The sequence below is a fragment of the Microcoleus asticus IPMA8 genome (genome assembly GCF_013179805.1).
GTDB classification, from domain to species: domain Bacteria; phylum Cyanobacteriota; class Cyanobacteriia; order Cyanobacteriales; family Microcoleaceae; genus Microcoleus; species Microcoleus asticus.
The window spans coordinates 1-45,670 of record NZ_SRRZ01000055.1; the positions used below are offsets into that span (position 1 = coordinate 1).

The window sequence follows — 45,670 nt, forward strand, 5'->3', positions numbered from 1 at the left end:
GTTTTAGTCCTTCGATGCCTTGGGTTTTAAAAATCTTTTTCCAATAACCCACAAAGAATTCACTTACACCTAAGATTTTGCTGATTTCATAGTAAAGCTTACCGGAGAGCGCCATCCTGACAGCTATTGCTCGTTTTAGTTCTCACAGCATCGATATCGCTTTTAATGAAAGATTCTAATTGGGCTATTTCTTTTTCCATATTTTTTTCTGGAAGTTGTAAGTTATTCATTTTTTTATTGTCACGATCGAGTATTGCATATAATTGTACCGTAATCATGATAATGATTTAGGATTGCTATATAGCACATCGACTGTTTAAGTCAGTAGAAGAATTGTCGGAATTGCTACAGAGATTATTAAATGAAGGAGAAATGGTTATTAAATGGGATCGAAAAATCAAAAATAAAGGCAATGCTATTTTATCCGGTTTAGCTGCGTAGCAGCTTAGCTGTTGCAATCGTGGTGTTAGCGGCACGGTGCGAGCTTTGTTAGTTTTGGTTGATTTCCGAGATCCATTACTTAAACTTTCTCCGATCCAGATTCGATCGCAGTTGGAGGAGCAAAGTCGCCACAGCAGCGCAGCAGCTTCGCCGGTGCGGAGCCCAACACCGAACTTGAATTCCACATAATCGGCATAATGACTGAGATTTGAGTCCGAGCGGAATTTATGGACTATCGAACCAATTTCTGCCAGTGTGAAGGGCTGCGGGCATTGTTTTGGCGCAACTGAAACCTTAACTTCGTCCCAAGGATTTTCGATAACTAGCTTCTTTTTCTGGCCCCACTCCCAGCAAGCCTTCATTAACACAACCCTTTCCCGTACCGTCACGGGTTCAAGTTTCTGTGTTTGTCCCAACCAATCTCTAAATTTCTCAACAAGACTTTCAGAAACAGAAACACAGGTTTTGTTCTTGAAAAACACAGAAACGTGTTTTTGTAATCCAAGATATTTAGCGAGAGTAGCAGCTTCGATTTTACGGCGCTTGTGCTGGACAAATTGGTCAAAGAGGTCAGAAACAGAAATGGATTCTTGTTTCTGGGGCTTGTACTTTGCCAGGGAGGGGTCAAAGTTGCCACTACCCATGTCGAGTTCAATTTGGCTGGCTTTGATCGAAACAGCTTTACGGTTGGCGATCGTCTTCGGCAGCCCGATGTATAACCAAAATCGTTTTCCTTGCCATGACCAAACTAAACGAAGCCGATCCTTAAAAATCTGGACCTTCACAGAGCCTGAAGCCATATCCCAGTTTTATCTCACTTTTTATCAAAGTATGACATTTTCAGTCATCCCTTATTGAGAATGGGTAAGGAACGATTTATCTACCAAAAATAATGGAATCCTTAGTGTATAAGGATTCCATCTATCGGAGCGGCGGGATTTGAACCCACGACCCCTACTACCCCAAAGTAGTGCGCTACCAAGCTGCGCTACGCCCCGACAGCTTTAATAGCTTAGCATAGAATTCCCTAAAAAGTCAAAAAACTTTTAAAACTTTTGCGGCCTGTACCAAAGTCGGAACCGCAGCCGCCGGCCAAAAACCCTCGCACCTCCGGCCAGCATTTAAGATCAACTGCACGCTGTAAGCTTCGGGATAGCCTTCCACTTGCACCCACAGCAAGTCGCTTTCGGCTTCAATGGCTATTTTTTCCTCATCCATTAACTCAGAGGCCATGTGACTCATTGTGCCGGCTAATTGCCCCAACAATCGGCAAAAATCGTTCAACTCAGCCTCCGTGAGTTCGATCGCCCAACCGTCGCCAGCCACCAAACCCTTAAACTCCTCCGCCTCCGGGTTCCATCCCAAACGCCACCCAACACCAGTCTTAATTACACGTTCCACCATTGAGGAATTTTAGATTTTAGATTTTGGATTTTAGATTTGTAGAACTTACCCATAAATACGAAAGAAACCGGGTTTTTTACCATTGTTAAAGGCCGGGATGCAGTATTTCCCTAAAAAACCCGGTTTTTGCATCCATGAGTATTAAGGTGCCAGCAACTTCGCATCTCCCGGCTGCGGCTGCGGTATCTCCGGGGAATTCGATCGCCTTTGTGGTTTTTCCCCCCCCGCCGGTGTGCGCCCGCCCCCGGAACTCTCCGTAAAAACATCAACCAAAGCTTGAACCAAAGCATCCCGCTGCGATCTATTTAACCTTTGAATAGCAGCACGATCCTGTTCCATTGGATTTGAGCGCAAAACGTCGTTTCCCGGATACACGCTTTCCACCAAATAATCGGGAGTCGCCCCCAAATAGTCAGCTAAACTCAACTTCCAATCAAATCGGTAATTGGGCGGGCGTCCTTTGACAAATACGTGATATCGAATCAACCGCCCGACTAAAGTATTGGTAGGATCGACTTTTCCTGTTTCCTTAGAAATGTAGTTATTTTCGATCGGCAAATCCGGCAATTTTTCATACACCAATTTCCACGCATCTTGCACCCTCACTTGCAACGGCGCAGATTGTTGAGCCACCCGCTGCACGGACGCAGACTCATAACTCCGCAGCAGCGAAGGTTCCAAAGCCGACATACTCAATTCGCCCGATTCCAATACCCAACTCAAAAGCGTGAAAATCGCCACACTCAAAGTAACGCACAGAAAACTTAAGCCCTGCTTTAATTTATTCACGGTTTTGACACTTTTAAACATATAAAAATTTCATAATCTTACGACCAGCAAAGTCCTACTTTCTAAGTTTATGAATTAGGAAAAGAAACCCGGTTGGCAGCATCCTGATTTTGTAAAAAGCGTTTTTTAGCAGTGCGAGCTTCCGGCTCAGTTGCTTATATAAAATAAACCGAGTTTTTCGCCTAGGCGCGCCAGTCTAGTTTAAAAAAGTTTTGGGTTTTGAGTTGACAAAAATTGCTGGCAACTCTCCACTCAAAACCCAAAACTCCCGAAGTCTAGATATCTCCGATTATTTCCGGCTGAGTCAGTTCGTCCGACATCTCAAATATCGCCCGCATTACAGGTTTCATTTGATGGTCGTCCATATTGTCAAAATCTTCATAGCGACGGCGTTTTGCGCGGTTCGCCACCTGTACCGTAATCCGATAGCGGTTGGATGCAGCACCGATCAACTCTTCCGCCCGACGGGTTAGCTGAGTTGAATCGAAGGTTGGACGCTTAACCATGAGACTACCTACTTTATGTAATGTTACATTCTAGTCTAGTATGTCAAGATTCATAATTTATTAACTGAGTATCATTGCTTATGCAGGCAGCAACAGCCTATTCCTTTGGTCACTTGCATCGGGGAACTTCTCATCCCCTCAAATTGGTTGCTTTCGGTGACAGCTTAATCTACGGTTTCGGCGACGGTGTAGGCGGTGGCTGGGTAGAAAGACTGCGCCGACAGTGGATGTTACCGGAGAGTGCAGGACACGTTTTATACAATTTGGGCGTTCGGGGCGATCGCACCTATCAAGTCTCCCAGCGCCTGGAAAACGAGTTTCGCCACCGTGGCGAGCTCAGAAACCGCGTCCCGGATGCGATTATTCTTTCCGTGGGCCTCAACGATTCGGCGAGAGTGCAGTCGCCTACCGGGCGCAGCTACACCGAGTTTGAACATTTTAAAAATGTTTTGGATAATTTATTAGACACTTCCAAACAACTTTGTCCGGTGATATTTGTCGGGATGGTGCCGGTGGATGAAAGTAAAATGCCTTTTCAAGACTGTTTGTATTACAGTCATGCTGACCAATATCGGTATAAAGAAGCAACCAAATTAGCTTGTCAGTTGCGGGGAATTCCCTATTTAGATATTTTTGATAAATGGATAAATCGAGGAAGTGATTGGTGGCGATCGCGCCTGATTGCAGACGGGCTACATCCCAATGCAGCGGGCTATCAATCTTTATTTGAAGATGTGACAAGTTGGGAACCGCTAGCCTCTATTAGTCATTAGTCATCAGGGCCAACTTTTGCGGCATTTTGAAGGGGCGCTTAGCCTCTAGATTGAGCGAAGTTGATTTGACTTGCAACGCTCAAACGCAACATTATAAAGCGAAAACTCAAGAAACACTAAAAAGTAAAAATCGGTACTTAAAATGGCAAAATCATCCAAAAATTCCCCAGTTAGTTTAGATGCACTTATTCCCAGAGACGCATTTGAAATTAAAGAGCAGCAAGAACGCAATATGGGAAGAAGTATCCTCACTATAGGTATTCGCGATCTAGAACAAAGTTCTTTTTTCTATCCGTTTTTGCGAAAACCGGATTTTCAAAGAGAAACTAATGAATGGGATGCAGCAAAAATATGCGAGTTTATTGAAAGTTTTTTAGATGGAGATTTAATCCCCGCAGTTATTCTTTGGCGAGGTAGTAGCCACTATTTTGTCGTTGATGGTTCTCATCGACTGAGTTCGTTACTTGCTTGGATTAATGATGATTATGGCGATGGTAAAATTTCTAAACAATTTTATGACGGTAACATCACCGACGAACAGAAAGAGGCAGCCAAAGAAACTCGCAAACTAATTAAAGAGAAAATAGGAGCTTACAAAGATTATCAATCATTGACTTCACAGCCTGGTCAAGTTAATCCTAAAATGCTGGAAAGAGCTAGGAACTTAGGGGCCTCAGCGATTTCACTTCAATGGGTTGAAGGTGATGCTATGAAAGCGGAGGAATCTTTTTTCAAAATCAACCAGAAAGCAGCCCCGATTAGCGAGACTGAGATGAGGTTGCTACTAGCACGCAAAACACCTAATGGTGTGGCGGCGCGTGCGATCGTCAGAAGTGGTAATGGTCATAAATATTGGTCGGAGTTCTCTGAACAAAAACAGGATGAGATTGAAAAAGTAGCGCAAGAAATACACGAACTTATATTTCAGCCCAAACTTTCAAATCCCATTAAAACATTAGATGTACCAATTGTAGGGAATCTTTCATCTTCGGATAAGTTGGAATTGATTTTAGAATTTATAAATATTGTCAATAACATATCAACCGATAATCAGTTGGGAGAAGATTCAACAGGCGATACAACTATTGAGCTACTAAAGCAGTGCAAAAAAGTGGCTCAAAGAATCAATAGCAAAGATCCTTCATCTCTGGGTTTACATCCCCTAGTATACTTTTATACTCAACAAGGAAAGCCAAAAATTGGTTCATTTTATGGGGTGGTCAGTTTAATTTTAGATTTACAACAGACTAAATCCTGGTCTAAATTGATAAAGGTAAGAAAAGACTTTGAATGGGTAATTTGGAATTATGATATGGTTCCACAACTTGTTGCTAAGAAGAGTGACGCATTACAAGCTAGAGATCTAGTGAGAGACTTCTACTTAGAAGTCATTAATAAGTTGTCAGGAGGTATAGATAAAAAGAATGTTATCACAGAAATAAAATCCGGCGATAAAAGATTTGCGACTCTGAAAATTCCAAAGAAAACCGACACTGGGGAAATTCAGAGTAAAGAATTTTCTAGAGAAACCAAAGCATCTGCGTTTATCAGAGAGGCTCTACCAGGCTGGCCAGTTTGTAAAATTTGTGGAGGGTATCTGCCTTGCAGATTTAATAGTATCGATCATATTACAAGAAAAGCTGATGGGGGTTTAGGAACTTTAAAAAACGCACAATTAACTCACCCCTACTGCAATACTACCTATAAAAATTGAAAAAAAATTGTATTCGATTTAATGTAGAGCCAAAATATTGCGATCGCCGATAGTTAAATTTTAGCGACAGGCAATTGCTTTTTTGTTAAATCAATCTCATACAATTTGGTATGCGATCGCGATCGCATATCAAACCGCTTTGTCCGTAAATCCTGTTAATTGCAGAGACAAGGTAGATAAGGGAGATAAGCAACATAAGGATTTTAAGGAATTTAAGTCTTTTAAAATCCACACTAAGAATAAAAATATTTATTTTAAAAGACCGTATCTTCCCCCCACCAAAAATTAAAACATTCAACAATGATTACATAAGTGAGGGAAAGAGCAAGTTCGGCTGGAATCAATCAGCCTATTAACAGCTTGCTTGTCCTCAATAAAAAACTTGTGTAAATTGGAGAATCAAAAATGTCTGTATTACATCGCATTAAATCCGGTACATCTGTTTTATTAACACTGGGAACAGTTGCCGGAACCGCAGCGCCGATGCTAGCTCCCGCGCCTTCTTTTGCTCAGACAGCTTTTTCGGATGTTAATAATAACTACTGGGCAAAAGATTTTATTCAAGATTTGTCAGAAAGAGGAATTATCAAAGGATTTCCCGATGGCAGTTTTCGCCCGGATGCACCGGTAACGCGGGCTGAATTCGCAGCAATGATCCGTTCTGTGAAAAAGGCAAAAACCCGCGCTGCTGTGGGGTTTGCCGATGTTCCGTCTAATTTTTGGGCAAGCGGGGCGATCGCCGAAGCTTACGAAATGGGATGGATGTCTGGCTATCCCGGCAATGTTTTCAGACCGGCACAGCAGATTCCTCGCGTTCAAGTTGTAGTCGCTTTAAATAACGGCATGGGCTATGAGCCTACGTGCGATTTTCAAGATGTTCTCAGCTACTATAATGATGCTGGTGAAATTCAAACTTATGCTGTCAAAAGCGTTGCTGCTGCTACTGAAAAACAGTTAGTTGTCAGCTATCCCAATCCTAAATCTCTCAAACCGAACAAATCAGCAACGCGAGCTGAAGTAGCTGCTTTTATCTATCAAACATTAGTGAGTACCAATCAAGCAAGAGCAATTAATTCTCCTTACATTGCCAAGATTGATGTTAGCGAGTCTGTTGCTGTGAAAATTCCCAGCGGGGCGACTATTCCAGTCGAGTACGCAAAAGGCAAGATTTTGCTCGGCCCCAATGACAAGTCTCCGATTACGCTGACTGTAGCTGCGGATATCGCGGGCAATAATGGCCAAGTGCTGATACCCGAAGGCTCGAAAATTAGCGGCGAATTGCGATCGACTGCTTCGGGCGTTCAGTTTGTGGCTCAAGAATTAAGTATCATCAACGGCAGCAGAGTGCCTCTCAAGGCCACTTCGCAACTGATTACTAGGAAAGAAACTGTTACTAAGGGCGTTAATGTTGGTAATCTGGTTAAGAATACGGCGTTGGGTGCAGCAGCAGCGGCGGCGATCGCAGGTGTTACGGGCGATCGGGCGATCGCGACTGAAGAGGTGCTCGGCGGCGCGGGAATCGGGACTTTGATCGGGGTGTTTTTGGGGAGAGATAAAGTCGATTTGTATGCTGTTAATCCCGACACCGATTTAGATTTGCAGTTGGATTCCGAGTTGGTAGTTGGTACTACCACCGCAGGCATTTGTAGCGCTAGATAGAGCCGATACTTGAAGCCCCTCGCCTTACAGGAGAGGGGCTTTAATTTGTCTATTTTACATCGCTACAGGTGCATCTAATCAAACAATTATTCAGAAAATTTTTAACTTGTGAATTTTTACGGACATCCCAAACTTTCTCGGGTAGAAACTCCCGTCACGGGATTGACACCATCTGCTTCCTCGCACAGGATATTCACTTGATAAGCGTCGATAATCGCGTCAGTAAAATCAGCACCAGAAATTGCAGCATCATAAAACCGAGTTCGAGTCATAATTGCCTCGGAAAAATTAGCATTCGTCAAATTAGCGCCGTCGAATGTAACTCTATCTACCAAAGCACCGGAGAGGTTGGCACCTGACAAGTTGGCCTTCAGCAAAACTCCCTTAGTCAAAATCGCATTAGTTAAATCAGCACCTTGAAAATTTGTTCCCCGCATTTGGGCCGCGACAAATGTTCCCCCCGCTAAATCCGAGTTGGAAAAATCGCGCTCGGACAAATTAATATTTGTGTAATTAATATTTGTTTTAGGCAGGGCAAATGCCGGAGTAGCACTCAGCAGCACCCACCCACAAGCCAACACTAAACTTAAAATCAGGCTCAGGAAAATTCGGAAGACACTTTTCATGATGATGGGAATGGGGAATTGGGCATAGTTGACTGTTGACTGTTGACTGTTAACTGCTGACTAATGACTAATGACTAATTAAAATCGCTTTACCCAATCTTCGCCAACGCGAAGTGTCAAGTCAGAATTGATTTCACCCGTAGAAGATGCTTCAATTTTACCGCCGCCTAACTCTTTTTGCAGTAGATTTGCTGCCTCTAAATCGCCTTGCTGAACAATAATTTGACTTTGACGCTCCTTCTGGGGCGAATCCTGCACTACAGATACATTAAAAAAGCCCTTTTTTCTGAGAAATTCAGCAACGGTTTTTGCGGTTGCTGGTTTATTAGAAGCGTTTTGGACAGCTATTTTTATGTTTTTGGGCAAAACAGACTCGGTTGGATTGCGAAATCGTCCTTGTGCAAAATCCGGCACGCTCTGGTTGAAATATTGTGTCATAATGCGATCGACCTTGAGCGCATCTAAAATCCAATAACTCCTCAAATCCCCTTGTTTTGAGCTAGAACTTCCAGGCAACATTACCATTTTAAAAGTATCTCGCTCTAATTGCAAACCGAAATTTGCCAGCGTCAATATTTCCTCATAATTGAGGTTTGTATCCACATATTTTTGCATCAATCGAACAATTTGTGGCAAGCGTACCAATACTGATGGACTTGTGAGGCGGTTCCGAATAACTTGAATTAAAGATTGCTGCCGCTGAATGCGACCGATATCTCCTAAACCGTCGTTGCGAAATCGAGCAAATTGTTCTGCTTGTTCTCCGTTGAGAGTTTGCCATCCCTGGGCTAAGTTTATTTTTAACTTTTGGGCAGTATCTGTATAGGACATCGCGCGAGGTACAAACACCTCAACTCCGCCCAACAAATCGACTAATTCCCGAAACGCACTGCTGCTGACTCGCACGTATCGTTCAATTCTCGTATTGTTCAGCATACTGCTAACCAATCGCGTCGCCAAAGCTGCTCCTCCCGTCGCATTGGCTTCGCTAATTTTGCTGAATCTAATTCCGGGAACATCGACTTTAGTATCTCGCGGAACAGACAGCAAACTAATAGATTTATCTCTAGGATCGAGGTGCAATAAGAGTATTGTATCGCTGCGACCCTCAAAAATCTTAGGGCCATTGGCTGCAGCTTCCGGCACGCGGTCAATTCCCAATATCAAGATATTAACTGGGCGCGATAGGCGGTATCCAGAGTTTGATGATGTATAGTTAAAGCCCGTAGCCTCTAAGACTCTACTGATAATTGGCGGTTCCACGGGGGCTAACAGGGCGCTAATTGCCCCGATTGTGGCGGAGATGGCGGCTGTGAAAACTAGGAAAAATAGCCCCACTACATACAGGAATAATTTAGGCTTTTTTCGAGATTCTCGATCGACTGGTTTAACAAAGTTTCTTTTAAAGATTGACAAGTTTTTCATTGACTTGCTGTTAATTATTGCATTTTTTCAGCTTTGCAGTAAAACTTGGGCGGTGCTTCTCGAAAATATTTGAGCAAAGCCGGACACAGCCAGCCTTCGAGATTTTTCGATTCCCACCGATACCAGTTACCGCCGTATTCTGCTTTCAACCACAGCATTTCTGCTTGATATCCGGGAAATGGATTGGCTGAAAATAAAAGTCGGAAACCTTGAGCGGCATTGGGAATGTCTGCGACAAGCGCGTTAATCATTTCCGGGACGCCCTGAACAAATGGTTCTCGGACAAGTCCGACTCGCTCGTCGTCAAAAACCCAGGTGTAGTGTTCGCGATAGGGGTAAATTACCATCATGGCATTGGACATTGTATTTTCCTCTTTTCATTTCATTTTTTTTCTGTGCGAAAATGTAAGTTTTGATACATTATATTCTGTTGCGCGGAAGTTGTGCACTATCGGATTTTACCACCCTATTTTAACTTAGGAAATTTCGCTGGTTATTTACCAATTTTTTTCGTCTGTTGCAGGCGAACTATAGATTTATCGGGATTTATAGCTGTTTTTTTTACTTGTTATTTCTAGATAAGTAATAACAACTTTCTTGAAAGTTAAAGAAAAATTATTGCATATTTTTTGTCTGGTTGTGCCTGTTTTTATAACCAATATGACCTTGGTAAGAATGACGAATAGTCTTTATTCACCCAAACTATTAGAACCGAAACCCAAACTACAAACCTATAACTGTTTGTAGTTTGGTGTTATGTTTTTTTTGAAGATCCCGCTCAAATTCTAGTCAGCTCAACCAGCGCCTTAGCCAAATATTGATACTGCGGCAAAGTATTGTATAACTGAGCCGAAATCCTCACCAACTGCTTACTAGCATCCGGCCAAGGAATCACCGGAACTTCTATTTTAAAAATCTCCCACAGCGCCTCTTGCAAAGGTGGAATTCCTCCCTTTGCAACCGCATCAGACTGGGAGTCTGCCAGTGGCACAACTGCCATCGAACCCACCATTGCATCGGGACAAGGCAGTGGCAAACCTAATTTGTCCGCCAATATTTTTCTACCCGCCAACGCCAAAGCATGATTTTTTGCCCTCAATTCCGGCCAGCCACCGCTCAACAAAGAACCCATAAAATCAATAGCTACAGGCACGCACAAATAGGGGCTAGGATCGACTGTTCCCATCCAGTCAAATTCTAGTTGAAAGCGCGATTTATCAGCGCGGGGCGAGTTAGCACCGTGACTGATCGTAGTTGGGCGAATAGCACCTTGCTTGTCGCGCCGCACGTATAAAAAGCCCGCACCTTTCGGCGCGCAGAGCCATTTGTGGCAATTTCCCGTATAGTAAGCCGCGCCAATTTCATCTAAATTTAGCGCTACCATTCCCGGCGCGTGAGCTCCGTCTACTAATACATCCACGCCACGGTTAGCCAACTCGCCAACTAACTGTTTGATGGGAAATATTAAACCTGTTTGGCTCACAACGTGGTCTAATAAGGCTAACTTTGTTTGCGGTGAAACGCGCTTAATTATTGCTTCAATAATTTGTTCTGGTGACTCAATTGGAAATGGGACTTCTGCTACTATTACTTTAGCCCCTGTACGCTCGGCTACAAAATTAAGTGTGTTGCGGCAAGCGTTGTATTCCTGATTTGTAGTTAGCAATTCGTCGCCCGGAGAAAAACATAGCGATCGCAAAACTGCATTTACTCCCGTCGTCGCGTTCGGGACAAAAGCCAAGTCATCTTCACTCGCACCGATAAATGCGGCTAACTGATTTCTCGCATTATCCAACAAAGGCTCAAATTCCCGCATTAAAAAGCGCAAAGGTTCTTTTTCCAGTTGTTCCCGAAAAGCGGTTTGCGCTTCCAGTACGGGAATCGGACAAGCCCCAAAAGAGCCGTGATTGAGGAAAGTTATATGGCGATCGAGCAACCAATATTCGTTAATCATTAGTAATTAGTCAGTAGTCAGTAGTCAGTAGTCATTAGTCAGCAGTCATTAGTCATTAATCAGTTAACTGTCAACTGTTAACAGTCAACCGTTAACCATTTTATCTTTTAAGTGCTCAAACTCTTCTAATGTATTGCAATTCGATAACATTACTGCTTCTCGTTCTCCGACAGGTAGAGGGATTGCGGGGATTTGATTTAGCCACAGTTGAAAGGAACGTCCACCTCGGTCAATAAAACTTTGCAAACTGGGCAGAGATTGTTGGCGGTAGAAGCCGCACAAAGGCTCCCAGCGCGAATTTTGATAAGGCACAACTGCTAAAGTTGATTGGGGAAACTCTGTTAACTGACTCGCCCACTTCTGAATAATCTGGGCATCCAACAAAGGCAAATCGCAAGCTAACAGTAAAATCCACTCGGCGGCAATTTCTGTCAATCCCTGAGTCAATGCAACCAAGGGCCCGGAGCCCGGATTGTACTCTACCAGAAATTGGGATGTTTCGCTTAAGGTCGATCGATAGCGATCGGGCCAAGCAGTCAGAACATAAACTGCTGGCGTTACAACTGCGGCAACTTCCAACGCCCGCTGCAATAAGGATTTGCCCTCAATTTCCAGTAGAGCTTTATCCCTACCCATCCGCGAACTTTGACCGCCTGCAAGCACAATTACAGCAATTTGATGATTAGTCATTAGTTTTTAGTCATCACTCATTAGTAACCAGAAAAAAATATAAATGTAGGTTGCGCATTGCGCACAAAACCCGATTAATCATTTTCAACTCAAAACACTAACGGCTTTGCTAACTTCCTCAAGTTTTTGCACGACTTGACCGCTGCTCAATAAATTTTCTGCCTCAATCAAACCCGAGCTCATATCCAAACAAACTCCGCTGCGCCACAGATAAAAGCCGCCGTTCCAGATAGCGGACTGCATCAATTCCGATGGTTTACCCAGCAACACTTCCTGCATTTGTTTTAATAACTCAGAGGCTGATCCCAAGGGAGGATTTGTGCTGCTAAAACCGTAATCTCCGTGAGCTAAAAGCACTCGCTCGAACTCAGCGTCCGGCTTAGCAATGCCAATAATCGCAGTGCGATCGCGCGGCAAATCGCAGCTTCCCTCCAATCCCTTGACTGTGGTATAATTTTTGATTCCCCGCAACTCAAAGGCTTTTTGAAACATACCTTCTGTCGGCGGGTGGACGTAGCCGGAGATGACGTTAACGTCGCCAACATAGGGACACCACATCAACTCCATTGTCGAAAAAGGCGGCCGTTTGCCGATTTCGCGGCGGTAGGGAACTAAAGCGGCGGCTTGAGGAAAATGCTTGGGAAGGTAAACAAAACCTAAACCCGTACTGTCAAAAACTTGCTGAACTTTTTCTAAACGGAGTTTGCTCCAGTCAACTGCCAAACCGCGCCAAATTTCAATCAAGGGAAGACCTTCCTTGGTTGGCATGGTATCGCCCCCGTGCATGAGGGTTGGGACGCCAGATGCTGCTAAAATTAGGGCTGTTAAAGGGCTAATTGGAGCCGTGCGCGATCGCCCGTCGTAAGCAACGCCAAACACGGCGACGGTAGAGACGGAAAACCCTTTTTCTCGGTTTGGGGGGGCAAGCACAGGCCCCAATTCTTCATAAGCATCGAGCATTCCGGCTAATTCTTCCCCAGTGGGCCGTTTAATGCGGTGGGCAATCATAAAAGCTCCGATTTGAGCGGGTGTTGCTTCTCCCAGCAGCATCATCCGCGTGGCTGCTGCTGCTTCGGAGCGAGTTAAGTTTTCTCCTGTGTGTATTCCGCTGCCAATTTTTCGCAGCAATTCTCTAAATGCGTCACTCATAACTTTTGAAGTTGGTAATTGGTAGTTGGTAGTTAGTAATTGGTAATATTTGAACCGTTTTAAATTTCAATTTCAGAACTATCTATTCAAAATTATCGAATTATACCAGTTCCCAAAAAGAAGGCAATTGTTGGAAATATCCAAACCCTTATTTCATCAGTCATTCCCAATCTAAAATCTAAAATCTAAAATCTAAAATGGTATTAACTGCCTGATTTTTCTAGCTTGATGACATCAAAAGGCGGCACAAATTCGCGTACCAGATTCCAGAAATGGGCGATCGGCGGAATTTGCATTCGATCGTGTGTTGTCACCAACACCACTTCGCGAGTCCAAGCCGGATCGGCTACCGATTGACCGATCGCCGAAACCTTGGAATTTGAGCGCTCTTGGGCGATCGACCGAACTGCTAAAGTGCGATCGGTTTTCGCCTCCACCAAAGCTGAATGCGGCAGCAAAGCAATCAATTCTCCCTGCCGCACCACACCCCGAAAAGCATCAAGAGTGTTGAGTTCCAAAACAGCATGAAGTTTAGCACCGATGCGTCCAAATTGTTCTTGCACCATCCGCTGCATTCCGTACCCATCCTTAAACACCACTTGCGGGTAACAAATCAATTCCGGCCAAGGTACTCGATCGTACTGGGCCAGGGGATGACCCGCCGCCATCAACACCTCGATCGGCTCATTGTAGAGCACCTCAACCAACATTTCCGGGGCTTGAGTAAAATAGCGGTTGTTCATCACCACCGCTATGTCCACCAAACCGTCTTTGAGGACTTTCAGAGCTCGATCGCTCCCGAGGGAAGTCACCCGCAACTGCACCTCTGGATAGTCGCGGCAAAACTTTTGCAGCACAGGCGGCAAATAAGCAGCGCAAACCGAGTGAATCGCAGCCACGCAAAGTTCTGGCTGCTTTCCTGCCAGTAACTCTTCCAATTCTTCTGCAGCATTTTGCCAAGTCTGACAGATTTTGCGAGCGTGAGGCAGCAGGCATTCCCCTCCCACAGTCAGCTTCGCGTGAGCCGTGCGGTGAAACAGCGACAAACCCACTTCCGCTTCGAGTCCCTGCACTTGGCGGCTAATAGTCGATTGGGTAACGCCGCACTTCCGGGCAGCTTGCTGAAAGCTACCGGTTTCAGCAACTGAAAGAAATGCTTGAAGCTGCTCTAAGCGCATGGATGTTTAATTCGAGATGGTTTCAGAAATTTTACTGGAAGATAATCTGTGACATTAACCGATTTAGTAGAAGAATTTAGTAGACTTTGATACAGGTACAGATTAGTTTTGATTTCCGGGCTAGACGCGGGGATGCTTGGCTCTACGAATCAATTTCCTCGGGTAGGATTTATGAATCCCCAAGTAGAGGTCGATTCTCCAATATAGAATGGATTTCTAAATTTGCAAAATCATCAAAAAATGGATAAAATAAAGATAAATTCATCAAATTTGGCAAGCTTGTAGCTCAAACTTTTGAATGAAATCCCAGTCACGATCGCTTCATAAAATTGCGCTAAATTGCTTGGTTTCTCCCTATGCTTTGGACTTTAAAACTCGCCTTGTATTTCTTACCTCCTCGGGCATTATAATACCTGACTGTCCCTAAATCTCTCAATAAATGTACGAATATTGCAGGTCGGTTAAAACCTGCCGCGAACTTTCATCCCCGGACTAAAGCCACTCTTGTTTTCTGTTTTTTTTTGTATAAACTAGGAATTAGCGGGTCAGCAACACAAGTGCAAGTAGGATCGATCGCACAGGAAAGCCGAAATGCTGCAATTTCTTAAGATTATGTTATTTAACCACAATTTTATTCTGCAAAGTGGATGTTGCCAGTGGCAGCCCCAGTTGATGGGACTGCACGCGGTCAGCGATTTGTTAATTGCCTTGGCTTTTTATTCAATTCCAGCAATTCTGACATACTATGCCCGGAAGCAGCGGGACGTGCCTTTGAGCAAGGGGTTTCTCCTATTGGGGGCCTGGTTTTTCTGCGGCGGGACAACTCACTTGATGCAAGTTTGGATGCTGGTGCATCCCAGCTACTGGCTGTCAAGTTCGATCGCCGCCGTTACCGCTATCATCTCTTTGTGGGCTGTAGCGTCCCTGATACCCTGGGTTCCTCAAATGTTGGCTTTGGCTGGGGCGGCTTCTTTTCCAGGAAATACGGCGCTGGGAACTGAAAAGGTCGATCGACGGCAAGCAGACTCTGCAATTAAAAATTCCGTCGCATTCCCCACAACCGAACTCCAGCAAATTAACCAGCAATTGCTCGCAGAAATAACGCAGCGCGAGCGAGTCGAGGAACTCCTGCTTGACGCTTTAGGCAAGCTGCAAGAAAGCGAAGAACGCTTCCGCGTTTTTCAGGAATTATCTCTAGACGGATTTAACGTGTTTCGCAGCATTCGTGACGAATCCACAATTGTGGATTTTGAATGGGAATACGTCAATCCCGCAGCCGCAAAACTTCAACACAGTACACCTGAAGAATTAATTGGCAAGCGATTGCTAGAAGTGCGGCCCGGTCATAAAGATAACAGTTTGTTCGACCGTTTCGTGCAAGTTGTAGAAACAGGAATTACCCTGGATACCGAGATTTATTACAACAGCGAAGGCATTGTCGGCTGGTTTCGGATGATGACTGTTAAATTGGGCGACGGCATTGCTATTTCTTTTAGCGATATTACTGGCCGCAAGCAAGTAGAAGCATCCCTGCGCAACGCGCTGCAAAAACTCACTTCTCATTTTGAAAATACGCCCCTAGCGGTGATTGAGTGGGATGAAAACTTTCGGATCAGCGGCTGGTCGCCGGCGGCCCAGAAGATTTTTGGGTGGAAGGAAACAGAAGTTTTAGGCAAGCATTTTAGCGAATGGAAATTTATTTCTCAGGGTGATTTTGAAAAGGTTCAATCAGAAATTTATAGTTTAAAAAAATCCGACCGTCGCTGCAATATAGTTCGCAACAGCAATTATAATAAGGGTGGTTCGTTGGTGCATTGCGAGTGGTACAATTCGGCTTTTTACAGCGATTCCGGACAGTTGGTATCGGTGATGTCTCTGGTTTTGGACGTGACGGAACGCTTTAATTTTCTGGAAGTGCTGCGACAGTCTGAAGAGCGGTTTCGGATTGCGGCAGAAAGTGCCAGCGATTTGATTTACGAATGGGATATCGAGACAGGCATCGTGCTGTGGTTCGGTCACGTAGACCAACATTTGCAGTACGAAAAAGGCGGATTTCCGAGGACAAGAGCAGCTTGGAACAGTATCTTGCACCCGATCGACCGCGATCGAGTTTTGGCCGCGGTCGATCGGTATTTGAGTGCGCCAGACAGTTCTGCCGCCCCATTTTTTCAGGAATACCGCGTTCAGTCCCAGAGGGGCGGCGTGCTCCACTGGATCGATCGGGGCAAAGCAGTGCTTGACAAACAAGGCAATCCCTACAAATGGATCGGCGTGATTAGCGACATCAGCGATCGCAAACAGGCCGAAGAACAGCGGAATCTAGCTTTGGCGCGGGAAAAGGCCGCCCGCCGCGAAGCCGAAGCCAGCGAACTGCTTTACCGCGTCCTCGCTGAAGCCATCCCGCAAATCGTTTGGACTGCCAGACCCGACGGCTGGGTGGACTACTACAACCAGCGCTGGTTTGAATATACTGGCTTGACGCTGGAGGAAACTCAAGGCTGGGGGTGGCAGCTAACCCTGCATCCAGATGACGCGGAAGATGCTGTAGAACGCTGGAATACCTCCGCACAGACGGGGATGACTTACGAGGTGGAATACCGCTTTAAACGGGCATCTGACGGGGCTTACCGCTGGCATCTGGGCCGGGCATTGCCCGTGCGGGACGCTGAGGGGAAAATTCTCAAATGGTTCGGGACTTGTACGGATATTGACGATCGCCAGCGATCGGCCCAAACAGCCTATTTTCGCGCTAGAGCTTTGGCTTTGCTGTCGTCGGCTTCTCTGGATTACGAGGAGGCGCTGCAAGGTTTGGCAGATTTAACAGTACCGGCGCTGGGGGATTGGTGCTGCGTGCATTTGGTCGAGGCCGACGGCTCGATCCGCTTGCACGCAGTTGCTCACTCAGATCCGAGCAAAGTCGCTATGCTGTGGCAAATCGACCGGCGCTTGCCGCTAGACCCCCAGGGACGGCACGGAGTAGCAAAGGTGCTGCGGACTGGGGAGTCGAAGCTCTACGCAGAAATACCGGAATGGGTGATCGAGGCGATTGTACCCGACAGGGAACTGCTGTCCGTGCTGCGATCCCAGGCGCTGTCGGCAATCTGCGTGCCGCTGATCGCTCGCGGGCGGACGCTGGGAGCGATTTCGCTGCTGTGCGGGGAGTCCGGCCGCCGCTGCGGGGAGGGGGATTTGCTGTTGCTGGAGGATTTGGCGCGGGATGCGGCGGTGGCGATCGACAATGCGCGGCTTTACCGGGAAGCAGCGGAGGCTAACCGGATTAAAGACCAGTTTTTGGGAACGCTTTCTCACGAGTTGCGGACGCCTCTGAACGCGATTTTGGGCTGGGCCCAAATGCTGCGGCAGCGCCAGATGAGTGCCGAAAAAACGGCTGTAGGTTTGGAGACTATTGAGCGAAACGCGCGGTTGCAGACTCAGATGATTGAGGATTTGCTGGACGTTTCCCGGATTGTGAGCGGCAAAGTGTGTTTGAAGCTGTTCCCGGTGGATTTGGTGCGGATTGTAGAAACGGCCGTGAAGGCGCTCAGCCCTGATGCTGAAGCTCGGGGAATTGAATTGGCGAGTTTTTGCGGCGAAGGGGTGGGCTTGGTGAGGGGCGATGCTACTCGTTTGCAGCAGGTGGTGTCTAATTTGGTCTCGAATGCGATTAAATTTACGCCGCCGTCGGGTCGCGTGGAAATCAGGCTCTCGGAGGATGGGGAACCGGGAGCAGCGGGTGGCGCCATGTTGTCTGGGCCGTCTCCGGTTCACTCTGTTTCGATCGTTGTCAGCGATACGGGAATTGGCATTAGCAAGGAGTTTTTGCCGTTTGTGTTCGATCGCTTCCGCCAAGCTGACAGCACTTCTACGCGCAATTACGGCGGGCTGGGACTGGGATTGGCGATCGTCCGCCATCTCGTGGAACTCCACGGCGGCAGTGTCTGGGCCGAAAGTCCTGGGGAAGGACTCGGCTCGACTTTCGGAGTGCGGCTGCCAATTGAGCAGAGGTAAAGTTTTGATTTTTAATAAGTTATTGAGTGCAAAATTCAATATTTAAGTTCTACGCAAGGTGCTTATGGCGCACCCAAACTTTACAGCGGTTTCCCTGTTATTTAGTACAATTAATAACAATGAGATATCACTGGGTAGTCACAGCTAATCAAAGCATATTCGCTCGATAATAGATGCTTTTTGTCAGGATGATGAAATCGTTCATGCTTTCACGACTTTGGTAGTGACTTTAGCATTTATCTTTTTAGCATAAAGTTCAATGCTGACTATTTTTTGCCACCATAAAATGCTGTATTTGCTAACAATAACCAGTTTAGGGATTGCGATTGGTGGTTTGTGGGAAGTTGCCGAATGGACGGCTGGTATTGTTCTCTCAACCGAAGTAATTGAGAGCCTGAATGATACGATTATTGATTTGATTCTGGATAGTTTGAGAGCTGCAATAGCTGCCCTAACTAGCTTCTGGACGTTGCAAGAATGGATGCGCCCCTGTGCGGCAGTTGGGAATCAAGCATCGATCGCCAATAGTCCGAGCGATCGCACTTAACTGAAAGCATTATCATAAGTTTTTCCTCAATCATCTTCCATCAGGTGGATATTTTTTTATGGCATTAGACAGATGACAAGGTTGGGCGAGTTAGATTAAATTAAAATAGAAGGCAGATATTGAAATAATGTTGAAAAGGGCAAATAGACCTTTTACCTAACTCAAATTCTAAGAATTTCAATTCCCATTGTTGCAATTGTTGCAAGAAGTTGATGGTTCAGAACCGGGAGGATTTTAGGAAAATTAAATCAACCACAACGGCAGTTGCTGTGTTGAGTTCAACCTTTTATTTACCGGAGATTGCTCAAATCAGTTCCCAAACATCAGGCATCCTGCCTGTGCTGAACTGAGTTTTCTGGATAAGTCTCATAGCTAACCATAAGGCGATCGCTTGCGATAGGAAGACAAGCAGAACCTCTTTCTTACCTCGTTTATTTTGACGATCAATTCAGCAATAAGGTGTATATAATGACTCAACCAGAATCCTTGTCCCAACCGCTGACCCAAACCGAATTCGTCGCAACTTTTCGCTTGTTCAGTCGATTTAGCTTCTGGATACAGTTATTCTTGGGTGCTGTTTCCGGCATTGTTTTATTATTTGCTATGTTGGGTCGCAACATGAGCGAACAAACCAATAATAATGCAGGTATTGGTTTCGGGGTATTTTTAGCGATAGTTGGTCTTTTATTGCTGTGCTTTAGAATTTTTTGGGATTTTCGCTACAGGCTTTTAGGCAGACTTTTGCACGCGGAAAATTCCCAGGTATATCCCAGCAAAGAACATATTACTCACACCTTACGGATTGGATTAATTTCTAGTTTGGTGGGGGTATTAATCGCGTTTGTCGCTTCTGAAGAAACAGTTGCTGTAGTCCTAGCGAAAACTCTCAGTCAACCGCAAGCGATGGCAGCTTATGCGCCAGAAAATGTGATTCGTTCCCTAGATATTTTTGTGACTATGGCAAACGTCAATCTGATTGGCGCTCACTTTTTTGGAGCTGTTACTTCTCTTGGGTTGCTCAATTGGGTAGAAGAGTAATTGGCAGCATTAGCGATCGCTAAAGGCAAACACAGCTCCTATGTCGTTAGGACTGACAAGGGCTGGCACATTTAACTAAGGTTTGTAGTGTTGCACTGTCTTGGCGAAAGAGAGCGAAGACTGTGCAGCTACAAGCTAAACAAACTGGCTATTTGGATGAACATCTAATCTGGAATTGGTAGCGATCGCTCCTGCTAATGGTAATCAGCCCGCTCCACCGTTTTTAAATTTTAAAAATGTAATTTATTAATTATATTGAGAGATATTTCATCTATCTTGAAATAGATAGATTTTGAATCATGCCAAACAAAACTTAGGCTCATATTCTGAAAGTTCAGCTATATCCGTGGCATTCAGCTTCCTAAATCACCCTCCGCAAATCCTCTCCCTCTTAATTCTCGGGCCATTCTTGCAAGGCGATCGCAATTCCCTGTTTTAATCTTGGTTCGAGACTCTCTTGGTTAACTAAAACTTCTAATTGCTGTCTGGCCTCAATAGCATTTAGCTGTTTGAGCGCAGCCGTACAGTGCAGCCTGGTGCTGTTATCGGCATCTGCTAACAGTTGAATCAGCACATCTAGCGCTCTAATATCTCCTAATTGCCCTAACCCTAAAGCTAAAGATTGTTTGATTGCCGCGGAATGCACGGCGGGATGATTGCTTTCGAGTAAATCGAGCATAATTTCAGCAGCTTTGGCTTTTAATTCCGGCTTTTCCACTCGCCCTAAAACAGTGATAATCTCTTGACAAATAGGAGAGTTTGTGTTATTTAATTCGGCAATTAAGGTTTGCTGTAAATATTCTAAAGCGACTGCGGTTTCGCTCCAGCTTAGGGCGCGCACAGTTTCGATTTGCAATTCAACCGGAGTTGTGGGCGATCGCAGCAATTCAAATAAAGCAGCCGCAGCAGCATCGGTTTTCACTCGCCCGATCGCGATCGCAGCCAGCTTGCAAACTTCTAATCGGATGTCCGAAAGCAAAGGTTTGAGCAAGTTAACTAAATCTAATTCTGCATCTAAATAGGCGCGCACCCCGAGGGCACGCACGGCTTCTTTTCTGACTGCTGTCGCCGGATCTTTGAGTGCTGCTATCAGTACCGGCGGGATGCGGGAGTCGCGAAAGCTGCTCAAGGCCTCGATTGCGTGCGCGCGCACCGCAACTTGAGAGTCTCCGACTACGCTCAACAGCGGTGGGATGGTTTCGGTGCGCCGAATTTGCGCGAGTGCTGCTGTTGCAAACTGTCGCGAGTCTTCTTGGAGTAGGAGAGTTGCGAGGGATTCTATGGCTGTCGGGCCGAAATTCCCTAGGGTTTCGGCGGCGATTTGGCTCAATTCTTCGTCGGAATTTTTGACCAATTCTACTAAAGCTTGAATCACTTCCGGGCGATCGAAGTTTCCGAGGATGCGGGCGGCAAACCACCGGGGCTCTGTGTCTGCGTCTGCGTCTTCGAGCACGGCAATTAAAGGTGCGATCGCGCCATTTCCCAGATTGGGCAATACTTTAGCAATTTCCCAACGGTCTTGAAAATCGCCCCATTCTAAGGCTTGTATTGCTAAACTGACAGCTCGATCTAAAATGTGTTGTTCCTGCGGCTTGCTGCCCTTGGCTGTCACTTGCTGCAAGCATTCGACTAACCCAGACCAGTTTTGGCGATCGGCAGCGACTTGCCCTTGTTCTAAAAAATTAGACATAATTTTAGTTTTACTTCGATCGAGAAGCGAGATTGTTTGCTGCTAGCCCAGAGCCGGAGGTACTTTTTAGGAATCTTTGGCTACAATTATCCCTTTTTTGACATTTTTGTCAATCCATCATAATCGGTAAAATAGAACTAAAGCATTAATTTCATAAAGTTAAGCTATCAAGCTATACTTTTTGTAATTAAAAATCCTCAACCAATTAAAAATCAACAAATGAAGAAAGCTCTACTTTTAGTAAACCAGCACTCCCGAAAAGGGCAAAAGTTATCATCTCAAGCCACTGTAGAATTGCAAGCACTGGGTTTTGAGTTAATTGTAGAATCTACCGACCACGCCCGCGAACTTCCCGACACAATTCGGCGCTACAAAAATCAAGTCGAATTAGTAATAATCGGCGGTGGCGACGGCACTCTCAACGCTGCCATAGAAGGTTTGATAGACACCAAGTTACCCTTGGGTATTTTGCCGATGGGAACGGCTAACGACCTAGCTCGCACTCTGGGAATTCCTACAGATTTATCCGCAGCTTGTCAAGTAATTGCCAGCCAGAAAGTTCGGTTAATAGACTTGGGTTGGGTGAACGGCAAGCATTTTTTAAATGTGGCGAGTTTGGGATTGAGCGTGCAAATTTGCCAGCGCTTGACTAAAGACGTGAAGCAGCGCTGGGGAGTTTTCGCGTATGCTTTTACTGCTTTCCAGACGATTTTGTCATCGCAACCATTCAGAGCAGAAATTAAAGTAAACGACCAATCTTTTAATGTTAAAACTATTCAAATTGCCATTGGCAATGGTCGCTATTACGGCGGCGGTATGACAGTTGCCGAAGATGCCACAATCGACGACAAGCGACTGGATTTGTACAGTTTGGAAATAAAAAACTGGTGGGAAATTATTGCTTTGCTGCCAGCTATGAGGCAAGGAAATCATACGAGTTGGCCTAACGTTCGTGCCTTGCACGCTCAAGAATTTGAGGTTAATACTAGCAAACGCCGTCCGATTAATACCGACGGTGAAATCACCACTCACACGCCTGCAACATTCCGAGTGATTCCCCAAGCTTTAGCAGTTATAGCTCCTTCATAACTCATAACTCATATATCAGTTAACTGGTTCCCAGGCTGGAGCCTGGGAACCCATATCTAGAGGCTCTGCCTCGGTGCCGAAAATGGAGGCAGAGCCTCCGGATCTGCGTTACCAGGCTCCAGCCTGGTAACGAGTAATTTTCTTGTGCAACAGGCCGGAGAGCCTGTTCACTTAATAATCGCCTCCAGCACCGTATTGCCACGCTTCAACTAATCGGTGAAAATAGTATTGCTGTTCCGGTGCTAAATTTTTCACCTGCGGTTCTACGGCTTTCCCCAAAGGCTGCAATCCCGTATAAAGTCCTAAATTTATATAATGAACCATCCAATCGAGCAAATTAGCTATTCCAACCTGCGGGATAATTTTCATCACTAATCCGGGATGGCTAATTGCTGTTTTAAACAGGGTTTTTGACAAAGCCGGAAACAGCACGATATCCTGAAGAAACGGTTTGAGTACCGGTTGTCCCAACTCTTCCATTACCTGAAATACGGCAGCCAAAAGTTGATTGATTTGATTGGGGTCTATTCTTTGATTCATCGCAGCACTCATCGAACGCTGAAACAACCAGGTAACTGATAGATTCGGCTGGTAGGGTTGCAAAAGTGCGAGGGAATTGTTGCTGAGACTGTCGCTTGTCAAAGCTTCGTCAATTCCTAGAGTCAATCGTTTGAGGTGGCGCACCATTGCCCCGAAACCGCCGAAGCTGAGGGGAGATTGGCTACCGCTGCTGTCTCCAACTGGGAGTATGCGATTCCAAGGCGTTTTTAGAGGACTTTGGCGATAGCAGGGGAAGAATCCGTAGAGTGCTCTTTGGAATTTTAACTGTTCGAGTTCGACGTTTTGATATTGGGGAAGCAAGCGCAAATACTCTTCAAATAAGGTTTCTAAACTGAATCTTTCTGTGTCGGCGTCTATGTAGGTAAATAAGTAGGTGGTGCGGCCGTCTCTGGCTGGAAATGCTTCCCAAAAATATTGGCACTGATTTTGCATTGGGGTGAAGGATGCAAATATGTCGCCGGTGTCGTTTTTGGGGAATCCTTGAGAACAACTGCCGACTACTAAACATACGGCTTCTGGTTTTTTGCCTTGTCTTGCTTGGCAGACAATGGGGGATAAATGTCCCATAGCGTCTAATAATAATCGGCTTTTAAATAAGTTTTTAGCAGGTTGTGAAGCGGTATTTTCTGATTCAATAAGAACGCCATTTGGGTGAATTGTGGCTGTTTTAAATGGTGTATTTTCATATAAATTGCCTCCAGCTTCTATGAATCGCTGCTTGAGGGTTTCTAGGAGGTAAACTGGGTCTATTCCGATGTTCAGTACGTCGCGCACCCAAATGTCTGGGGTGTTGGCAAAGCTGATGCGGGCTGGGTTGTATTCGGTGGCGATCGCCTTTTCAATCTCTTCAACAGATAGCAGATTTAGTTCTAAGAATGCGTCTAATTCTTTGCGAGAAATGTTCCATTCTTGCTCGCGGCCTCGCAGGATGCCGCGTTCGAGCAGGGCTACTCGCCAACCCCGCACGGCTAAGGCTGTACCGATTAATATTCCTAGGGTTCCGCCGCCGATAACTATGTCGAAGTCGAGGGTTTCCAGGGGTTGTTGGCTGTGTTTGACTGCTTGGGGTGCTGGTGCGGTGTTTTGTTTGAGGTTTTCCCAGAGTCGATCGGCTTTTCTCAGGCCTCCGAGGGCGTCTGCTGGCAGTTGGGAGAGGATTTGTTCGGTGAGGGACATCGGGTTTTAGTATTAAACAGTGGTTGATTTTTTATAATTTAGCTTAGATCAACGTTTCCGACAGTTTTAGGGCTTAAGCATGAGGTGGTGAGAAACCCGGTTTCTAACAATTGTGGGCTTAGTAACGAGAAATATACGAATCAACCGGGTTTCTGATGTCGCGAGTGCGATCGGGAACGGAGTTTTTTTATCATCACACAGAGAAACCCGGTTTCTCAAAAAAAAACCGGGTTTATACCCTTCGTCGGTAAGTCTGGGGAATTATCTTTAATCAGCCGTGCTTAACTCTTCAACTCGCAGCCGATCGCACAAAATTCCTTCGCACACAATAGCACCGCTCTCCGCACTCCTGCAAACTTCTAACTGAGCTTCCGGCAGCGCTTCAAACAAAAAACGTTCCCCGGGAAACACCGTCCGCTCAAAATACCAATTAGGAATATTTGTAATCCGAGCGATTTGCACTTGACTGGTAGTATTCAGATACCAACACAAAATGCGCGCATGACGTTCGGAAATTACCTCATTCAGTGTCAAATTCATATTTTTAACTTGTTTGTGAAACTGTGCGATCCATCGGCGACTGGCCTAAACTTAATATACCATATCACCCGTGACAACAAAATTTTTTCAACATTTCTTAGGTTAATTAATAAAGGCCTCTGGGGAAACTTTGGCGCATTCCACGTTTTCCCAAGAAGCTGCAAAAGCTGGCATTGCTAAAGTGCAAGATTTCCATTCTCCCCGAACAGGTGCGTTGAACAATTCACAGTGACCCACGGAACCTCTTTGCAGTTTATAGTGACCGCAAAAATTACACTTAGAAGCCGGATTGAAGCCACGCTCGCTAATTACCTGATTGCGATTGCTGTGGATGTTGTTGCGTTCTAAAGTTAGAGTTTCCATTAAGGTATTTTTTAAATGTTGTCTCTTAAGTATGACAGCGGGATTTCAGTCGTGGCGTCTATCTCAAGGCTTAGTTCGCATCTTAAGTTTTGTTTAGGGATCGATAGAAAATAGGTCATTTTTGACATTATAAAGCTAGGGAGCAATTTAATTTTCTTGCTGCCGAACTTGCAGACCGGGCTTTAATGCTGAGCGGCTTCCCTGGAGATGTACTTCCTTAGACAGAGCTAATTATCCTCGCCTAGCTTGCTAAACAAATCGGCTAAAATAGTATTAGAAAATAAAAAACCTTCGGGATCGCTCAACCTCAAATTTCCCGAAAACGGCAGTTTCGCGCCCTCGCTTAAAGTTGCGTGAAGCGGAGCTATCCCGTAGGGAATCGCCCTATCTTCCGTCATAATTTCCACCCATCCTTGCCGCCAGTATGGTTGCAAACAATGCCAAATTTTATCAACCGTTTGCTGCGTAAACTTTTCAGTCAGCGCCGACAGGCTAACTCCTTCTGCTAAACGCAAACCTAGCATCAGCGTTTCTAACAAAACGTCATTTTCTGATACTTGTTGAAAATTTTGCTCAATTTCTAGATCCATCTCTGGCTGGGTTTCCCCTCCAAGTTTTGGGGTAGCAGGGGAATTGAGGCGAGACATCGATCGCACCCACTGATAATATTCTTGAGTTTTGCGAGGCCTTGTTAGCCTCCGGCCTTCCACGTAACTCGCCGCCCCCATTCCCAAGCCGTAATAAGGGCGATTTTCCCAATAAACGCGGTTGTGGCGACACTGATAGCCCGATCGAGCGTAATTAGAAATTTCGTAATGTTCGTATCCAGCACCGGTCAGAATTTCCCGCGCTAAACGGTACATTTGAGCAGCGGTTTCATCTGCTGGTAGCGGCTGCGCGCCTGCTTCAAAGTAGCGCCCGAAAGCAGTTCCCTGCTCAACAATTAAGTCGTAACTCGACAGGTGAGTCGGGCTAATTTCCACTGCCGATTTCAGGGAAGCTTCCCACTGTTCTAAAGTTTGGTGCGGCAGTCCCGAAATCAGGTCTAAACTGAAATTGACAATACCTGCCGATCGCACTATTTCTACTGCTTCAAAAATATCAGCGACAGAGTGCGATCGTCCGCAAGCTTGCAGCAATTCATCCTGAAAAGCTTGCACTCCCAAACTAACTCGATTTACTCCCGCCGCTGCATATCCCCGCAACTGTTCTAAAGTAAACGTACCCGGGTCTATTTCTATAGAAATTTCCGCCCCAGCAGCAATCCCAAATTTGCCGTCTAGAGTCTCTAAAATATTGCTCAACTGACTGACAGAAAGCAGCGAAGGCGTGCCACCACCAAAAAAAACTGTTTCCAGAGATGCCCCTAAATTTGGAGTTTCTTGAATTTCTTGACACAGTACAGCAACGTATTGCACGATTGTGCCGGAATTCTCGCCATTTTTGCGATCGCCCACCACAAAAACCGGAAAATCGCAGTAGTAACAGCGGCGCCGACAAAAAGGTACGTGCAGGTAAGCCGAACTGGGAATGCCGGAATTTGTCACTTGCGCACTTTTTTTAAATTCAAATGTTAAATAATCTGTGGCAGGGTTCATTACATCTCAAGCCGAAAGCGCAACTTCAAATCTAAAGTTTTAATTAAACCATTATGAATAATTATGTATATTATGACATTTTCTTACCAAAAAAGCGCTGCGAACGATCGGCTCTTTTAATTTAACCTCGTACCAGTTTCGATCTGCCACAATTCCCGAACAGCGCGCAGGGCGCTCTATTCGCACTTCGTGCCTGCTTTCGGCGGGGCGTGGTAAATGCCGAGCAACTCACTGGTTGAACCCCCAAAGGGTACAACCGCGAAATATAAGTTTATGAAAATCCCTGAGTAAACATAGCGATATCCGACCACAGCATAAAAACAAGTATCAGCACTGCAAAGATATAATGTGAATAAATTCATTAACCTAGAACTAATGCTAGACGCAATCATAATAATCTCATTCATAATCGCAGGCGGAGGCATAGGCTATTACGGAGTCGAACTCCTGCCGAGCAATCTGCTGCTGCAAGTTACAAATATACAAGGTTTAAGTTCTGTACTAGGCTCGTTTGGAGCATTAATCGGCTTCGTGCTGGGATTAGTGGCTCAAACCACCTACCGGCGCCTGGAAAAACAAGTTCGCGATATGCCAGTGGAGATGTTACTGACGCGGGCGATCGGCTTAATCATCGGACTGCTAGTAGCGAACTTAATGCTGGCTCCGCTGTTCCTGCTGCCAATTCCCCGCGAGTTCGGCTTCATCAAACCTCTAGTCGCAGTCTTGGGAAGCCTCATGTTCGGCTTCACAGGCGTCAGTTTGACCGACACCCACGGCCGCGCTTTCTTGCGGCTGATTAACCCGAAAACCTTAGACACTGTGTTGGTAGCCGAAGGTACTTTCAAACCAGCAAGTGCCAAAGTTGTCGATACTAGCTGCATTATTGACGGCCGGATTGAAAACCTGCTAGAAACAGGTTTCCTCGAAGGTCAAATTATCGTGCCGCAATTCGTGCTCCAAGAACTGCAACTAATAGCTGATTCCGCCAACGATCAAAAGCGAGTGCGCGGGCGCCGGGGCTTAGATATTCTCAACCGCATCAAAGAAACATATCCAGAACGCATTCAAATTCACTCGGCTGACTACGAAGATCTTGCGACAGTCGATGCGAAATTAGTCCGCTTCGCTTTGGATATCGACGGCATTTTGCTCACCAACGATTACAACTTGTCGAAAGTAGCTACCGTCCAAAAACTGCCGGTTTTGAATATCAACGATTTGACTCATGCGGTGCGGCCAACTTATTTGCCGGGAGATACGATCGAACTAAAAATCCGCAAAGAAGGCAAAGAACCCTCTCAGGGAATCGGTTACTTGGATGACGGCACAATGGTTGTCGTGGAAGCAGGAAGCAGCTATGTCGGCGGCGAAGCGAGAGTCGTAGTCACCAGCGCCCTGCAAACCAGCGCCGGCCGCATGATTTTCGCCCGCCCTCAAGAGTCCGTTATTGTTTGAAACTGAGTTTTGAAACTGAGTAACAATGGCCAGGGCAATCAGAATCAAATATTGCGATCGCTGTTCCCAATCTGCCCCGACTCTCTACCGCGCCCGGTATGACGAATCGGGGCAGTGGTTTTTTTTGTGTCTTAAATGTTGGGAATCTGTCAGCGCAAACAATCCTTTTTACTTCTACGGCGGCACTTGGAAAGCCACCAAGAAAAAATAGCAATTACCAGCTTCTTCTTCTTTTCTCTTCCTTCGTGTCCTTAGCGTCTTCGCGGTTCGATAATCTCCATATCTAATTCCGAATTATTCTAGTGATTCTGGAGTAATTAGAATCAACTAATCTCGATCGCATCTTCATACAATGTCTCGATCGCACAGCTAAAATTAACGCTAGCAAACTGAACTTCTTGTCCTTGACTATAAGGATAAAGCACCCACAAACCCTCTGCATTCCGGCGAAAACACTCTACACTAACTCTTTCTTGATTGATTAATACATACTCTTGCAAACTTTCAGAAGTGCGGTAATCAGCAAATTTATCGCCTCTGTCAAAAGCCGCTGTTGTCGGCGATAAAACTTCCACAATTAAGCGCGGGTAGCGAATGAAATCTTCCGCAGCATTTTTGTCTCGTTCATCACAACTCACCGCTACATCGGGATAGTAATAAAAATTTGATGTATTGAGCATAACTTTCATGTCTGCCATGTAAGATATGCAGCCACTTCCCCGAAGATGATTTCTCAGCAAAGTTGCTGCATTGAGACTAATGATGACATGAGCTTTGCTTGCCCCTGCCATTGCATAGATTTCACCTTGCCTGTACTCGTGTTTGATCGGACTGACTTTCTCGGCTGCTAAATAATCTTCAGGAGAGACGTAGGTGTCGCTTTTACTTGCAACCATATAATTTTGAGGTTGGTGAGCATGACATAATTATAGCCGATCGCCCTTTTTCAGCTTTCAGCCCTAGTTTTAACGACGGCGCGGGGCCGGAAGCCTCGCGCTATTGCCATTTTGCGGTTGCGGTTTTTCTTGCAGCTTCATTGTCAAACTAACCCGCTTTAACTTCTCATTCACCTCTAAAACTCGCACTTTCACAACTTGTCCGACTTTAACAATCTGTTTGGGGTCATCTACGAAGCGATCGGCTAATTGAGAAATGTGAACCAAACCATCTTGGTGCACTCCCACATCAACAAACGCTCCAAAGTTAGCTACATTCGTGATTATGCCTTCTAATTCCATCCCCACTTGCAAGTCGGAGATTTCTTTGATTCCTGCTTGGAAAGTGGCATATTTAAACTCGGCTCGCGGGTCTCTTCCCGGTTTTTCTAGTTCGGAAATAATGTCTCGGAGTGTTGGTTCACCCACTTTGTCGGTGACATATTTCTTGATGTTTACAGTCTTGATTGTTTCCGATATTTGTGTTATTCCTGTCAGCGGCAAGTCTAAATCCTTGGCGATCGCCTGCACGACAGGATAACTTTCGGGATGAACTGCTGTATTGTCCAGGGGGTTTTCGCCCCCGCGAATGCGGAGAAACCCGGCTGCTTGTTCAAAAGCTTTTGGCCCGAGTTTGGGAACTTTCAGGAGTTGGCGGCGATTTTTAAATGCGCCGTTTTCGTTGCGGTAATTGACGATATTTTTGGCAACTGTTGCCGTCATTCCTGAGACAAATGTCAGCAGTTCTTTCGAGGCTGTGTTTAAGTCAACTCCCACATAATTAACGCAGCTTTCGACGGTTTCGTCGAGTTTCTTTTTGAGCAGTTTTTGGTCAACATCGTGCTGGTATTGACCGACTCCTATTGATTTCGGGTCGATTTTCACGAGCTCGGCGAGGGGGTCTTGCAAGCGCCGTCCGATGCTGACTGCGCCGCGGACGGTGATGTCGAGGTCTGGAAATTCGGCGATCGCCACTTCGCTTGCTGAATAAATCGATGCACCCGATTCATTCACCATGACTTTAATCGGTTTTCTTTCCATTTCTGCCAAAACTTCCGAAACAAATTCGTCTGTTTCCCGGGAAGCTGTACCGTTGCCGATCGCGATTAATTCAATTTTATATTTTTCAATTAAATGCTTGACAATTTTACCAGCTTGCTGTCGCTGAGCGGCCGCTTGGTGGGGAAAAATTGCTTGATATTCTAAAAATTGCCCGGTTTCATCGAGGGCGGAAACTTTGCAGCCCGTGCGAAATCCCGGATCGATCGCCAGTGTCGGTTTCATTCCCGCCGGCGCCGACAGCAGCAACTCGCGGAGGTTGGTTTCAAAAGTGGCGATCGACTCGATATCAGCGACGGCTTTGTTGTGCGATCGCACTTCTGTAATTAACGAAGTCTTCATCAGTCGGTTGAAGGCATCCTTCAAAGTCGATCGATAAAACTCTTTAACTTCCGGTATCCTAGTTCTAATTTCCTGAGCTTCCAAATAAGCCATCACTGCGGATTCATCAAAAGCCAGTTCCAAATCTAAAACCCCTTCCGTTTCCCCGCGAAACAGCGCTAACATATTGTGCGACTGAACGCTTCTCGCCGCAACTTGATAATTGCGGTACATTTCAAATTTAGTGCTTTCTTCCGGGAAATCATCTTTAATTTTCGAGACAAAGACTCCGGTTTTCATTAAAAATTCTCGCAAATAAGCCCGCAATTCTGCTTTTTCCGAAACCGCTTCCGCCAAAATATCCGCAGCACCTTTTAGAGCTTCTTCTGCTGTTTTAACTCCCTTTTCTTCCGAAATGTATTTAGCTGCTTCCGCCTCAAAGTCTGCTGGTTTAGCCGTCGGTAAGTTCAGAGACTTGATAAATTCTGCCAGCGGTTCCAAACCTTTTTCTCTAGCAATTGTCGCTCGCGTCCGCCGCTTGGGCTTGTAAGGCAGATAAAGGTCTTCTAGTTCGTTTTTTTGCAAACACGATTCGATTTTAGCTTGCAGTTCTTCAGTGAGTTTTCCCTGAGAGCTAATCGTATCTAAAATCGACTTTTTGCGCTCTTCAATTTCAGTCAAATATGTGAAGCGATCGGAGATATCCCGCAACTGAATTTCATTCAGTAAATCCGTGCGTTCTTTGCGGTAGCGGGCAATAAACGGAATAGTTGCTCCCTCGGCGAAAAGTTCCAGAGCATTATTGACTTGAGACAGATTAATGGAAAGTTCTTGAGCAATCAGTTGAGGAATGTCGATCATAGTGCAGAATGTCGGGTCAATTGCTGGCGGTTAATAAATTATTTAGGATTTGTGCGAATTAAGAGGGAAATGAACTGCAGAGGATACAGAGCAGGAAATCAGATAAATAAGACTTTTAGAGAGTTTTATCGATTGTCCTAGCAGTGTTAACATGATGTTAGCATAAATGCCGTAATTTTTCAATATTGCCATAGAGACTACAGAAATCCTGACTGCAAACAGATTTGCAGCCAGGATTTTAGTTTTTTTATTCAAAATAAGACTGAAATCATCACTACAAACAGCCTTTAAGATTTGACAAAAACTTGATTGGTTTCCGCTGGTTTGTCGCTGGTACTCTTTGCGGTCAATTCGTCCGCGTAGGGAGATTGATGCAGATAAGCTTTACCGGCAGAACCGAAAAGTTGCAGTTTGTCAGAAATGACCGATCGCATGGCATCGATCGCCTTTTCCATTACTTCCAACAAATCTGGATCTGACAAAGAACTGCTAGTTTTTAAAACGTCCATATAAGCTTCGCGAACTTCCGTATTCACATTAAATTTAGATACTCCTAATTTAATAGATTGATTAATCATTGATTCCGGCAAACCGCTAGCACCGTGCAGCACTAACGGCACGGGAACAGAAGCGCGTATTTTTGCCAAACGCGGGAAATCGAGTTTTGGTTCGCTGAAATATTTGCCGTGAACGTTGCCAATTGTTACTGCTAAAAAATCTACCTGAGTTTCTTTGATAAACTCTACTGCTTCCAATGGATCTGTCATTTTTGCAGCTTTTTCTTCGATTGTCAAACCGTCTTCAGTGCCGCTAATTCTGCCGATTTCTGCTTCAACTACCGCACCGTTAGCGTGGGATAATTTAGTCATTTCGCGCGTAAATATTAAGTTTTGTTCGTAGGGCAAAGGAGAACCGTCTGCCATAATTGATTTGATGCCGGCGTCTAGGGCGAGATGAATGTCTTTTTCTGAGGTGCTGTGATCTAAGTGTACTGAGATCGGCACTAAAGATTTGCGCGCGGCTTCCATGCAAAGCGCGACTAAGGGCGATTTTCCGTATTTGAGGGCGCTGGGGTGAAGTTGCAGCATAGCAGGACTTTGCAGCGCTTCGGCGGCATCGATGACGGCTTTTACTCCTTCGAGGTTGTAGACGTTAAAAGCGCCGATCGCATAAGCGTTTCTCCGGGCCGTGTTCAGCAATTCGCTAGTTGAGGCGAGCATAAGTACCTGGCTTAAAAACTGTTCTGAATGTCGATTATCCTATCAAAGTTCGGTTGCAAGCTCATCTTAATTTTTATTTTTTGTAATTGCGAATTCTTGCGTAGGGTGCGGATTGCGTACCCTACTATTTGTTGGGTACGCATTTATTCTCCGTTTGGCGCCCGTTGCACACCCTACGACTAATTCATTTACTGTTTCTGTGCGTTACCAGCGTGCAAACCGCACTCTTTTAGTGTCGCTTCTTCCCACCACCAGCGACCTTCGCGTTCGTGTTGGTTCGGCAATACCGGCTTCGTACAAGGTTCGCAACCAATGCTTACAAAACCACGTTCGTGCAACTTGTTGTAAGGCACATCCAAAGCGCGAATGTAGTCCCAAACCTCTGCCGAAGACCAGTTTGCTAAGGGGTTGAATTTAATTAATTCACGATCGGGAGTTGAGAATGCAGTGTCAACTTCAATAACCGGAATACCGTTGCGGGTACTGGGACTTTGGTCTTTGCGCTGACCGGTAATCCAAGCATCGAGAGTATTCAGTTTGCGGCGCAGCGGCTTGACTTTCCGCACGCCGCAGCATTCTTTGTGACCGTCTTGATAAAAACTAAACAATCCCTTTTCATCTACTAGGGCTTGTACTTCAGCAGCATCGGGAAACATTACTTCTAATTTAATGCCGTAATGTTTTCTGACTTGCTCCAAAAACTGATAGGTTTCTGAGTGTAATCTGCCGGTATCGAGGGTAAAAACGCGGAAATTTTTGGTAATCTTTGAGGCTAGATCGATCAGAACTACGTCCTCGGCACCGCTGAAAGAAATTGAGATATTTTCAAAGTTTTCTAGGGCAAATTTGAGAATTTCTCGCGGTGTTTTTTGACTGTATTCTGCTTCTAGGGCGGCAATGTTGAGATTGTTCTGGATGGCAACCATTATTTTCGGGTTATCGGTGTTCTTTTCCTCTAGACCTTTATTATAGCCGATCGCCGTCTCTCTATCACCGATGAATTTGACTGCATTTTGCAGCAGTCTTTTCGGCTGGACCCACAATCAAGCTCGAGGATGGCGATCGCCCGCTTCTTCAAGTTTTGGTGAACCCAACACTCCTCTACTTTAGAAGTAGCTCAAGGCTTATTTGACATGACATTGCTGCCACCCTACGAGCCTCCCCCCGAACTTTTCGGGGGCTACGAGCGCAACAGCCAGAGCGATCGCTCCGTGCAGTATTTTTCAACTGCTGCAAATGATGTTAAATCTAGTATCATATGCTACCAAAGAATAGTTATTAATTATCGGTTATACCACATTATAATCGATTTAAAAACTGTGGATAAATAACTTCAGAGTATGCTCAACTTGGCTCGATTTGCAATTTGACATATCCGGTTCGTCAACTGCTTGTCGGCTTACTAAAAAGCGAGGAAATTTGCGAGTAATTCTTGAAGGTTAACTTTTGGGAATTGGGAATTGCTAATTGCTAATTGATGAAGTTATTGTTCGCTGTGCGTTAACTTTCGCGAACCTAAGGAAAGCAATCGCAAGGTTGGAGGTTGTTTAGCTCATCGCGAGCAATTACAACTATATCGGTCGGAAAAAAGCAAAAATCCCATCTTAGAAAATCCAATTTTTCTATCCAGATCGATCGTTATAATAATAGCTGTTGGTTTCAAAAAAGCCAATTACCAATTACTACTTACAGATTAATTTATTCAGGGTGATTCCGTGAGCGAAGTAAATTTTTATCGCTTTTTATCGCTGACAGCCAACCTTCAGCCATGCGATCGGCTATATTGTCTTTAGAAGTACATTAATTTGTTCGCAAAGCGGAATAGTCTCACCGCCGATCGCGCCAGCTTCTGAATAAACATAGTCTGCTGTCAATAACAGCAAGGAAGTGTGGAATCATGTCAAAAGTTTTAGTAGTGGACGACGTAAAGACCGAACTAGAAATCATTTGCCGCATTCTTCAAGATGCCGGACTGGAAGTGATCCGCGCTAACGACGGCGAAGAGGCACTCGCCCTGATCCAAAAAAAGTGTCCTGCTCTGGTCGTTTTAGACGTAGTGATGCCGCGAATGAACGGGTTTGAATTGATCAGAGAATTGCGGGGCCATCGCGCAACTGCAAACTTGCCCGTAGTATTTTGTACTCATAAAAACACCGAGATCGATAAAGCTTGGGGAACCGATTTAGGCGCCGACGCTTACGTCAGCAAACCCTTTGAACCTCAGCAACTCGTCAACATCGTGCAGCGCCTGCTTTCCGCGTAAACAAAACATAAAGCGATCGGCAGTTTCTCAAAAAACATTATACCGACAAATCCCGTTTTTTTTAATAAACTGGGTTTTTGAAACCCCTAAAAGTTTTATGTTTAATGATAGCGACCTGCTTATTTGCAAAATCCGCAATTTATTTAGCGGAAACATTTTATGCACCAAAAATGATGCTGAAAAACTCGATCTGGGGTCGGTTTTTAGACCAAAGCAAAACCATAATTTGTAAGCTACACTAAAAACAAAAAATAAGCAATGAAAACAACTGCTCCCCGGGCGGGCAATCAGACAAGTGGAACAAAGCAATTTCTCCTGTTCGGTCAAGGAGGCAGTCTGTTCGCCATAGAATTAGAGGCAGTGCGGGAAGTCCTTTCGCTCAAGGAACAACCGATTTCCCCGGTTCCCAACACCCTGCCATTTTTGCTGGGATTAACCAACTTGCGGGGCGAAATCTTAGCAGCAGCAGACTTCGGACGGTTTGCGGGCATCGAGCCGGTTGATACCTACCACCCAAGCAGCCGCATCTTAGTGGTAGAAGCGCCCGATCCGCGAGACGTGAGATTGTCGAGAATGCGTATAGGATTAGCCGTCTCCCGCGTCGAAGGAGTTTTATCTCTAAATCCCGATCGCACTGTCTCAGCGATAGATGTCAGTCCCGACTTAGCACCTTTTTTAAAAGGTCTGTACAATTCCGAAGGACGCTTGCTAATGATTGTCGATGTAGAAGCGATCGCCCATTCGGAACGCTGGTAAAAATCAAGAATACAGATAAATCAGCAACTGCTTTCCATCAATAAATTTAACTAACGATCGCCGGCATCCGATTTGCCCCTCCTTAATTTTATGATCGAACTTCTCTATACCTGGATCGCAACGACTTTCACCCTGACATTGCCTGACTTCTCCGCATCGGTAGTAGCTGGGGCTGCTAACTGCATCATTTGTGCGTGTTACTTTGCCATCGCCTGGCTGATCACCTTAGGTTTGTGGCGAAACCGTCAATTCGGGTTCGACATCTTCGCCACAGTCACAGCAGGCATATTTTGGAGCTGCGCTTTCGGTCACAGCGGCCACGCCGCCGAATACCTGGGACTGCCGCACTCCCCGGTGGTGCAAACAGTGTCGGATTGGATAACTGTAATTCCGGCGATCGCTTTTTTGAGTTTGTCCAACCGCTACGACTTCTTAGTAGGTTCCACCCAAATCCTTAACTCTAAAAAAGAAACAGAACAAGCACTGAGCGAAACTAACCAGCGATTTCACGCAATCTTCGACCAAGCTTTTCAAGTGATCGCATTATTGGAGCCAGACGGTACTCTGATCGAAGCAAATCAGACAGCGCTAAAATTGGGCGATTTCCAAGCATCAGAAGTGCTGGGGCTGAAATTTTGGCTCACACCTTGGTGGGCATCATCTCCAACCAACCAGCAGCGCCTAAAAACGAACATTAAACAAGTCTCGATCGGCAATTTAGTCCGGGAAGAATACGAAATCACCGGCCCCAACAACGATGTGATAGTAATGGACGTGTCGTTTAAGCCACTTTTCAATAAAACAGGAGAAGTATTTCAAATCCTCGCCGAAGGCCGCGACATTACCCACCGCAAACAGACAGAAGTGGCATTGCAGCAGATAACCGCAGAGCTAGAGCAGCGAGTGAATGAAAGAACCGAGCAGATCCTGCAAACTAACGCACAATTGGAACAGGAAATTCGCGATCGCACCGCAGTCCAAGAGCAATTAAAAGCCTCTGAACAATTCTTAAATAACATCCTCAACAGCATCTCAGACCCGATTTACGTCAAAGACGAACAGCACCGCTGGATAACATTAAATGATGCTTTTTGTCAATACATAGGTCACCGCAGATCGGAACTAATTGGCAAATCCTACGACGACTTCTTGCCCAAAGAGCAAGCAGACACATATAGAGCAACAGACGAATTAGTTTTCTTGACAAATACCAGCAGGGAAAGCCAAAAAATCCACACAGACTCAGCAGGAAACACCTGCTATTTCTCCGCCAAAAAATCTACTTTTGTAGATGCCGACGGCAGAAAATTTCTCGTTTCCGCAATTAGAGATATCACCAAGCGCGTGCAAATGGAAGAACAACTGCGGCACACGCTCGCAGAAGCAGAAAGCTCCCAAAACTTGCTGCGGACAGTCATTGACGCTACGCCAGACTGCATCTTCGTCAAAGATCGAAACTCGCGCTACACGCTAGTCAATGCAGGTTTCGCCGCCGCCTTCGGCAAAACTCAAGCCGAAATAATCGGCAAAGATGACGCAGAAATCGGCATATCTGTCGATCGAATCTTTGGCAGCTTCCAGGCCCAAACCGATTCCCAGAACCAAATCCAAAACTTCCCGGCTGGCAACCAGGTGGCGCCCGACTCCAACGACTTAGCCACCTTAGCCGACGGCAAAGTACACAGCTTCGACACGCTGACATTGCCCCTCAAAGACGCAGAAGGCAACATTTTAGGAATGCTCGGCTTCGCGCGCGACATCACAGAGGGCCGCAAATCCGAACAAGAACTATTGCGGTTCAAAGCAATTTTAGAAACCACAACAGACTGGGTAGTCATAGCCGACACCCAACAGCGCACCATTTATCTCAACCGCGCCGCCAGAGAAATGTTGAGAGTTGGCCAGGACGCTGATTTAGCCGGAATCAACATTTCTGAGATGATATCCCCCAAAAGTATCGACACTATTGTCAACGTCGCCATCCCCGCAGCTTGTCGGGACGGGGCGTGGAGTGGCGAGACAGTTTGGCAGAGTTTAGACGGCGAAGAACTACCAGTTTCTCAAGTAATAGTGGCCCACAAATCTGAGAATTCAGAAGTTGGATTTATTTCAACTATCGCCCGCAACATTAAAGAACGCAAGCGCGTAGAACAAGCCTTGGAGCAGAACTTGCAAATGCTCGACCTGGCGAGCGACGCTTTGATAGTTCGGGATATTGACGGCACGATTAATTATTGGAATCAAGGAGCCGAACGGATGTACGGCTGGACAAAAAAAGAAGCCTTGGGAAAACTCACCCATACTCTATGGCACACCATTTTTCCCCAGCCTTTAGCAGATATATGGGTACAGTTAGAAGCGCAAGATTATTGGGAAGGAGAACTAATTCACACCACCAATTACGACACCCAAATCACCGTATTCAGTCGCTGGAATTTGCAGAGAGACGAACAGGGAAAACCCAAAGCAATTTTAGAAACTAACAACGACATCACGGGGCGCAAACAAGCCGAAATCGAAAAGCAAAGATTGATTTCTATCGTAGAAAGCAGCTCGGATTTTATGGGCACGGCTACCCTGGAGGGAGACGCAACGTACCTGAATGCCGCTGGTATTAAACTAGCCGGATTGCAAAATATTGAAGAAGTCAAAACCAAAACTCTATATGACTTCCTAACACCAGAAGATGCTAGAAGCTTAAAAGAAGAAATCCTGCCGGCTACTGTGCGAGACGGTTTTTGGCAGGGCGAATTCCGCTTGAGGAACTTTCAAACCGGCCAAAACTTTCCGGTTGACTTCACCCTATTTACAGTCAAACACCCAGAAACCGGCGAGCCTATGGGCCTAGCTACAGTTACTCGCGACATCAGCGATCGCAAACGCTCAGAAGAGATGCTGCGCGATCGCGAAAGACTGTTCCGAGCCATTTTCGACCAATCGTTCCAATTCATAGCTCTGCTCAAACCGGACGGCACCGTTTTGGAAGCCAATCAAACAGCCCTCGCCACAGCAGACTTGCTGCTCGAAGACATAGTAGGCACCCCGTTTTCGGAAATCCTGTGGTGGCAGATTTCCCCAGCAGCCAAGCAACAGATACGAGAAGCGATCGTCTCTGCCGCGGCCGGCGAGGTAGTCCGCTACGAAGTGGATGTGCTAGTTGCCGGCGGTGCCGTGGCGACCGTTGACTTCTCCATCAAACCCATCAAAGACGACAGCGGCAAAGTCTTGCTGCTAATTCCAGAAGGCCGCGACATCACCGATCGCAAAGCCCTAGAACGAGAATTAGTTTTGCGTCAAACCCGCTTTGACGCATTTTTCACAGCCGCCCCGGCCTCAATGTTTATTTTTGACGACCAGTTGCGCTTCGTGCAAGTCAACGAGAAATTAGCGCAAACCACCGGCACCTCAGTTGCCGAACACCTCGGTAAGACGGTGAGGGAAGTTCTACCTGAAATGATCGATACCCTACAGCCGATGTTGGAGCAGGTTCTCGCCACCAACCAACCGTTTTTAAATATTGAGGTGTCGGGTTCAACCTTCAACCAACCGGGCGTCGTGCGAGATTGGCTGGCGTCATACTTTCCTTTACCGGGCTCTGACGGCAAACCCATCGGAGTTGGGGGAGTAGCAGTAGAAATTACCGATCGCAAAAAAGCAGAAGTAGAGCGCGATCGATTTTTTATCCTTTCCCTAGACTTGGTTTGTATTATAGATTTTGAAGGGAAATTCAAGCGCCTCAATCCCGCTTGGGAAACAACCCTCGGCTACACCCTAGAAGAAGTGGAAAACCAACCTTTTATCAATTTCGTCCATCCAGACGATCGCGAAGAAACCACAGCCGAAGCGGAAAAAATATCCGATGGCGCCGAAGTACAGTTGTTTGAAAATCGCTACCGCTGCAAAGATGGTTCTTACAAGTGGCTGTCGTGGAAAGTGCGACCTGAAACCGAACAAAAGCTCATGTATGCAGTCGCTCGCGACATTACCGAAAGCAAACAGGCGATGGTGCAACTGCAACAAACAACAGCCCAATTAGCCCGTTCCGAAGACCAATTTCGCCAGCAAACCAATCTCTTGCAACTGCTAATAAACAGCATTGGCGACGGCATAATTGCTGCCGACGAAAATAGCAATTTTATTTTGTTCAACCCCGCCGCCCAAGATATGTTTGGCACGGGTTCGACAGAGACTCTTCCCAACGAATGGTCGGCAAAATACGGTTTATTATTGCCCGATACCGTAACTCCCTATCCCCCAGCCGACATACCTTTAGCGCGCACGGTTCGAGGAGAAGCCTTTGACGACTTAGACCTTTTCACCCGCCACGCAGGCAAGCCAGAAGGCCTGTGGGTGAAAGTTAACGGCCGGCCGCTCAAAGACGAAACGGGGGCGCTTAAAGGCGGCGTAATAGTTTGCCGCAACGTCACCCAGGAAAAAGCATCCCAGCAGCGAATGCAGCAGTTGGCAGAGGCACAGGAACGCTTGGTGCAAGAACTTAAAACGCGGCAAAATGCTCTCGACGAATCGGCGATCGTCAGCGAAACTGACCCCAAAGGAACGATTACCTACGTCAACGACAGATTTATTGAAATATCCGGTTACAGCATGGGAGAACTCCTGCACCGCAACCACCGCCTGATCAATTCCGGCTACCATCCCAAATCATTTTTTCCAGAAATGTGGGTGACAATTTCTCGCGGTTTGGTGTGGAAAGGGGAAATCAAAAACCGACGCAAAGATGGCTCGTTTTACTGGGTAGATTCGACGATCTCCCCCATCTTTGATACCAGCGGCACAATCATCAAATATATCGCCATTCGCTTTGACATCACCGAGCGTAAAGAGGCAGAAGAACGACTGGAAAAATTGGCAGCAGAACGCAAAGCTGAAGCTGATTCTCTGACGCAGCAAGTCCTCAAATTGTTGGGAGAAATTAAAGGTGCTGCTCAAGGCGACTTGACAGTCAGGGCGGAAGTGACTAACGACGTTTTAGGTGCTGTCGCCGACTCTTTCAACTTCTTAATCGGCTCTCTGCGGAAGGTGGTAACGGGAATTCAAACTTTAGCCGAAGAGGTAACATCTGCCACCGGCGAGTCAATTAACAATACCAGCCAACTCACCCAACAGGCGGAAATTCAAGCCACAAAAATATCTGCCATCATGCGGGAAATCGAGCGGATTGTGCATTCTATCCGCGACGTGCGAGATGTTTCGGTGCGCGCCGAAACAGTTGCCCAGCAGTCTTCTAACACGGCTGAAGCAGGCGGTGTGGCGGTCGATCGAGCTGTCGAAGGCATTAACGGGCTCCGGTTGACGATCGCCTCTACCTCAAAAATGATGAAGCGTTTGGGCGAATCTTCGCAGCAAATTGGCAAAATTGTGACTTCGATTTCTCAACTTGCTTCGCAAACTAATTTATTAGCTCTGAATGCTACTATTGAGGCGGCGCGAGCCGGCGAACAAGGTTTAGGCTTTGCAGTTGTCGCCGAAGAAGTGCGGAAATTAGCAGAAAGATCGGCTGGCGCTACTGAGGAAATCTCCGAAATTGTCGCTACTATTCAAGAAGAAATCAGCCGCGTGATGAAGGCAATGGAATCGGGGACGCTGGAGGTAGTGGAAGGCACTAAGCTGGCAAGCGAAGCTAAAACTCACCTCAATGCCATCATCGAAGTTAGTCGAGAAATGAATGCTTTGGTGGAAAATATTACTCGCGCATCTGCTAAGCAAACTGTTTCGGCTGAGGAAGTTTCTAGTAGTATGCAGCAAGTCAATGAGATTGCTAATACAACAGCACAAAAAGGTGCGGATGTCAAGGCTTCTTTGGACGATCTGTCTGGTTCTGTCAGCAAATTGCAAAAGTCGGTGGCGAATTTCCGCAGTTAGTCAGTTGACTGTTGACTGTTGACTGTTGACTGTTGACTGTTGACTGTTGACTGGTGACTGTTGACTGTTGACTGTTGACTGTTGACTGTTATACGACTCACTAATAACTATCGTTGTTGTCGGGGCGGGTTGACAAATATCCTGAATGCGAATTTATAGATAATCGTGAACCCAACCTGGCAACAATTACAGTTAAATAACGGGACATCATATATAAAAAAACTGCCAACAGACAACAGACAACAGTTAACTGTCAACAGACAAAAGACTAATATGAATGATGACGATTTAAACGAATTAATAGATGCTTATAATGCAGAATGCGAAGAGTTTCTCCAGTTAATGGAGACGAACCTGCTGGCGATGGAAGCTGCGGGGTTGAAAGAGCGAGAAGTGGCAGTTAAAGAAATGTTTCGGGCGGCTCACTCGATTAAAGGTGCGGGTTCGATGTTGGGCTTTCAAAACGTATCGGCGGCGGCTCACACGCTGGAGGACTGTTTTGTCATTTTGCGCGATCGCACAGACTTGTCGGCCCTGGAACCGACTACTGTGAGTGTTTTGCTGCAAGGTGTGGATGCTCTCAAAAAGATTGCCCTCGAATCAATTCAACACTCCGATGTCACAACTCCCGATCAAACAGAAAACTTGGAGGTGATCGCCCAAATTTTTGCTCAGTTCGAGGCCAAGTACGGCAAGTCAGAAGAGTCGCCAGTCCCCGCAGCCAGCCAATCGCCCGCCCCGGAAACTCTGAAACTGATTTTTGAACAGGAAGTGCCGCCACTCTTCAATCGCCTAGAAACCGAGCTTTCCCAAGCTTCCGAGGCAGATTTGGCAAAAAGCGTCACCGCCCTTCATAAGGTTTACTACCAAATCTCGGGTTTGGCTGGAATGCTGCAATTGCCTGATTTTGGGAAAGTCGCCGCACCCCTGAGAGATTTGATCGACTCTCCAGACTTGACTCTACAACGGTTGCAATCCGAGGGTTGGGCGATCGCCCAAAACTTGCAAACTGCACGCCAACAAATATTGGAAGGAAGGGCGATCGAAATCCCCGAAATCTCCCCCTCCCCCTCTCCCCCAGCCCCCAACCCGCAAAGGCCGACAATCCGCGTAGACTTAGAACGCTTAAATGAATTGGTGAATCTAGTCGGAGAATTAGTCATCAACCGTACAAATTTAGAACTTCAAGAATCCGAACTGCGCGGCGAAGTCAAGCGCATCCGCCGCAGTATCCTAGATTTGAACCAATTCGGCGGTCAGTTGCGAGAAGAATACGACAGACTGAGTTTTGCAGACTGGAGAGGGGGAAACGGTTCGTCTGGATTGGGAAAACTTGCAGCAGCAGAAACAGAATTCCCAATGATTGCTAACGGCAAATCCTCTGTCCCCCATGCTCACTTCGATATCTTAGAGATGGATCGTTATACAGAGTTCCACTCGACAGCCGCAGAAGTCATCGAAACTGCCCAAGCAATTTCTCAATCCGCCACCAAATTAGACACCTTAGCCATGAAATTCGAGCGCAGTACGGACCAACTGCGCCGCATTACCGAGCAACTGCGCAGCCGCGTCATGCAGTTGCGAGTCGTGAATTTCAGCCGCGCCGTCGATCACTTGCCCAGAGCGCTCCGGGATATGTGCCTCACATACGATAAAGACGTCAACCTGCTGCTAGTGGGAAGAGATACCAAAATTGACGAAAGTTTGCTCGACGCTTTGCGCGACCCCTTAATACACTTAGTGAGAAACGCTTTCGACCACGGCATCGAAATGCCCGAAGTTCGGCAAGCAACTGGCAAGCCCGCCAGCGGTCAAATTGAAATAGAAGCCCGCCACCAAGGCGGCCAAACTATTATTACTGTCGCCGATGACGGCAGAGGCATTGACCCGGAAATCATTCGCCGTAAAATTGTCACAAAGGGTTTGGCGACGGAGGAACAAGCTCAAGAATTTTCCATTGCCGAACTCTACGATTTTCTGTTTTGGCCGGGTTTCAGCACTGCAGAAGGGGTCAGCGACCTTTCGGGGCGGGGAGTCGGGCTCGACGTGGTGCGAACAAATTTGCGGACTGTGCGGGGGACTGTGAAGGTAGACTCTCGCCTGGGAAAAGGTACGAGTTTTATCATCAAACTGCCGCTGCTGCTGTCGATTACTGATGCCTTGATGGTGAAGACCGATCACAATAAAATAGCAGTACCGCTGGATGCAGTCGAGGAAATTCTGCACATTAAAGCCTCGGAAGTTCACATGGCCGGCAATCAGCCGATGCTTTGGTGGCGGGAGGAATTTATTCGTTTGGTGAGGATGCAAGATTTGCTCGAATACAGCGTCGTCGCCCCGGATGCCCCCTCTCCTGACCCTTTGACCCTAGAGGAAATTCCCGTCCTGGTTTTGGCTTCTACCGAAGGAATGCTGGCGGTGGCCGTGGAACGGCTGATCGGCCAGCAGGAAATTGTGGTTAAACCTTTGCCGCCGCCTCTATCCAAGCCTCGCGGGGTTTTGGGGACTACGATTTTGGGGGACGGGCGCGTGGTGACAATTCTGGATGTGGACGATTTGGTGGGTCAACCTTCGACCAATAGTTCGATCGCCGCTGTGTCCGGTAAAGTGCAGGAGATGGCGCCGAGTTCGAGTCAGTCACCGCTGATTTTGATAGTGGACGATTCCTATACAATTCGCCAGTTGCTGTCTCTGACGCTGACTCGTGCTCGCTACCGGGTGGTACAGGCTAAAGACGGAGTGGATGCCCTCGAACAGTTGCAAAATGGTCTTGATTGCAGTTTGGCGATCGTGGATATTGAAATGCCCCGGATGGATGGATTTGAATTGTTGCGATCGATCAGATCGACCGAGCAGTTTGCTAATATTCCCGTAGCCATGCTGACATCCCGCAGTGGCGAAAAACATCGGCAAATGGCAATGGAATTAGGCGCAAATCAATACTTCACCAAACCTTACAGCGAGGCCCAACTTTTACAAGCTATCCCCAAATTAATCAAACACTCAATAATCCACTCTAAAATCTAAAATCTAAAATCTAATAATCCCCAATCTCAAACAAAGTTTAGGCAAAAAGTGGTTTGACACGCGAATTATAGCGGTAAAGTGCGCGGCCCGGCGCACGGTAATAAAATCAAAAAATCAAAAAATCTTCAATCTAAAATCTAAAATCTAAAATCTAAAATCGAATGACTCACGCCAATTACAATCGTCGCTTCCGGAGCCAGAAACAAGGCACTGTTAGAATTACTCCTAAAAAATTTGTTTCCTTTGAACTAGGAAATGTTTACTATGCTGTTCCTATTGAACGAGTGGAGCGGATTGTTAAAAACTTTAATCCCTACGGTCTTTTACCGGGCGGTAACAGTTTAGTCCGACATCAAGAAGAACTGATTACGCTGATTAATTTATCTAAAATATTTCCCAGTGACGGCTCTAGACTCGACTCAAACTACCTAATTGTTTGCACTTTAAATAAGAACGATCGGTTGGGGATTCCCATTCCTGATATGCCAAAAATTTTGGAAATTTCCCAAGAAAGCTTCTGCGAGATTCCTGAATTGTACCGTCAACAGCAACTGCCTCCGGTAATAGAAAAGTTAATTCGCGCACCTGACGGTTCCGAAGTTTTTTATCTGAATGTGGATCTATTTAGCGAAATGTAGGGTGTTCACTTTTCCAGGTACTATACAATATAAATCGTATTTTCGCCAAAAGTTATTTATTTATGAAAAAACTCACAATAATGTCGATCGCCCTACTAATTTTTGCAGCAACTCTTGAATTGCCGAAGGTGGGGCTACAACTAAGTGCGATCGGGCAAATAGAAACACCCCAACCAATCCCAACACCCCAACCCGTCGACACGCCCCCACCCAACCCCACCCCCCCCGCGCTCCCCGCCGACCTTCTACTAAACTCCGAGCAAATTCGTCGAACCTTTCAGACAGTTTTTCATCCAACAATTTACCCTCGGGACTAAAAGCTTTCCAAGCTTGT

The 45,670-nt window shown here is 46.1% G+C and carries 35 protein-coding genes, 1 tRNA gene and 3 pseudogenes; 15 read left to right on the forward strand and 24 right to left on the reverse strand.

Annotated elements, in window-relative coordinates:
• A partial coding sequence (locus E5S67_RS34760; protein ID WP_172188790.1) for a helix-turn-helix domain-containing protein occupies window positions 1-115 on the reverse strand: 115 nt, incomplete at its 3' end.
• Entirely contained in the window at window positions 99-230 is a 132-nt protein-coding gene (locus E5S67_RS34040; protein ID WP_281363546.1) for a hypothetical protein, read from the reverse strand. The genes E5S67_RS34760 and E5S67_RS34040, both read right to left, overlap by 17 nt.
• A gap of 67 nt (window positions 231-297) precedes the next feature.
• Here E5S67_RS34040 and E5S67_RS33390 point away from each other — a divergent pair.
• Window positions 298-441, forward strand: a pseudogene (locus E5S67_RS33390) (IS630 family transposase); the annotation flags it as partial.
• Window positions 442-746: 305 nt separating this feature from the next.
• Here E5S67_RS33390 and E5S67_RS33395 read toward each other — a convergent pair.
• From E5S67_RS33395 to E5S67_RS15760, 5 genes and pseudogenes are all read right to left on the reverse strand, one after another.
• Window positions 747-1,241, reverse strand: a pseudogene (locus tag E5S67_RS33395) (phage integrase SAM-like domain-containing protein); the annotation flags it as partial.
• Window positions 1,242-1,365: 124 nt separating this feature from the next.
• Window positions 1,366-1,439, reverse strand: a tRNA-Pro gene (locus tag E5S67_RS15745).
• A gap of 37 nt (window positions 1,440-1,476) precedes the next feature.
• On the reverse strand, window positions 1,477-1,845 hold the full coding sequence (locus E5S67_RS15750; protein ID WP_172188794.1) for a DUF1818 family protein: 369 nt from the start codon (window positions 1,843-1,845) through the stop codon (window positions 1,477-1,479).
• 141 nt (window positions 1,846-1,986) lie between these two features.
• On the reverse strand, window positions 1,987-2,634 hold the full coding sequence (locus E5S67_RS15755; protein ID WP_172188851.1) for a hypothetical protein: 648 nt from the start codon (window positions 2,632-2,634) through the stop codon (window positions 1,987-1,989).
• Window positions 2,635-2,909: 275 nt separating this feature from the next.
• Window positions 2,910-3,140 carry a DNA-directed RNA polymerase subunit omega gene (locus E5S67_RS15760; RefSeq protein ID WP_172188796.1) on the reverse strand — a complete coding sequence of 77 codons (231 nt, stop codon included), beginning with the start codon at window positions 3,138-3,140 and terminating at the stop codon, window positions 2,910-2,912.
• A gap of 80 nt (window positions 3,141-3,220) precedes the next feature.
• On the opposite strand from E5S67_RS15760, the gene E5S67_RS15765 reads away from it, so the two are divergent.
• The 3 genes from E5S67_RS15765 to E5S67_RS15775 all read left to right on the forward strand — a co-directional run bounded on the left by E5S67_RS15765 (window position 3,221) and on the right by E5S67_RS15775 (window position 7,286).
• Window positions 3,221-3,913, forward strand: a complete 693-nt coding sequence (locus tag E5S67_RS15765; RefSeq protein ID WP_172188798.1) for a GDSL-type esterase/lipase family protein — start codon at window positions 3,221-3,223, stop codon at window positions 3,911-3,913.
• A gap of 142 nt (window positions 3,914-4,055) precedes the next feature.
• Window positions 4,056-5,627: an HNH endonuclease family protein gene (locus E5S67_RS15770; protein ID WP_172188800.1), complete on the forward strand. Its 1,572-nt coding sequence runs from the start codon at window positions 4,056-4,058 to the stop codon at window positions 5,625-5,627.
• A gap of 405 nt (window positions 5,628-6,032) precedes the next feature.
• A complete protein-coding gene (locus E5S67_RS15775; RefSeq protein WP_172188802.1) occupies window positions 6,033-7,286 on the forward strand; it encodes an S-layer homology domain-containing protein in 1,254 nt (417 codons plus the stop codon).
• Window positions 7,287-7,402: 116 nt separating this feature from the next.
• Here the strand turns inward: E5S67_RS15775 and E5S67_RS15780 are convergent, their stop codons facing one another.
• The 7 genes from E5S67_RS15780 to E5S67_RS15810 all read right to left on the reverse strand — a co-directional run bounded on the left by E5S67_RS15780 (window position 7,403) and on the right by E5S67_RS15810 (window position 14,308).
• Entirely contained in the window at window positions 7,403-7,912 is a 510-nt protein-coding gene (locus E5S67_RS15780) for a pentapeptide repeat-containing protein (protein WP_172188804.1), read from the reverse strand.
• Window positions 7,913-7,990: 78 nt separating this feature from the next.
• On the reverse strand, window positions 7,991-9,337 hold the full coding sequence (locus E5S67_RS15785; protein ID WP_172188806.1) for an LCP family protein: 1,347 nt from the start codon (window positions 9,335-9,337) through the stop codon (window positions 7,991-7,993).
• 14 nt (window positions 9,338-9,351) lie between these two features.
• Window positions 9,352-9,699 carry a DUF6717 family protein gene (locus tag E5S67_RS15790; RefSeq protein WP_172188808.1) on the reverse strand — a complete coding sequence of 116 codons (348 nt, stop codon included), beginning with the start codon at window positions 9,697-9,699 and terminating at the stop codon, window positions 9,352-9,354.
• Between the two features lie 416 nt (window positions 9,700-10,115).
• Window positions 10,116-11,291, reverse strand: a complete 1,176-nt coding sequence (locus E5S67_RS15795) for an aminotransferase class V-fold PLP-dependent enzyme (protein ID WP_172188810.1) — start codon at window positions 11,289-11,291, stop codon at window positions 10,116-10,118.
• Between the two features lie 84 nt (window positions 11,292-11,375).
• Window positions 11,376-11,981, reverse strand: a complete 606-nt coding sequence (locus tag E5S67_RS15800) for a molybdenum cofactor guanylyltransferase (protein WP_172188812.1) — start codon at window positions 11,979-11,981, stop codon at window positions 11,376-11,378.
• An 84-nt stretch (window positions 11,982-12,065) separates the two neighbouring features.
• Window positions 12,066-13,130 carry an anthranilate phosphoribosyltransferase family protein gene (locus tag E5S67_RS15805; protein WP_172188814.1) on the reverse strand — a complete coding sequence of 355 codons (1,065 nt, stop codon included), beginning with the start codon at window positions 13,128-13,130 and terminating at the stop codon, window positions 12,066-12,068.
• A gap of 203 nt (window positions 13,131-13,333) precedes the next feature.
• Complete coding sequence (locus E5S67_RS15810; protein ID WP_172188816.1) at window positions 13,334-14,308, reverse strand: LysR family transcriptional regulator; 975 nt, start codon at window positions 14,306-14,308, stop codon at window positions 13,334-13,336.
• A 591-nt stretch (window positions 14,309-14,899) separates the two neighbouring features.
• On the opposite strand from E5S67_RS15810, the gene E5S67_RS15815 reads away from it, so the two are divergent.
• The 3 genes from E5S67_RS15815 to E5S67_RS15825 all read left to right on the forward strand — a co-directional run bounded on the left by E5S67_RS15815 (window position 14,900) and on the right by E5S67_RS15825 (window position 19,901).
• A complete protein-coding gene (locus E5S67_RS15815) occupies window positions 14,900-18,316 on the forward strand; it encodes a PAS domain S-box protein (RefSeq protein WP_172188817.1) in 3,417 nt (1,138 codons plus the stop codon).
• A 259-nt stretch (window positions 18,317-18,575) separates the two neighbouring features.
• Window positions 18,576-18,863, forward strand: coding sequence for a DUF2238 domain-containing protein (locus E5S67_RS15820; RefSeq protein ID WP_172188788.1), 288 nt, complete (start codon window positions 18,576-18,578; stop codon window positions 18,861-18,863).
• Window positions 18,864-19,331: 468 nt separating this feature from the next.
• Window positions 19,332-19,901 (forward strand): DUF3611 family protein, encoded by a 570-nt coding sequence (locus E5S67_RS15825; RefSeq protein ID WP_172188818.1) that lies wholly within the window; start codon window positions 19,332-19,334, stop codon window positions 19,899-19,901.
• Window positions 19,902-20,292: 391 nt separating this feature from the next.
• On the opposite strand, the gene E5S67_RS15830 is transcribed toward E5S67_RS15825, so the two are convergent.
• Complete coding sequence (locus E5S67_RS15830; protein WP_172188820.1) at window positions 20,293-21,591, reverse strand: HEAT repeat domain-containing protein; 1,299 nt, start codon at window positions 21,589-21,591, stop codon at window positions 20,293-20,295.
• 219 nt (window positions 21,592-21,810) lie between these two features.
• Here E5S67_RS15830 and E5S67_RS15835 point away from each other — a divergent pair, with 219 nt between their 5' ends.
• On the forward strand, window positions 21,811-22,680 hold the full coding sequence (locus tag E5S67_RS15835; RefSeq protein WP_172188822.1) for a lipid kinase: 870 nt from the start codon (window positions 21,811-21,813) through the stop codon (window positions 22,678-22,680).
• 171 nt (window positions 22,681-22,851) lie between these two features.
• Here the strand turns inward: E5S67_RS15835 and E5S67_RS15840 are convergent, their stop codons facing one another.
• The 4 genes from E5S67_RS15840 to hemW all read right to left on the reverse strand — a co-directional run bounded on the left by E5S67_RS15840 (window position 22,852) and on the right by hemW (window position 26,918).
• Window positions 22,852-24,417: an FAD-binding oxidoreductase gene (locus E5S67_RS15840; RefSeq protein WP_172188824.1), complete on the reverse strand. Its 1,566-nt coding sequence runs from the start codon at window positions 24,415-24,417 to the stop codon at window positions 22,852-22,854.
• Between the two features lie 267 nt (window positions 24,418-24,684).
• Complete coding sequence (locus tag E5S67_RS15845) at window positions 24,685-24,957, reverse strand: DUF1830 domain-containing protein (RefSeq protein ID WP_172188826.1); 273 nt, start codon at window positions 24,955-24,957, stop codon at window positions 24,685-24,687.
• Between the two features lie 102 nt (window positions 24,958-25,059).
• Entirely contained in the window at window positions 25,060-25,320 is a 261-nt protein-coding gene (locus tag E5S67_RS15850) for a hypothetical protein (RefSeq protein ID WP_172188828.1), read from the reverse strand.
• 227 nt (window positions 25,321-25,547) lie between these two features.
• Window positions 25,548-26,918 (reverse strand): radical SAM family heme chaperone HemW, encoded by a 1,371-nt coding sequence (gene hemW, locus E5S67_RS15855; RefSeq protein ID WP_172188830.1) that lies wholly within the window; start codon window positions 26,916-26,918, stop codon window positions 25,548-25,550.
• A gap of 375 nt (window positions 26,919-27,293) precedes the next feature.
• Here hemW and E5S67_RS15860 point away from each other — a divergent pair, with 375 nt between their 5' ends.
• A complete protein-coding gene (locus E5S67_RS15860) occupies window positions 27,294-28,373 on the forward strand; it encodes a PIN/TRAM domain-containing protein (protein ID WP_172188853.1) in 1,080 nt (359 codons plus the stop codon).
• A gap of 25 nt (window positions 28,374-28,398) precedes the next feature.
• A complete protein-coding gene (locus E5S67_RS15865; RefSeq protein WP_172188832.1) occupies window positions 28,399-28,584 on the forward strand; it encodes a hypothetical protein in 186 nt (61 codons plus the stop codon).
• A gap of 112 nt (window positions 28,585-28,696) precedes the next feature.
• Here the strand turns inward: E5S67_RS15865 and E5S67_RS15870 are convergent, their stop codons facing one another.
• The 4 genes from E5S67_RS15870 to E5S67_RS15885 form a co-directional block, all read right to left on the reverse strand.
• Window positions 28,697-29,269, reverse strand: a complete 573-nt coding sequence (locus E5S67_RS15870; RefSeq protein WP_172188834.1) for a Uma2 family endonuclease — start codon at window positions 29,267-29,269, stop codon at window positions 28,697-28,699.
• Window positions 29,270-29,338: 69 nt separating this feature from the next.
• Window positions 29,339-31,549, reverse strand: a complete 2,211-nt coding sequence (locus E5S67_RS15875) for a Tex family protein (protein WP_172188836.1) — start codon at window positions 31,547-31,549, stop codon at window positions 29,339-29,341.
• A gap of 287 nt (window positions 31,550-31,836) precedes the next feature.
• On the reverse strand, window positions 31,837-32,769 hold the full coding sequence (locus E5S67_RS15880; RefSeq protein ID WP_172188838.1) for a class II fructose-bisphosphate aldolase: 933 nt from the start codon (window positions 32,767-32,769) through the stop codon (window positions 31,837-31,839).
• 188 nt (window positions 32,770-32,957) lie between these two features.
• The gene (locus tag E5S67_RS15885) at window positions 32,958-33,812 is read right to left on the reverse strand and encodes a phosphoadenylyl-sulfate reductase (protein WP_246276807.1); all 855 of its coding nucleotides are present in this window, start codon (window positions 33,810-33,812) and stop codon (window positions 32,958-32,960) included.
• A gap of 854 nt (window positions 33,813-34,666) precedes the next feature.
• On the opposite strand from E5S67_RS15885, the gene E5S67_RS15890 reads away from it, so the two are divergent.
• The 5 genes from E5S67_RS15890 to E5S67_RS15910 all read left to right on the forward strand — a co-directional run bounded on the left by E5S67_RS15890 (window position 34,667) and on the right by E5S67_RS15910 (window position 45,336).
• On the forward strand, window positions 34,667-35,032 hold the full coding sequence (locus E5S67_RS15890; protein ID WP_172188840.1) for a response regulator transcription factor: 366 nt from the start codon (window positions 34,667-34,669) through the stop codon (window positions 35,030-35,032).
• A gap of 258 nt (window positions 35,033-35,290) precedes the next feature.
• The gene (locus E5S67_RS15895; RefSeq protein ID WP_172188842.1) at window positions 35,291-35,788 is read left to right on the forward strand and encodes a chemotaxis protein CheW; all 498 of its coding nucleotides are present in this window, start codon (window positions 35,291-35,293) and stop codon (window positions 35,786-35,788) included.
• A 90-nt stretch (window positions 35,789-35,878) separates the two neighbouring features.
• Window positions 35,879-41,671: a methyl-accepting chemotaxis protein gene (locus tag E5S67_RS15900; protein ID WP_172188845.1), complete on the forward strand. Its 5,793-nt coding sequence runs from the start codon at window positions 35,879-35,881 to the stop codon at window positions 41,669-41,671.
• Window positions 41,672-41,944: 273 nt separating this feature from the next.
• Window positions 41,945-44,698, forward strand: a complete 2,754-nt coding sequence (locus E5S67_RS15905; RefSeq protein ID WP_172188847.1) for a hybrid sensor histidine kinase/response regulator — start codon at window positions 41,945-41,947, stop codon at window positions 44,696-44,698.
• A gap of 161 nt (window positions 44,699-44,859) precedes the next feature.
• A complete protein-coding gene (locus E5S67_RS15910) occupies window positions 44,860-45,336 on the forward strand; it encodes a chemotaxis protein CheW (RefSeq protein WP_172188849.1) in 477 nt (158 codons plus the stop codon).
• A 72-nt stretch (window positions 45,337-45,408) separates the two neighbouring features.
• Here the strand turns inward: E5S67_RS15910 and E5S67_RS33400 are convergent.
• Window positions 45,409-45,670: pseudogene (locus E5S67_RS33400) on the reverse strand (hypothetical protein); the annotation flags it as partial.

What these genes read in the sequence shown, in the direction of transcription:
- E5S67_RS15845 (WP_172188826.1), bottom strand. Translation starts at nt 24,957, where the DNA reads ATGAATTTGACACTGAATGAGGTAATTTCCGAACGTCATGCGCGCATT.
- E5S67_RS15785 (WP_172188806.1), bottom strand. Translation starts at nt 9,337, where the DNA reads ATGAAAAACTTGTCAATCTTTAAAAGAAACTTTGTTAAACCAGTCGAT.
- E5S67_RS15860 (WP_172188853.1), top strand. Translation starts at nt 27,294, where the DNA reads ATGCTAGACGCAATCATAATAATCTCATTCATAATCGCAGGCGGAGGC.
- E5S67_RS15880 (WP_172188838.1), bottom strand. Translation starts at nt 32,769, where the DNA reads ATGCTCGCCTCAACTAGCGAATTGCTGAACACGGCCCGGAGAAACGCT.
- E5S67_RS15800 (WP_172188812.1), bottom strand. Translation starts at nt 11,981, where the DNA reads ATGACTAATCATCAAATTGCTGTAATTGTGCTTGCAGGCGGTCAAAGT.
- E5S67_RS15765 (WP_172188798.1), top strand. Translation starts at nt 3,221, where the DNA reads ATGCAGGCAGCAACAGCCTATTCCTTTGGTCACTTGCATCGGGGAACT.
- E5S67_RS15865 (WP_172188832.1), top strand. Translation starts at nt 28,399, where the DNA reads ATGGCCAGGGCAATCAGAATCAAATATTGCGATCGCTGTTCCCAATCT.
- hemW (WP_172188830.1), bottom strand. Translation starts at nt 26,918, where the DNA reads ATGAACCCTGCCACAGATTATTTAACATTTGAATTTAAAAAAAGTGCG.
- E5S67_RS15770 (WP_172188800.1), top strand. Translation starts at nt 4,056, where the DNA reads ATGGCAAAATCATCCAAAAATTCCCCAGTTAGTTTAGATGCACTTATT.
- E5S67_RS15870 (WP_172188834.1), bottom strand. Translation starts at nt 29,269, where the DNA reads ATGGTTGCAAGTAAAAGCGACACCTACGTCTCTCCTGAAGATTATTTA.
- E5S67_RS15830 (WP_172188820.1), bottom strand. Translation starts at nt 21,591, where the DNA reads ATGTCTAATTTTTTAGAACAAGGGCAAGTCGCTGCCGATCGCCAAAAC.
- E5S67_RS15805 (WP_172188814.1), bottom strand. Translation starts at nt 13,130, where the DNA reads ATGAGTGACGCATTTAGAGAATTGCTGCGAAAAATTGGCAGCGGAATA.
- E5S67_RS15835 (WP_172188822.1), top strand. Translation starts at nt 21,811, where the DNA reads ATGAAGAAAGCTCTACTTTTAGTAAACCAGCACTCCCGAAAAGGGCAA.
- E5S67_RS15820 (WP_172188788.1), top strand. Translation starts at nt 18,576, where the DNA reads ATGCTGACTATTTTTTGCCACCATAAAATGCTGTATTTGCTAACAATA.
- E5S67_RS15775 (WP_172188802.1), top strand. Translation starts at nt 6,033, where the DNA reads ATGTCTGTATTACATCGCATTAAATCCGGTACATCTGTTTTATTAACA.
- E5S67_RS15790 (WP_172188808.1), bottom strand. Translation starts at nt 9,699, where the DNA reads ATGTCCAATGCCATGATGGTAATTTACCCCTATCGCGAACACTACACC.
- E5S67_RS15890 (WP_172188840.1), top strand. Translation starts at nt 34,667, where the DNA reads ATGTCAAAAGTTTTAGTAGTGGACGACGTAAAGACCGAACTAGAAATC.
- E5S67_RS15810 (WP_172188816.1), bottom strand. Translation starts at nt 14,308, where the DNA reads ATGCGCTTAGAGCAGCTTCAAGCATTTCTTTCAGTTGCTGAAACCGGT.
- E5S67_RS15900 (WP_172188845.1), top strand. Translation starts at nt 35,879, where the DNA reads ATGATCGAACTTCTCTATACCTGGATCGCAACGACTTTCACCCTGACA.
- E5S67_RS15910 (WP_172188849.1), top strand. Translation starts at nt 44,860, where the DNA reads ATGACTCACGCCAATTACAATCGTCGCTTCCGGAGCCAGAAACAAGGC.
- E5S67_RS15895 (WP_172188842.1), top strand. Translation starts at nt 35,291, where the DNA reads ATGAAAACAACTGCTCCCCGGGCGGGCAATCAGACAAGTGGAACAAAG.
- E5S67_RS15825 (WP_172188818.1), top strand. Translation starts at nt 19,332, where the DNA reads ATGACTCAACCAGAATCCTTGTCCCAACCGCTGACCCAAACCGAATTC.
- E5S67_RS15780 (WP_172188804.1), bottom strand. Translation starts at nt 7,912, where the DNA reads ATGAAAAGTGTCTTCCGAATTTTCCTGAGCCTGATTTTAAGTTTAGTG.
- E5S67_RS15760 (WP_172188796.1), bottom strand. Translation starts at nt 3,140, where the DNA reads ATGGTTAAGCGTCCAACCTTCGATTCAACTCAGCTAACCCGTCGGGCG.
- E5S67_RS15905 (WP_172188847.1), top strand. Translation starts at nt 41,945, where the DNA reads ATGAATGATGACGATTTAAACGAATTAATAGATGCTTATAATGCAGAA.
- E5S67_RS15850 (WP_172188828.1), bottom strand. Translation starts at nt 25,320, where the DNA reads ATGGAAACTCTAACTTTAGAACGCAACAACATCCACAGCAATCGCAAT.
- E5S67_RS15750 (WP_172188794.1), bottom strand. Translation starts at nt 1,845, where the DNA reads ATGGTGGAACGTGTAATTAAGACTGGTGTTGGGTGGCGTTTGGGATGG.
- E5S67_RS15875 (WP_172188836.1), bottom strand. Translation starts at nt 31,549, where the DNA reads ATGATCGACATTCCTCAACTGATTGCTCAAGAACTTTCCATTAATCTG.
- E5S67_RS15840 (WP_172188824.1), bottom strand. Translation starts at nt 24,417, where the DNA reads ATGTCCCTCACCGAACAAATCCTCTCCCAACTGCCAGCAGACGCCCTC.
- E5S67_RS34040 (WP_281363546.1), bottom strand. Translation starts at nt 230, where the DNA reads ATGAATAACTTACAACTTCCAGAAAAAAATATGGAAAAAGAAATAGCC.
- E5S67_RS15815 (WP_172188817.1), top strand. Translation starts at nt 14,900, where the DNA reads ATGCTGCAATTTCTTAAGATTATGTTATTTAACCACAATTTTATTCTG.
- E5S67_RS15795 (WP_172188810.1), bottom strand. Translation starts at nt 11,291, where the DNA reads ATGATTAACGAATATTGGTTGCTCGATCGCCATATAACTTTCCTCAAT.